Annotated in this window: 58 protein-coding genes and 1 tRNA gene (2 of these 59 only partly in view); 44 read left to right on the forward strand and 15 right to left on the reverse strand. The window is 63.5% G+C overall.

The genetic code is table 11. The features are described 5' to 3' along the window. Together M2432_RS00835 and M2432_RS00840 are read left to right on the forward strand one after the other, a co-directional pair. Positions 1-210, forward strand: partial view of a UPF0182 family protein gene (locus tag M2432_RS00835; RefSeq protein ID WP_280824839.1) — the final stretch only. The gene continues 2,766 nt to the left of window position 1, outside the view; the window shows 210 of its 2,976 coding nt (coding positions 2,767-2,976); the start codon falls outside the window, past its left edge; its stop codon occupies positions 208-210. A 233-nt stretch (positions 211-443) separates the two neighbouring features. Next, a tRNA-Met gene (locus M2432_RS00840) sits at positions 444-520 on the forward strand. Between the two features lie 29 nt (positions 521-549). Here M2432_RS00840 and M2432_RS00845 read toward each other — a convergent pair. The 3 genes from M2432_RS00845 to M2432_RS00855 all read right to left on the reverse strand — a co-directional run bounded on the left by M2432_RS00845 (position 550) and on the right by M2432_RS00855 (position 2,737). Beyond that, positions 550-975 carry a Gfo/Idh/MocA family oxidoreductase gene (locus M2432_RS00845; RefSeq protein WP_348536287.1) on the reverse strand — a complete coding sequence of 142 codons (426 nt, stop codon included), beginning with the start codon at positions 973-975 and terminating at the stop codon, positions 550-552. Positions 976-1,208: 233 nt separating this feature from the next. After that, positions 1,209-1,433 (reverse strand): hypothetical protein, encoded by a 225-nt coding sequence (locus tag M2432_RS00850; protein ID WP_280824840.1) that lies wholly within the window; start codon positions 1,431-1,433, stop codon positions 1,209-1,211. Positions 1,434-1,456: 23 nt separating this feature from the next. After that, entirely contained in the window at positions 1,457-2,737 is a 1,281-nt protein-coding gene (locus M2432_RS00855; protein WP_280824841.1) for an AarF/ABC1/UbiB kinase family protein, read from the reverse strand. A gap of 292 nt (positions 2,738-3,029) precedes the next feature. On the opposite strand from M2432_RS00855, the gene M2432_RS00860 reads away from it, so the two are divergent. From M2432_RS00860 to M2432_RS00920, 13 genes are all read left to right on the forward strand, one after another. Beyond that, a complete protein-coding gene (locus tag M2432_RS00860) occupies positions 3,030-4,325 on the forward strand; it encodes a cytochrome P450 (protein WP_280824842.1) in 1,296 nt (431 codons plus the stop codon). A 40-nt stretch (positions 4,326-4,365) separates the two neighbouring features. Beyond that, positions 4,366-4,824, forward strand: a complete 459-nt coding sequence (locus M2432_RS00865; RefSeq protein ID WP_280824843.1) for a hypothetical protein — start codon at positions 4,366-4,368, stop codon at positions 4,822-4,824. Further along, positions 4,817-5,503 (forward strand): hypothetical protein, encoded by a 687-nt coding sequence (locus M2432_RS00870; protein ID WP_280824844.1) that lies wholly within the window; start codon positions 4,817-4,819, stop codon positions 5,501-5,503. The genes M2432_RS00865 and M2432_RS00870 overlap by 8 nt, the downstream gene beginning before the upstream one ends. A gap of 543 nt (positions 5,504-6,046) precedes the next feature. Further along, positions 6,047-6,862 (forward strand): ABC transporter permease, encoded by an 816-nt coding sequence (locus M2432_RS00875; RefSeq protein WP_280825281.1) that lies wholly within the window; start codon positions 6,047-6,049, stop codon positions 6,860-6,862. After that, positions 6,862-7,722: an ABC transporter permease gene (locus M2432_RS00880; RefSeq protein ID WP_280824845.1), complete on the forward strand. Its 861-nt coding sequence runs from the start codon at positions 6,862-6,864 to the stop codon at positions 7,720-7,722. Before M2432_RS00875 ends, M2432_RS00880 begins: the two co-directional genes overlap by 1 nt. Positions 7,723-7,756: 34 nt before the next feature. After that, positions 7,757-8,806 carry an MlaD family protein gene (locus tag M2432_RS00885; protein ID WP_280824846.1) on the forward strand — a complete coding sequence of 350 codons (1,050 nt, stop codon included), beginning with the start codon at positions 7,757-7,759 and terminating at the stop codon, positions 8,804-8,806. Beyond that, complete coding sequence (locus M2432_RS00890; RefSeq protein ID WP_280824847.1) at positions 8,803-9,813, forward strand: MCE family protein; 1,011 nt, start codon at positions 8,803-8,805, stop codon at positions 9,811-9,813. Before M2432_RS00885 ends, M2432_RS00890 begins: the two co-directional genes overlap by 4 nt. Further along, positions 9,810-10,871 (forward strand): MlaD family protein, encoded by a 1,062-nt coding sequence (locus M2432_RS00895; RefSeq protein ID WP_280824848.1) that lies wholly within the window; start codon positions 9,810-9,812, stop codon positions 10,869-10,871. The genes M2432_RS00890 and M2432_RS00895 overlap by 4 nt, the downstream gene beginning before the upstream one ends. After that, the gene (locus tag M2432_RS00900) at positions 10,872-12,035 is read left to right on the forward strand and encodes an MlaD family protein (protein ID WP_280824849.1); all 1,164 of its coding nucleotides are present in this window, start codon (positions 10,872-10,874) and stop codon (positions 12,033-12,035) included. After that, a complete protein-coding gene (locus M2432_RS00905; RefSeq protein WP_280824850.1) occupies positions 12,032-13,087 on the forward strand; it encodes an MlaD family protein in 1,056 nt (351 codons plus the stop codon). The genes M2432_RS00900 and M2432_RS00905 overlap by 4 nt, the downstream gene beginning before the upstream one ends. Then, positions 13,084-14,049: an MlaD family protein gene (locus M2432_RS00910; protein WP_280824851.1), complete on the forward strand. Its 966-nt coding sequence runs from the start codon at positions 13,084-13,086 to the stop codon at positions 14,047-14,049. The genes M2432_RS00905 and M2432_RS00910 overlap by 4 nt, the downstream gene beginning before the upstream one ends. A 33-nt stretch (positions 14,050-14,082) precedes the next feature. Continuing rightward, a complete protein-coding gene (locus tag M2432_RS00915) occupies positions 14,083-14,802 on the forward strand; it encodes a hypothetical protein (RefSeq protein ID WP_280824852.1) in 720 nt (239 codons plus the stop codon). A gap of 37 nt (positions 14,803-14,839) precedes the next feature. Continuing rightward, positions 14,840-15,592, forward strand: coding sequence for a hypothetical protein (locus tag M2432_RS00920; protein WP_348536288.1), 753 nt, complete (start codon positions 14,840-14,842; stop codon positions 15,590-15,592). A gap of 14 nt (positions 15,593-15,606) precedes the next feature. Here M2432_RS00920 and M2432_RS00925 read toward each other — a convergent pair whose 3' ends face one another. Then, positions 15,607-15,903, reverse strand: coding sequence for a hypothetical protein (locus M2432_RS00925; RefSeq protein ID WP_280824854.1), 297 nt, complete (start codon positions 15,901-15,903; stop codon positions 15,607-15,609). A gap of 271 nt (positions 15,904-16,174) precedes the next feature. Here M2432_RS00925 and M2432_RS00930 point away from each other — a divergent pair, with 271 nt between their 5' ends. Further along, entirely contained in the window at positions 16,175-17,356 is a 1,182-nt protein-coding gene (locus M2432_RS00930) for a hypothetical protein (protein ID WP_280824855.1), read from the forward strand. On the opposite strand, the gene M2432_RS00935 is transcribed toward M2432_RS00930, so the two are convergent. Next, on the reverse strand, positions 17,290-18,087 hold the full coding sequence (locus tag M2432_RS00935; RefSeq protein WP_280824856.1) for a crotonase/enoyl-CoA hydratase family protein: 798 nt from the start codon (positions 18,085-18,087) through the stop codon (positions 17,290-17,292). The genes M2432_RS00930 and M2432_RS00935 overlap by 67 nt on opposite strands. 258 nt (positions 18,088-18,345) lie before the next feature. Between M2432_RS00935 and M2432_RS00940 the strand changes: the two genes are divergently transcribed. Genes M2432_RS00940 through M2432_RS00995 form a run of 12 tightly spaced genes read left to right on the forward strand, consistent with a single transcriptional unit; the run spans position 18,346 to position 30,018 of the window. Continuing rightward, positions 18,346-18,993, forward strand: coding sequence for a TetR/AcrR family transcriptional regulator (locus M2432_RS00940; protein WP_348536289.1), 648 nt, complete (start codon positions 18,346-18,348; stop codon positions 18,991-18,993). Next, the gene (locus tag M2432_RS00945) at positions 18,990-19,853 is read left to right on the forward strand and encodes an ABC transporter permease (protein WP_280824858.1); all 864 of its coding nucleotides are present in this window, start codon (positions 18,990-18,992) and stop codon (positions 19,851-19,853) included. Before M2432_RS00940 ends, M2432_RS00945 begins: the two co-directional genes overlap by 4 nt. 1 nt (position 19,854) lies before the next feature. Then, entirely contained in the window at positions 19,855-20,712 is an 858-nt protein-coding gene (locus M2432_RS00950; RefSeq protein ID WP_280824859.1) for an ABC transporter permease, read from the forward strand. Further along, positions 20,712-22,262, forward strand: coding sequence for an MCE family protein (locus M2432_RS00955; RefSeq protein ID WP_280824860.1), 1,551 nt, complete (start codon positions 20,712-20,714; stop codon positions 22,260-22,262). Before M2432_RS00950 ends, M2432_RS00955 begins: the two co-directional genes overlap by 1 nt. Continuing rightward, positions 22,259-23,308, forward strand: coding sequence for an MlaD family protein (locus tag M2432_RS00960; protein WP_280824861.1), 1,050 nt, complete (start codon positions 22,259-22,261; stop codon positions 23,306-23,308). The genes M2432_RS00955 and M2432_RS00960 overlap by 4 nt, the downstream gene beginning before the upstream one ends. Continuing rightward, positions 23,305-24,363 (forward strand): MCE family protein, encoded by a 1,059-nt coding sequence (locus M2432_RS00965; RefSeq protein ID WP_280824862.1) that lies wholly within the window; start codon positions 23,305-23,307, stop codon positions 24,361-24,363. Before M2432_RS00960 ends, M2432_RS00965 begins: the two co-directional genes overlap by 4 nt. Continuing rightward, positions 24,360-25,541 carry an MCE family protein gene (locus M2432_RS00970; RefSeq protein ID WP_280824863.1) on the forward strand — a complete coding sequence of 394 codons (1,182 nt, stop codon included), beginning with the start codon at positions 24,360-24,362 and terminating at the stop codon, positions 25,539-25,541. The genes M2432_RS00965 and M2432_RS00970 overlap by 4 nt, the downstream gene beginning before the upstream one ends. After that, positions 25,538-26,668 carry an MlaD family protein gene (locus tag M2432_RS00975; RefSeq protein WP_280824864.1) on the forward strand — a complete coding sequence of 377 codons (1,131 nt, stop codon included), beginning with the start codon at positions 25,538-25,540 and terminating at the stop codon, positions 26,666-26,668. Before M2432_RS00970 ends, M2432_RS00975 begins: the two co-directional genes overlap by 4 nt. Continuing rightward, entirely contained in the window at positions 26,665-27,924 is a 1,260-nt protein-coding gene (locus M2432_RS00980; protein WP_280824865.1) for an MlaD family protein, read from the forward strand. Before M2432_RS00975 ends, M2432_RS00980 begins: the two co-directional genes overlap by 4 nt. 27 nt (positions 27,925-27,951) lie before the next feature. After that, complete coding sequence (locus tag M2432_RS00985) at positions 27,952-28,590, forward strand: Mce protein (RefSeq protein ID WP_280824866.1); 639 nt, start codon at positions 27,952-27,954, stop codon at positions 28,588-28,590. Beyond that, positions 28,587-29,231: an Mce protein gene (locus M2432_RS00990; protein WP_280824867.1), complete on the forward strand. Its 645-nt coding sequence runs from the start codon at positions 28,587-28,589 to the stop codon at positions 29,229-29,231. Before M2432_RS00985 ends, M2432_RS00990 begins: the two co-directional genes overlap by 4 nt. 13 nt (positions 29,232-29,244) lie before the next feature. Next, positions 29,245-30,018 carry a hypothetical protein gene (locus M2432_RS00995; protein WP_280824868.1) on the forward strand — a complete coding sequence of 258 codons (774 nt, stop codon included), beginning with the start codon at positions 29,245-29,247 and terminating at the stop codon, positions 30,016-30,018. 60 nt (positions 30,019-30,078) lie between these two features. Here M2432_RS00995 and M2432_RS01000 read toward each other — a convergent pair whose 3' ends face one another. Next, on the reverse strand, positions 30,079-30,495 hold the full coding sequence (locus M2432_RS01000) for a VOC family protein (protein WP_280824869.1): 417 nt from the start codon (positions 30,493-30,495) through the stop codon (positions 30,079-30,081). A 431-nt stretch (positions 30,496-30,926) separates the two neighbouring features. Between M2432_RS01000 and M2432_RS01005 the strand changes: the two genes are divergently transcribed. Further along, positions 30,927-31,853: an SDR family NAD(P)-dependent oxidoreductase gene (locus M2432_RS01005; RefSeq protein ID WP_280824870.1), complete on the forward strand. Its 927-nt coding sequence runs from the start codon at positions 30,927-30,929 to the stop codon at positions 31,851-31,853. A gap of 29 nt (positions 31,854-31,882) precedes the next feature. On the opposite strand, the gene M2432_RS01010 is transcribed toward M2432_RS01005, so the two are convergent. Next, positions 31,883-32,527: a TetR/AcrR family transcriptional regulator gene (locus tag M2432_RS01010; RefSeq protein WP_280824871.1), complete on the reverse strand. Its 645-nt coding sequence runs from the start codon at positions 32,525-32,527 to the stop codon at positions 31,883-31,885. Between the two features lie 194 nt (positions 32,528-32,721). Here M2432_RS01010 and M2432_RS01015 point away from each other — a divergent pair, with 194 nt between their 5' ends. The 9 genes from M2432_RS01015 to M2432_RS01055 all read left to right on the forward strand — a co-directional run bounded on the left by M2432_RS01015 (position 32,722) and on the right by M2432_RS01055 (position 42,150). Continuing rightward, positions 32,722-34,131, forward strand: coding sequence for an amidohydrolase family protein (locus M2432_RS01015; protein ID WP_280824872.1), 1,410 nt, complete (start codon positions 32,722-32,724; stop codon positions 34,129-34,131). Between the two features lie 61 nt (positions 34,132-34,192). Further along, complete coding sequence (locus M2432_RS01020) at positions 34,193-35,047, forward strand: phytanoyl-CoA dioxygenase family protein (protein ID WP_280824873.1); 855 nt, start codon at positions 34,193-34,195, stop codon at positions 35,045-35,047. A gap of 11 nt (positions 35,048-35,058) precedes the next feature. Further along, a complete protein-coding gene (locus M2432_RS01025) occupies positions 35,059-35,592 on the forward strand; it encodes a VOC family protein (RefSeq protein WP_280824874.1) in 534 nt (177 codons plus the stop codon). Positions 35,593-35,625: 33 nt separating this feature from the next. After that, positions 35,626-37,281 (forward strand): class I adenylate-forming enzyme family protein, encoded by a 1,656-nt coding sequence (locus tag M2432_RS01030; protein ID WP_280824875.1) that lies wholly within the window; start codon positions 35,626-35,628, stop codon positions 37,279-37,281. Between the two features lie 52 nt (positions 37,282-37,333). Continuing rightward, positions 37,334-38,311, forward strand: coding sequence for an enoyl-CoA hydratase/isomerase family protein (locus tag M2432_RS01035; protein ID WP_280824876.1), 978 nt, complete (start codon positions 37,334-37,336; stop codon positions 38,309-38,311). Positions 38,312-38,327: 16 nt separating this feature from the next. After that, positions 38,328-39,626: an amidohydrolase family protein gene (locus M2432_RS01040; protein WP_280824877.1), complete on the forward strand. Its 1,299-nt coding sequence runs from the start codon at positions 38,328-38,330 to the stop codon at positions 39,624-39,626. 17 nt (positions 39,627-39,643) lie between these two features. After that, a complete protein-coding gene (locus tag M2432_RS01045; protein WP_280824878.1) occupies positions 39,644-40,396 on the forward strand; it encodes an SDR family oxidoreductase in 753 nt (250 codons plus the stop codon). A 98-nt stretch (positions 40,397-40,494) separates the two neighbouring features. Beyond that, positions 40,495-41,703: a cytochrome P450 gene (locus tag M2432_RS01050; protein ID WP_280824879.1), complete on the forward strand. Its 1,209-nt coding sequence runs from the start codon at positions 40,495-40,497 to the stop codon at positions 41,701-41,703. 90 nt (positions 41,704-41,793) lie between these two features. After that, positions 41,794-42,150, forward strand: a complete 357-nt coding sequence (locus M2432_RS01055) for a limonene-1,2-epoxide hydrolase family protein (RefSeq protein ID WP_280824880.1) — start codon at positions 41,794-41,796, stop codon at positions 42,148-42,150. A gap of 92 nt (positions 42,151-42,242) precedes the next feature. Here the strand turns inward: M2432_RS01055 and M2432_RS01060 are convergent, their stop codons facing one another. Further along, the gene (locus tag M2432_RS01060; RefSeq protein ID WP_280824881.1) at positions 42,243-43,004 is read right to left on the reverse strand and encodes an SDR family oxidoreductase; all 762 of its coding nucleotides are present in this window, start codon (positions 43,002-43,004) and stop codon (positions 42,243-42,245) included. A gap of 387 nt (positions 43,005-43,391) precedes the next feature. Between M2432_RS01060 and M2432_RS01065 the strand changes: the two genes are divergently transcribed. Continuing rightward, positions 43,392-44,201 carry a hypothetical protein gene (locus M2432_RS01065; protein ID WP_280825282.1) on the forward strand — a complete coding sequence of 270 codons (810 nt, stop codon included), beginning with the start codon at positions 43,392-43,394 and terminating at the stop codon, positions 44,199-44,201. 6 nt (positions 44,202-44,207) lie between these two features. Here the strand turns inward: M2432_RS01065 and M2432_RS01070 are convergent, their stop codons facing one another. After that, positions 44,208-45,101 (reverse strand): cutinase family protein, encoded by an 894-nt coding sequence (locus M2432_RS01070; protein WP_348536285.1) that lies wholly within the window; start codon positions 45,099-45,101, stop codon positions 44,208-44,210. Between the two features lie 192 nt (positions 45,102-45,293). Here M2432_RS01070 and M2432_RS01075 point away from each other — a divergent pair, with 192 nt between their 5' ends. Further along, complete coding sequence (locus M2432_RS01075; protein WP_280824882.1) at positions 45,294-46,409, forward strand: VIT1/CCC1 transporter family protein; 1,116 nt, start codon at positions 45,294-45,296, stop codon at positions 46,407-46,409. 70 nt (positions 46,410-46,479) lie between these two features. On the opposite strand, the gene M2432_RS01080 is transcribed toward M2432_RS01075, so the two are convergent. Both M2432_RS01080 and M2432_RS01085 read right to left on the reverse strand, forming a co-directional pair. Continuing rightward, complete coding sequence (locus M2432_RS01080; protein ID WP_280824883.1) at positions 46,480-47,235, reverse strand: sulfite exporter TauE/SafE family protein; 756 nt, start codon at positions 47,233-47,235, stop codon at positions 46,480-46,482. A 99-nt stretch (positions 47,236-47,334) separates the two neighbouring features. Then, positions 47,335-47,976, reverse strand: a complete 642-nt coding sequence (locus tag M2432_RS01085; protein ID WP_280824884.1) for an isochorismatase family cysteine hydrolase — start codon at positions 47,974-47,976, stop codon at positions 47,335-47,337. Between the two features lie 133 nt (positions 47,977-48,109). Here M2432_RS01085 and M2432_RS01090 point away from each other — a divergent pair, with 133 nt between their 5' ends. Further along, on the forward strand, positions 48,110-49,564 hold the full coding sequence (locus M2432_RS01090; protein ID WP_280824885.1) for an aldehyde dehydrogenase family protein: 1,455 nt from the start codon (positions 48,110-48,112) through the stop codon (positions 49,562-49,564). Between the two features lie 79 nt (positions 49,565-49,643). Then, a complete protein-coding gene (locus M2432_RS01095) occupies positions 49,644-50,561 on the forward strand; it encodes a class I SAM-dependent methyltransferase (protein WP_280824886.1) in 918 nt (305 codons plus the stop codon). 7 nt (positions 50,562-50,568) lie between these two features. Here the strand turns inward: M2432_RS01095 and M2432_RS01100 are convergent, their stop codons facing one another. Next, positions 50,569-51,987 (reverse strand): alkaline phosphatase family protein, encoded by a 1,419-nt coding sequence (locus M2432_RS01100; protein WP_280825284.1) that lies wholly within the window; start codon positions 51,985-51,987, stop codon positions 50,569-50,571. Positions 51,988-52,037: 50 nt separating this feature from the next. Then, positions 52,038-53,009 carry an NADPH:quinone oxidoreductase family protein gene (locus M2432_RS01105; protein ID WP_280825285.1) on the reverse strand — a complete coding sequence of 324 codons (972 nt, stop codon included), beginning with the start codon at positions 53,007-53,009 and terminating at the stop codon, positions 52,038-52,040. Between the two features lie 271 nt (positions 53,010-53,280). On the opposite strand from M2432_RS01105, the gene M2432_RS01110 reads away from it, so the two are divergent. Together M2432_RS01110 and M2432_RS01115 are read left to right on the forward strand one after the other, a co-directional pair. Beyond that, on the forward strand, positions 53,281-54,225 hold the full coding sequence (locus tag M2432_RS01110; RefSeq protein WP_280824887.1) for an alpha/beta hydrolase: 945 nt from the start codon (positions 53,281-53,283) through the stop codon (positions 54,223-54,225). Between the two features lie 80 nt (positions 54,226-54,305). Then, entirely contained in the window at positions 54,306-55,784 is a 1,479-nt protein-coding gene (locus M2432_RS01115; protein ID WP_280825286.1) for an NAD(P)/FAD-dependent oxidoreductase, read from the forward strand. A gap of 86 nt (positions 55,785-55,870) precedes the next feature. On the opposite strand, the gene M2432_RS01120 is transcribed toward M2432_RS01115, so the two are convergent. Then, positions 55,871-56,401, reverse strand: a complete 531-nt coding sequence (locus tag M2432_RS01120) for a hypothetical protein (protein ID WP_280824888.1) — start codon at positions 56,399-56,401, stop codon at positions 55,871-55,873. 1 nt (position 56,402) lies between these two features. Further along, on the reverse strand, positions 56,403-56,767 hold the 3' portion of the coding sequence (locus tag M2432_RS01125; protein WP_280824889.1) for a hypothetical protein. The gene runs 28 nt beyond the window's last position; the window shows 365 of its 393 coding nt (coding positions 29-393); its start codon lies off the right edge, out of view; it ends in the stop codon at positions 56,403-56,405.

A 56,767-nucleotide genomic window follows, 5' to 3' on the forward strand; every position in this document is an offset into this window, starting at 1 on the left:
GCAGGGACGCCCGCGCCACCGCCGCCGGCCGCCATTGTGCCCCCAGGCCCTCAGGCAGCGTTGTCGGCGGCGAAAGCGGCTGCGCTACAAGACGTCAACTCTGCGATGGAGGCGGTGCGCCTGGCCCAGCAGAGCGGCAACTTCGCGCAATATGGCGAGGCGTTGCAGAAGCTCGACGACGCGATGAACAAGTTCCGCGACGCCAAGTAGGAAGCCGGCTCGCCTTCTTTCGCGAACAAGCACAAATGTCCCCGATGCCCTGCGCGTCGGGGACATTTGTGCTTTCCCGCAAGCTGAGGTGCGCCCAGCTCGCAGTAGTGAGAATTGGGTCACATTTGCGTCCGTTCTGGGGACCAGAGTTCAGCCTGCTTACGTGCTAGAAACCCCTGCTGAGCACTCGATTTGGCGCATCTGGAAGCGTTGGGTAACGTTGTATTCACCAACGCGGGGTGGAGCAGCTCGGTAGCTCGCTGGGCTCATAACCCAGAGGTCGCAGGTTCGAATCCTGTCCCCGCTACCAAAGGTAGATGAACTGAATACAGGGATCTATCACGGAAACCCCCTCCGAGAGGAATCGGAGGGGGTTTCTTCTTTTCTGTCCTTGTGTACGGATTTGTGTACGGAATTTTTCTGAAGTCGGCGATTTTCGGGCGATGGAAGCCGGACGCTTTCAGCATTGGCGCTGGTGTCAAGCTCGTGGATGGCGGCGTTGGTGATGGTGTTGGCGGAGTCACCGCCCGGCCCTTCGGTGACGGTGCGACTGACGCAGTGTGCGACCAGAATGTCGCCCAGTTCGCCGGCATCTGCGATGGCTTTGAGTTCCACATAGGACGGGTCGAAGCGGCGCATGAGGCCCAGCCCGATCAGATGCTGCCCAGCGTGCCGCTCAGCCTGGACGACGGCGGCGGCGTCTGCGGCGGTAAGGGCCAGAGGCTTTTCGCAAAGGATGGGCTTTCCGGCGGCGATGGCGGCCAGGGCGAGTTCGGCATGGGGTAGGTGATCCCGATCCGGGCGCGAATGGTGTCCATGACTCGCAAAGTCGAGAGGATGGCCTCGCCCCGGAGACTCCTCCGGGGGCCATTTTCATGCTCGATGGGAACACTTCAGAACATCGGTACGCGGCGGCAGCCGCCATGTCGTAGGCGAGGGTATGCCCATGATTGACCGCAAGCTCAACCCAGGCACCCTCGGAAACGCTGACCCGGACATCAGACTCTGAAAAGTGCTTCTCGAAAAGGACTTTCACCCGGAACAGCACCGCTGCGCAGCACTTTCGGATGATCGTGGCCAACTACCAACGCATCACCGCTACCAGCCACCAGCGTCGTGACCGCGAGCGCAACCGCCGTGCTCACCGTGGATACGGTCTCGAACTTTAGTTTGCCCACCGGGCATTTCATCACCCGACCAGCAACCCTGAACGTCGTGGCCACGGATACCCCGCCAAACCTCAGGACTACGCGGGCTTGCGGGCCGAATTATCCGCGCTGGCCGATGGGACCGGCTCGTCGCCCTCTGCCCGGGCCGCGCCCGCGGCGAGGTGCTTCAGCAGCTCGGCCTGGATCAGCCGGCGCCCGGGTGCAAGTCGGTGCGAGAGCCCGTTCAGCAGGATCAGCGTGCGCCCGACGAGCGCGAAGTCCTCCGGGATCTTGCGCAAGCTCGTCTCGCCCAGGACCTCGAAGAACCCAGCCTCGGTGTCGCTGTCGCCGACCGTCATCAGCATCAGCGAGCGCAGGTTCTCGGGTTTCATCGAGGCGACGTCGAAGCCGAGCTGCTCAGCCGCGGCGAACGCGGCTCGCGAGTCGCCGATCATCGACGAGACCATCATTGTCGCGACGAGCCGCGCGAAGCCGGGCGGCAGCTCCTTGGCCAAGCCGAAGTCGAGGAGGCCGATCCGGCCGTCGGGCAGGATCAGCAGGTTCCCGGGGTGTGGATCGCCGTGGAAGAAGCCCTGCTCGAAGATCATCGTGCCGTAGAGCGCGCCGATCTTGCGCGCGATCTCCGCGAGCTTGTGGCCTGCCGCGACAAGCTCCTTCGTGCGCGCGACCTGGATGCCCTCCAGGTACTCGAGCACGATCACGTTGTCGCCGCACAGCTCCGGATGGACGCGCGGAACGACCACGAAGGGGACGTCGGTGAGGTTCTTCGCGAGTCGCTCGGTCGAGCGCGCCTCGCGCGGGAAGTCGAGCTCGAGCTCGATGAAGCGCGTCACCTCGATGACGAGCGCTCGCAAATCGATGCGTCGCTGCACGAGCATGACGATCCCGACGACGCGGCGCAGCATGCCGAGGTCGAGCGGGATGATCCTCGGGATCTCGGGATAGCGGATCTTCAGGACGACCTGGCTGCCGTCGCGCAGCGTCGCGCGGTGCACCTGCGCCAACGAAGCGGCGGCGAGGGCCCGGTGGTCGATCGTCGCGAAGACCTCGTCGAGCGGGCGGCCGAGGTCGCGCTCGACGAGCGGCCGCAGCGTCTCGAAGGGCCGCGGCGGCACCGCGTCATGGAACTGGCTCAGCTCCTCGACGAAGGGCGCCGGGAAGAAGTCGGCCCGTGCGCCCAGGATCTGGGCGGCCTTCGTGAATGCGCCGGCTAGCGAGAGCGCGACGCCCTTGATCTCGCGGGCCGCCGCGCGGTGCGCGCGCTGCCAGTCGGCGTCAGCCGTCGACCAGCGAGCGGTGCGATCGCGCGCCAAGAGCAGCAGGTAGCGGGGCAGGACGCGCACGACCGCGAGCGCCACCCGCAGGACTCGGACGACTCGAAAGTGACGGATCACGAAGCGGCCGCGCGTCTTTGCTATCGAATTCGAGATAGGGGGTGTCCTTTGTGATCCCGGCCTCGCGGGCGATCTTCTCGACCGAGGTCTGGGCGAAGCTCCGCTGGGCCCAGAGCTTCAGGGCGACGTGCGGTCGGGTTGGACTGGCGGGCCTCGGAGAACGCGTCGCGCGTGATTGAGGCAATCGTTGGCACGATGCTATTGTGGCCGGTCAGTCGGTCATTCTCAACACTGCGCTCGCCTGGAGGATCCCGCCATGACGTCTCTTGCCCGGCAGCGCTCCGCGCCCTCCCGCGACCGGTCGTCACCCCAATCTTCTTCTGACGGCTCCGGTGAATTCGATCTGTTCCTGCCGCTGCGCAGCGCCGGCTCGCTCGAGAACCCCTACCCGATTTACTCCGTGATCCGCACCGTGCGGCCCGTGCTCGAGGTGCCGGTCCCGAACTACAGCGGCCCCGGCATGTGGATGCTCACGCGCTACCGCGACGTCCACTCGGTGTTGCGCGACCCGCGCTTCTCGGTCGAGCGCATCCGCGCGCCGCTCATGCGCGACAATCTCGACCGCATGCCGGAGTTCTTGCGCCAGAGCGCAACTGGCATGCGCTCGATGCTGACAATGGACCCGCCTGACCACACGCGCGTCCGCAAGCTCGTCAACAAGGCCTTCACGCCCAAGCGCATTGCCGCGCTGCGCGGCCACATCGAGGCGATCGTCCGCGAGCTAGCCGACGAGGCGCAGGCCAAGGGCACCTTCGACCTGATCCACGACGTCGCCGAGCCGCTCCCGGCGATCGTGATCGCTGAGCTGCTCGGCGTCCCGGTCGAGGACCACCGTCAGTTCCGGCAGTGGTCGAGCACGATGCTCAACGGGTTCGGGTCGGCGAGCGCGGAGGGGCGCGCGACCGGCGCCGAGGCCGCGAGCCAGATCTTCGACTACCTCGCCGACATCATCGCTGCCCGCCGCCGCGCCCCGCGCGAGGACCTGATCAGCGCGATGATCGCGGCCCAGGAGGAGCGCGACGCGCTCACCGACGCAGAGCTGCTCGCGACCGGCAACCTGCTGCTGCTCGCCGGCCATGAGACGACGACGAACCTGATCGGCAACGGCACGCTCGCCCTGTTGCGCGAGCCCGATCAGTGGAAGCGGCTCTGCAGCGAGCGCGCGCTGCTCCCGTCCGCGGTCGAAGAGCTGCTGCGCTACGACGGGCCCGTGCAGGCGTCGGTGCGCGTCGCGCTTGAAGACGTCGCGATCGACGACCAGGTGATCCCGGAGGGCTCGCTCGTGTTGGTGAGCATCGGCGCGGCGAACCACGACCCCGACACGTTCGAGGACCCCGACCAGCTCGACCTGGCGCGTGACCCGAACCCGCACCTCGCGTTCGGGTTCGGCACGCACTTCTGCCTCGGGGCGCCCCTCGCGCGGCTCGAGGCGCAGCTCGCGTTCGACGCGCTGACGAAGCAGTTCCCGGGACTCTCGCTCATGGAGGACCGGCCGGTGTACCGGGCGAATCCGGTGCTGCGCGGGCTCACGAGCCTGGAGGTGGCGGTGTAGGCGCGACCATATCGCTTTGAACGGGGTTTTCTAACTGTGAATGTCGCAGTGGCGCGTCGCTGCGCTGCGTTCCCCGCAGCCTGACCACTGCCGAGTGGATCGCGAGTCGCTGTCTGTCGACACGCCGGCGTTCTCGCCGTGGACCTGCATCAATTGCGTTGCAGGGAGCCATGACTCGTCGCTGAACCTGAACGGGGTGACGACGCTCAACATGGCCGGACAACGAGGTCCGTACGACCGTCACCGTCACCTCCTCGTCGTCGTTGACGATCGACTGGGAGAAGTTCAACTAGACGGCTTGTTCTTCCAGAGCTGGTTGGTCGACCGGCCCGAAGCCACCAACCAGATTCGCGTAGCGCATTACTCATGTCCGCCATGCCGGTTCGTCCCATACTGGCGTCATCAGGTAGGCACCGAACCCGCAGGGGGGAACGTCGTGAGCACGATTGACCGGGAAATCACCGGCTCGGCCTTCGCCGCTGGGGACAGGCATGCCTGACTCCGACCCGGCACCGGCCGAGCCACCCAGTCAGGGCGGCGGGGCGTCCACCGCGACGGATCAAACAGCGGCCGACGGTGGCGGCCCAACCGAGCATGCACGGAACCGGCGTCCACCCCGCTCGAACGAGTTCTGGTTGGCGGTCGCCGGCATTGCAGCCACGGTGGTGGTGGGTGTGACTTCGAGCGTATTGGCCTACCGCACGTCGGGCCATCAGATCAGGGCTGAAACGGACCGTGCTGCAGGTCAATTCACGAGGGACCAGCGGGTGGCTGCCTATCTCGATTTCCTCAAGACGGGCGATGACCTCACCGAGAACGAGTTTGAGTTCGTCCACCAGATGGATCGGGCCGCCGGCATCGACGTCGACGGCATGGTGACGAAAAGCGGCGCTTACCACGACCAGGTCGACAAATACCGGGAAGCGTCAGTGAAAGTCCAACTTGTCGGCACTGCAGACGTCGACAATGTGCGGGGCCGGATGGTGGACGCACACAACGCGATCATGAACCAGATCCAGCCGCTGGGCCTCGACGTCGTCAAGGCCGGCGATACCCGCGCTTACGCCGGAAAGGTTAAAGAAGCGCTGGACGCGGTCGCCAAGGTGCAGCAAGATGACAGCGGTCTACGCCAGCAGTTCATCGCTGCGGCCAAGAAGGACCTAGGGCTCGTCGGCTAGAGAACTTCTGCGCGACTGCCGTCGGCGTCGTCCGTCTCGCCGAGGCTGGCGGGACACGACGAATCTCCAGCTAAAAGCGACCCGCCGACACCTGCTATTGACGACATAGTTAAAATCGTGGCGTACATCACTTTCAATGACTTTCCGTGAACGGGCTCACACCGCTGCTGGTAGAACGCTTGTACTCGGTAACCACTGGTAAAACGCATGACACACACGTCTGGACATTTGCTGGGGGAGGTCTAACGGCGCTCGAGGAGGTACTTGCCATTGACTGCAGGTGTCCATGACGCGGCAGCGACTGAGCTAGCAACAGACGAAGAAAGCAACGGTTTTACCTGCGTTGATGACGTCATAGGCGTTACCGGCGAGGCAACCACCGAGGACAGCGTCGCCGACGCCGTCACAACCACGGCCGTTGAAGACGAAGACGTCGACGAGCTCTTCGGCGAAGACGAGCAAGACTCCGAGCCCGCGGCGGCGGCGCCCGAGGCGCCGGAAGAACTCCCGGTTGCCGCTGAGCCGTCGGCCGGCCGCCAGGTCATCACGAGGCTGGGCGAACCGGTCCTGCGCGGCCTCCACAAACTCGATACCTCGTTGCAGACGCTCGGCCGACTCTTCGACCTGGCCGCTCGGGCCTTCGCCTACCTGATCACCGACTTGATCCGGCTGCGCCACCCCTGGCGGGACACCATCAATCAAGCCTGGTTCATCGTCAGCGTCACGGCGATTCCCGCATTGCTGGTGTCCATCCCGTTCGGGGTCATCGTGGCGGTGCAGGTGGGCAACTTCATCCAGCAGGTCGGCGCCTCGTCCGTCTCCGGTGCAGCCGGTGGCCTCGGGGTGATCCGACAGGGCGCGCCGATGGTGGCCGCCTTGCTGTTGGGCGGTGCAGCGGGTTCCGCGGTATCCACTGATCTCGGTGCCCGCACCATCCGCGAAGAGGTCGATGCCCTGCGCGTCATGGGCATCGACCCGATTCAGCGGCTGGTCACCCCTCGACTGGCTGCCATCGTGTTCGTCGCGCCGGTGCTGTGCGCCTTCATCATCTTCATGGGGCTGGCGGCGGGCTATGCCATCAATGTCGGCTTCCAGTCCGGCACCCCGGGTAGCTATATCGCGTCGTTCGCGTCCTTCGCCAGTGTCAGCGACGTCGTCGTGGCCGTCATCAAGACCTGGCTTTTCGGTGTGGTCGTGATCCTGGTGGCCTGCCAGCGCGGTCTGGAGGCCAAGGGCGGGGCGCGCGGTGTCGCCGACGCGGTCAACGCCTCCGTCGTGATCGGCGTGGTCGCGGTGTTCGTTCTCAATCTGATCATCACGCAAGGTGTATCGATGTCCATGCCGCTGAGGATGGGCTGATGGCGACTCCGTCCCGACACATCCCCACAGCCCTGCTGGCCCCGCATTGGGTCGCCGACCGTGGTGACTCGCTGGTCCAGCGGCTCGGCCACCAGCTGACCTTCCTGTTCCAGGTGCTAGGCGCCATTCCGCAGACGCTGAAGTATTACCGGCACCAAACCGGGGTGCTGCTGGTCGACATGATCTGGGGCAACGGGTCGCTCATCGTCGGCGGCGGGACCATCGGCGTGCTGGTGTTCATGGGCGCGGCGGTCGGTGGCTCGGTGGGAATCGAAGGGTATGGCGCGCTCGACATGGTCGGTATGGGCCCGCTCACCGGTTTCGTCTCGGCGTATGCAAACACCCGCGAGATGGCGCCGATGATCGCGGGAATCGGCTTCGCAGCCCAGGCCGGGTGCCGCATGACAGCCGAGATCGGCGCCATGCGGATCTCCGAGGAGATCGACGCACTGGAAGCCCTTGGCATCCAATCGATCCCGTTCGTGGTCACCACCCGGGTGATCGCCGGGATGATCACCATCGTCCCGCTGTACGTGGTGACTCTGGGGCTGAGCTATGTGTCGTGCGCGATGGTGGTCAACGTGATGCACGGGCAGTCATCGGGCACCTACTACCACTACTTCGACTCGTTCATCCAGCCTTCCGACGTGGTGTTCTCAGTACTCAAAGCGGCCATCTTCGTGACGGTGATCATCGCGATCCATTGCTATCAAGGCTATTTCGCCAGCGGTGGTCCCGAAGGAGTCGGGCGGGCCTCGGGTCGGGCCATCCGCGCCAGCATCGTCACCGTGGTCGCCGCCGACATGGTGCTGACGCTGTTGTTCTGGGGTAACAGTCCTGGCATCCGGATCTCGGGGTAGAACAATGCCGATCTTTCCAGACCAGGGAGCGCGGATGCCCAGTTCGCTCTCGTTGCGGATCCGGGGCCTGATAGCCGCTGTACTGCTGGGTGTTACGGGCGTAGTGCTGTATCAGATGGGCACCGGGGGCTACGACGAGACGTTCAAGCTGACCGTGGTGGCCGAGACGCTCGGTGAAGGCCTGACGCCGGGCGCAGAGGTGAAGTTCCGTGGCCTGACCATCGGATCGGTGAAGACGCTGCAGTCGATCGGATACAACAAGCAGAAAATCACGGTCGAACTCGAGCCGCGCCAAGCCAAAGCGCTCGCGGCCGACACGACGGCAAAGTTCATGTCGTCCAATACGTTTGGCCTCGCCGCTGTCGAACTGGACAGCAGCGGCACCGGCGCGCGGTTGAGTCCGAACCAGACGCTGATGGTGGACACCAGTGTGCCGCCGGCCACCATCACCGGACTGCTGCGGCAGGGCCAGAAGTTCGGCCGGATCATGGACACGCCCGATCTCGACCACATCATCGAGGTGGTGCGCAAGCACTCCGACCTGACCGAGCCGGTGACCCGCTCGTACTTTGATTTGGTCAAGATGCTCACCGACTCCCAGAAAGTGCCCTTCTCGCAGTCGCTTTCGGTGTTCGCCTCGGTGGTCAACGGGGTCAGCGACGCTGTCCCGCTGATCGGGTTGGCCTACGACCTGCTGAACGGAATGGAATTTCTGGCGCACCCCGATGGCGTTGAGCGCATGAACGTGATCATGGACCAGACCGCAAAGCTGCTCTTCAACGCCGACCAGATCTTCGCCAAGAACATGACGTGGCTGGTCCCCACGATGGCCTCGATCGTGAGCGTGTTGTTGCCGGCCTCGTACTCGCTGGGCAGTCTGGCGCCGGCCTATGATCGGCTATCCGGTCTGCTGGACCGCACCAGCGCAGCGTTTCCGGTCGTGGACGGCAAAACCCGCTTGCAGGTTGAGGTCACCCTGGACGCCATGCCAGGGTTGGCGGCGGCCTTGCCTAGTCCGCCAGCGCCCCCGGCTCCGCCGGCGCCCGCGGCATCGGCACCGCCAGCGCAGGGGAGCGGCCGATGAGAAGCGTTACCAAATCGGTGATTTGGCTGACCATCTTCACCGCCGTCGCGGTTGTCTGCACGCTCGTGGTGCTGACCGCCTTGCGTAGTCCGGTCACCGGGGCCGTCGCCCGTTACACCGCGGCGTTCACCGATGTGTCGGGGCTCTACGTCGGTGACGACGTTCGCATTTCCGGGGTTCAGGTCGGCAAGGTGGAAACGATCCGACTCGACGGGCGGATCGCCAAGGTCGATTTCAGCGCACAGGCTGATCACCGTGTGTTCGCCAATACCGTTGCCGCAGTGCGCTATCAAACGCTGATCGGCCAGCGCTACCTGGAACTCGTCCAACCCGCCAACCCGGGCAACCAACTGTCGCCGGGCGGCACCATTCCGCTGGGGCAGACCATTCCGTCGTTCGATGTGGCCAAGCTGTTCAACGGGTTTCGGCCGATGTTCCAAACTCTCGACCCTGCCCAGTTCAACCTGTTGGGCGAGAATCTGCTGCGACTGATTCAAGGCGATGAAAACGGTATCGGTCCGTTTCTGCATGACCTTGACGTGATTTCCAAGCTGGCGGTGAACCGCCAGGCGGTCATCACCGTCATGATCCGCAACCTCAGTTCCATCTCCCAGGACCTGGGCGGCAAGTCACATCAACTGTTTCAGCTCATCTCCCAACTCAATGACGTGCTGACGAAATTCGGATCAAAGGCCGAGGAGTTCCGTACCGCGCTGGACGGCGGGCTGCCCGTGCTGCGCAGCACCACCCACGTCCTGGAATATGCCGAGCGCACGTTCGACGGGACGACGGTTCCGCTGTACGACCTGGTCAGCCGCATGTGGCCGCAGACCCCGACCATCATCGCGGGCCTGTCGCTCGCACCGTCGTTGATCCAGGGAATCCGGGACTGGCTGGTCGACGAAAAGCCCGCCGCACCAAGCTTTTCCTGCTCGCACGGCGAAGTCACTCTGCCAGGGATCGGGCAGGTGTCCTTCGCGCAACAGAACCTGGTGGTGTGCAAGTGACGGAATTGGGCAACCGGCTGACCACGCTGAGAAAGAGTCTTGGGTTGGACAAGATGCTGGGCGGACGGCGCGGTCTGCCCGATGAGCGTACGGTCGCGATCCGCAGTCGCCGGAACGGCGTCATCGGCGTCGTCGTCATTCTCGCGTCACTGGCCACCACCGCCATGGCCTACCTCAACCCGACGGGTCAGGCCGGCTACACCGCGCATCTGCTCAATTCTTCCGGTGTGCGGGCCGGCGATCAGATTCGTATCGCCGGTATCCCGGTCGGGAAGGTTACCAGTGTTCGTCTCGCCGGCGACGTTGTCGAGATGAAATTCGACGTTGAGAATTCGGTCCTGCTCGGTTCGGAATCCACCCTCGACGTCAAGCTGCTGACCCCGCTGGGTGGCCATTACATTGCCCTCGACCCGCTGGGGGCTATGCCGCTGGGGCGCAAGGTGATTCCGCCGGAACATGTCACATTGCCGTTCGAGGTCAACGACATCATCCAGGCGGCTACCCCGCTGATCAAAGAGGTCGACGGCCAAGTCATCCACGACACCTTCACCGAAGTGGCCAACGCGGCCAACAAGTATCCGGACGCCATCCGCAACCTGCTCCAGTCGGCCAATGCGCTGACCGAATCAATGAGCAAGTCCACCACTGACTTTCATCAAAGCCTTGACTTCGTCAACAACGGCCTGCGGGCCGCGGTCGCCGGACGCAAAGAGCTCATCACGTTCTTCCAGCAGTTCGACATCCTCGGCAAGATGTACGTCTCGAAGTCAGTCGACATCATCGAGTTCTTCAGTCTGCTCAGTAAATTGGCTCGCATCATGGACCGCCTCGTAATCTTCTACGGTCGGGAGATCGCACCGGCCGCCGAGGCCAGGGACGACATCAGCGACGCGCTCGCGGCCCACCCCGAGGACTGGGGCAAGGCCCTCGACGGCTTGGGGCAGGCTCTCAACATCGTGGGGCCGATGCTCAGTGGAAACGGGGTCGTCTTCGACGAACACAACCGACTCGTCCCAGGACAGGACCTGTGTCTGCCGAACATCATGAGGAACTGCTAGATGGCCGGGAAGTCGAGTGTCGGTTCGCGGCTGCGTTCCCCTTGGGGCATGACGGCGGTGGTGGCCGTGGTCGCGGTGGTCGTGGCGGCGGTAGTTACGGGCGCCCAGTTCGTCTCGCCCAAAATTAGTAATACCCGGGCGTTGTGCGCCGAATTCACCGACGCGGTAGGGCTGTATCCCGGAAACAAGGTGGCACTGTTAGGCATCGAAGTCGGTTCGATGAATGCGATTGTCAACAAGACCGACCACGTCGAGGTCGACTTCACCGTGCCCGCCGACCTCGATCTGCCGGCCGATGTCGGTGCGGTCACCTACTCGCAATCCATCGTCACCGACCGCCATATCGAACTGACCAAGCCCTATACAGGGGGCCCGAAGTTCACCGGTCCGGGGTGCATCAAGCTCCAGTCCACCAAGACCCCGATCAGTGTCAGTGAAACCTTCTCTGCCATAGGCAAACTCGCCGACACCATCATGGCGCCCAAACCTGGTCAAGACCCGTCGCAGGCACCGGGCGTACAAGCCATCAACGACAGCTTGCTGGCGGCCAGCCGATCTTTGGACGGTAGCGGCGCCGGCCTCAACCAGACGATGCGCAGTCTGGTCACAATGCTCGCCGATCCCTACAAGGCTGACGCGGACTACCGGCAGTTGTTCGAAAACAGCGAGATCCTCACCTCAGACTTTCTGAAGAACTGGGCCAGCTTCGCCGCGGTGATCCAGACGCTGCCGACCACCACCCAATTGATCGAGGGCCTGTCGGACAACCTGGGCGCGACCCTGAGCCACATGTCGCACCTGCTTCCGATCGTGGTTGAGGCAATGAACCGGTGGGGGCCGAGGATTTATGAGAAATTCGACCGGCGGATCGCCGGGCTGCGGGACGGGCTGAACCGCCATACCCCGGCCATCCTCGCCATGATCAATTCGTGGCCTCAGTTCAGCCACTGGATATCCGATATCTACGAGCCGTCGTGGGGCACCCACAACGTCACCTATATCCCACCGCAAGTGGCGATTTCACCGTCGCAGGCCGGCGCCATCTGCCAAGGGCTGCAGCGCCGCAATGTCCCCGGTGCCGCCGCGGCGTGCGCGTCTGGCAACGCGTCGGATCCGGTCACCCTGGGTTTGACCGATCTCATCCTGGGGGGCGCGCTGTCATGACCCGACGATCAATCCGGGCCGCCCGCGCCCTGCTGACCCTCCTGTTCGCGGTGGCAATCTGCATCACCACGGGCTGTTCGCTGGACCCGACACGGCTGCCGGTGCCGGGCGCCTACGCCGCAAATCACCCGTACCGCATCAAGATTCAGTTCTCCAGCGTGCTCAACCTGCCCGCCCGGGCCAAAGTGGACTCCGGCGGGGTGCAGATCGGTGTGCTCGATCACGTCCAGCTCGAGGGCACGACGGCGGTCGCCCACGTCGACATTGCCGGCGACACCCCGCTTCCCGGCAACACCCGTGCTGAGCTCCGCCAGGCCACCCCACTCGGCGACGTCTACATCGCGCTGCTTCCGCCGGGGGATCGCGGCACGGCGATGCTGCGCGACGGCGACACCATCCCATTGCGCAACACCGCCCCGGCTGACAATGTCGAAGACGTCTTGCGCTCGGTGTCGAACCTGGTGGCCGGCGGCGCGATCGGCACTCTGCAAAATACCGTGGTCAGCGTCAACAAGGCGTTCCCGAAAGACCCTGCCGAGCTGACCCGGATGCAGCACACCGTCGCCGGCGTACTCAATGACCTTGCGGCCAACCAGGACACCATCGACGGCTTGCTGTCCGGCATGAAGAACATCACCACCAACTTGGCGGCCAATACCACAGTGTTCAACCGGCTGGTCACCGAAGGCCCGCCCAAGCTCGCCGGGTTGTCTGCGGTCACCCTGGCCATCCTCAACGTGGTCGGTGCCTCTAAAGACGTCGGTAATCTCGGCGGTCAGGTCATCAATCCGATCGCCGGCGATTTGATGCAAATCCTCTCCTACATCACGCCGATGGTCGGAACACTGGCAACCGCTGACACCACCGTGCCGGTGATCGCCGATAAGTTCGTCGCCCTCCTGCGCTACAAGCTCCTCGGATTCTTCCGCGATGGTGGGCCGAAATACATAGTCTCCGAACTTCATCCACCGACCGGACGTGAGGGCGTCGATCCTGCCGACAAGGCCGATCAGGCGGTCAGTGCGATGCAGACCATGGGAATGGTGCCATGAAATTCAGTGCTCGCACTACGCTGGTCATCCTGGCTGTGATGACGGTGTTGGGCGCCATCTACATGTCGTTCGGCGTGCTTGATGTCGCCCCGACCAAGCAGATCACCCGACTTACCCTGATGTTGAACACCTCCGGCGGCCTGATGCCCACATCGGAGGTGACGATGCGCGGCATCAAGGTCGGCCGGGTGTCCGACATCCAGACCACCGCAACGGGACTGGCGGTCTCGATCGACCTCGACCGCGATCACCCGGTACCTGCCGACAGTGCGATCGGCGTCGAGAACCTTTCCGCAGCCGGCGAACAATACATCGACTTTCGGCCGAAACTGATTGCGCCGCCCTATTTTTCCGACGGTGCAGTGATCCCTGCCGAGCGGATCGCACCGATAGTTACCGCCAGTGACCTTCTCACCAAGGCTAATATCTTGTTCCGGGCCCTCGACCTCGACCACATACACGTCCTGCTCACCAACATGTCCGCGGCGTTCGCCGGCAATGACGACACCATCGACTCCCTGGCGACCACTGCCGGCTTGACCGCCAAGGTGATTCACGACGACAAGCAATTGCTGACCACCCTGTTCGGCAATGTCTCGACGTTCACCACCAAGCTGGGCGAACTCAACGCCGGCGAAATAATCAGCGAGACCGGCAAATTACTACCGCGTTCGGTGCCCGCGTTCTTGCAGCTGATCCACGAAATCGAGAACCTTTCGCACAGCGGCATGGGGGTACTGGGGCCCGACGACCCGGCCGGGGTACTGGTCACCAAACTGGGCGAATACCTCGACATGCTGTCCGGCCCAATGAGCACCTTCGCCACCGTCCTGCAGCCTGCGTTGGCGCCACTGCGCCCCATCAAGGTCGACGCCGGGCACTGGATCGACTTCTGGCAATCGACCTTCAACGACACGGGCGGCCTACGCGTCCAACTCAATGTGCCCGAATGGCATCAGTGAACCGAACGAAGTAACAGCAAGGAAAGAATTGATATGACCGACACCATCGTCATTGACGACGAAAAAGTGGACGACACTGTGGTTGAGGCGGCGGACAACGCTGTCGAGACAGACAAGGCCGAGAAGGTCGACACATCCGATGCACCGCCCAGCCGCTCACTCATGCAGCGTTTCCGTTCGGCCAGTCCCTGGCTATGGGCGACAGTGGTTTTGGCGGTGGCGCTGATCGGCGGTGGCGTCTTCGGCTTCATGAAATACCACCAGGTGACCGGCCAACTCGCGGAGATGCGTCGCGCCCAAACTGATCGCGACGCTGCGGCGCAGATCGCCAAGGAGTACGCGCTGAAGTCACTGACCTACAGCTTCGAAGACCCTGACGCGTTCTTCCGTTCGGTCGAAGACGGTGTGTCGCAGCAACTCAAAGACAAATATGTCAACGCCGGCGAGCTGCTCAAAGCCGTGATGCTCGATGCGCAGGTCACCTCAACCGGTGAGGTGCTGGCCACCGACCCGGTCGCAGTCCCTGACGGCAGCTATCAGGTTGTTGTGTCGGCGCATCAGACCACTCGCAACCTGCAGAACCCGACGCCCAAGGTGTCGATCATCCTGCTGCAGGTCACCGTGAACAGGGCAGGCAATGGCTGGCAGGTGACTGACATCGGCCCCAAGACCGGCGATCACCCACCCGTCGAGCAGCAGCTCCCGGCGCCTCAGCTCCCGCACGCTCCTGCCGCACCTGCACCGAAACGGTAGGCGCGCCAACGTGAACCGGTTGTCGCGGGTGGTCGCCATGATGGCGATGGCGCTGGCGGGCACCGGTTGTCCGCCGTGCCCCACCGCGGCCGCTGACACAGCTCTGCCGCCGTGCCCGCAGACCGGTGCGGTGATCACCCCGCACGCCACAGCGCCGCAAGTGGACTGCCACTTACATTCCGGCACACTCGATTTCGAGGTGCGGTACTGGAGCGTGCCGGAGTTGCCCCGGCCTCGGGCGGTGAAGGTTACCGTGAGAGACCCGTCGGGTGAGGTGGTGCAAACGATCGATGAGTTACTGGAGCCCTCGGCCCCGGGGGGCGTCGGACTGCAGGACATCGACGGTGACGGCCGCGACGAGCTGATCATCCCGATCTCACAGAACGTATTGAACGGCAGCCCGAACAACCGCTTCTCGGTATGGCGCGCTCCGGGCGACCGCCTCCATTACGAACGCACTCAAATGGTCGGGCAGGCCGTATATCCCAGTGGCGATGGCTATTTGGTGACCAACAGCGGTGCGCTGGACAGCCGAGACCTCACGTTCTATCTGCCGACCGGAGCCGGCTACACGCTGGTCGTGGTGCTGACCATCGAAGCCGAGGACGTGGACCCGAACACTCACCGGGTGTTGACCGTCAATTGCCGCGCCCACCAGGAAGACGGCCTCCATGCGGTCGACATGAGCATCCGCCAGGCCGAGGACACCTTCTGCGCGTCACCGGCCGCCAACGCTATTTGGCCTGATGCCCAACGTATTTCGGTTCGGCGCTGGGGTCCAGGCGCTTAGCGGTTCAAGCCAACCTAGTGCTCGTCGTAGTGACCCTCGTGCGCTGCGTGACGACAACCATCGTGGATGTAGTCGACGTGGTCACCGTGAGGCACCGCGACATGGCCACAGCCTTCGCCATGGGTATGGTCATGGTTCTCGTGGGTGGTGTGCCCACTGGCTTCGCACTCGTCGAAATGTCCGCCGTGGGCCTTGTGAAGGTGCCCGTCATGGACGTAGTCCACGTGGTCACCATGTGGGACCGCAACGTGTCCACAGCCTTCACCATGGACGTGTTGGTGGTCAGCGTGTTCGGTGTGGGTAACGGTCATCTCGCTTCCGGCTTCCCTCGCTCGCGCAGGAGCCCGGCCAGGCACCTGCCTGATGAAACCGACACTAGCCACCTGCAAAGGCATGTGCAGTGAATTCGTAGGGGAACAGAAGTAAACAAGCGGTGCGTTATTGTGGTGAACGGCTGGCGGGCCGGCATTCGTTCCGCCCGTCCGATAGCGGTCGTCCGATGGATCCCGACCGACATCGGATTGAACCAACCGCACCCCGGCCTCGTGACACCTTCATCACTCGCCACGACAAGGGGGCGCCATGTCGATGTCCGTATGCCTACGAGTCAACGCAGTGGCCGCTTCGGTTGCCGTCGCCGCGGCGACCGGCCTCGCGACCGTGCCCGTATCGCAGATCGCCGCACCGGCGACCGTGGAGCGGGAAATCCGTTTGGCGGCGATGGTTCCGCCGGGCGGTCTGATCACCAGCTTCCTGCGCAACCAGACCGTTTACTGTTCGATCATCTGCCCGCTGTTGGTGCAAACCGCCACCACGGCTGTCGACACTGCAATACAGGCGCCGCAGGTGTTCTTGACCGCGTTGCCGACCGACGGCCTGCTCAAGGCGATCGGTGTGGCCGCCGCATCGGTGACCGGCCCAACCGATACCGCCGCGGAGACGGCGATAGCAGCCGACGCTGCGATACCTGCGCAGCGCGCATTGAACGCATTTGAGGTCGGCGTGATCGGACTGCTCAACATCATTCCGGCCGCAGCCGGCGGGCCGACGGCGATCTTGGCTGCTATCCAGCAGGCGCGGCAGGATACATTCGATGCGCTGAACGCCCCGTTTGTGCCCAACCCCACCCCGACCGTCATGCCGCACGGCGTGTTTCAGGTTGCCGTCATCCAGGCCATCAATGTTGTTGCCGCCGTGATCTTCCCGGCATTCAATGACGTACTTGCCGGCGTGTTCCAGGTGCCGAACGCGATGGCACAGACGTTGGCGGCGACAGGCGATCCGATCGCCGCACTGGCCGCCGGGGCTACGACCGCCGTCAAAGTGGTGATCGCAGTCGGCACCGTCATCGCGAACGCGATCACCACCGCGATCAACAATGTCCGTGCCGCAGCGCAAGCTGCGCCTGTCGTGACCCCGGCCGTGCTGACGACGACGACGCCGACGTCGGCAGTCAAGACTCAGATACAGCCCCAGGCGACAGTGTTGGCACCGGTGACGACCCACCCGACCTCGTCGTCGACTTTGTCGCACCGAGGCGGGCAATTCTTCGTGGTACCAAAGCCGGTGGTGGTACCGAAGTCGGCGCTGGCGACGACGCCCGTATCAAACCCGGGGCCGAAGCCGACGACGACCGTCACCCCGAGCTTCAACGTGACGCGGAGCTTCAACGTGACACCGAGCGTCAACGGGCACGGTCAGCTAAACGTCCGTGGCTCCCACGACGGCTTGCCATCCCGCCCAGCCTTGCGTGCCAAGCGATGATTGGCCCCACGCAACAGCCGCAGTTGGAGCACCGACTCCGCCCAGAACGCTCGGCCGGGCGCTGAAGTCCACGTCGAATGGAACAGTTTCTTCGTAGCTGCCAGCGCATCCGGCGACCGCTCCTTGAGCTGAGCGGCCAATTCCATAGCGGCGGCAAGGGGATCGGTCGCCACCGAGGTCACCAAGTGGTAACCCAACGCGTCAGACCCGGAGAACACCTCGGCGGTCATCGTCAGTTTCTTCAGCACGTCCATTGGCACCAGTTCGCGCAACGTCACCGATCCGGTCATGTCCGGGATCAGGCCCCAACGGGCTTCCATGATCGACAACTTGCAGTCGGATGTGGCGATTCGGAAGTCGGCGGCCAGGGCCAACTGCAACCCGCCGCCGTAGCAGTGCCCGTGCAATACCGCTATCACCGGAACAGGCATGCAGCGCCAGGCCCAGCAGGCCTTCTGGAACAGGTTGGTCGAGCCGGGCAGCTTGCTGAAATTGCGGACAGCAGAAAACCCAGACATTTTGGCCCCCGCGAAGTCGAGCCCGGTGCAGAAGGCCGCGCCGTCACCGCGCAGGATGACCACCCGCACGGACCTGTCGCGAGCGATCCGAGCGGGCACCGACGCCAGTGCTTCCAACATCGGCAGGTCCAGACTGTTCATCTTGTCCGACCGGTTCAACGTCGCGTAAGCGATGCCGTCCCGAACCTCGACGGTGATCCGCTGCTGAGACATGGCGCCAGAATAACGCCGCGTGGGTAGGGCCAATCCTGGGTTCCCAGATGTGAACTCGCTATGTGAACACGTCAAACACCGCACGTTGAGGAGGCGCCAGGCATACGCTCCAGCATCAGTCCCAACATTCGATCCTGGCAACGGGACGGGCCAGGTCATTTGCGTTTGCGACAATGCATTCCGTTTTGTGAATAACGTGACGCCAAACGGAATGGCTGCGTTACTGTGCTCCACGTGACAGGGGAGGCGCACGCGACGATGGCCGATCGCCACCGTGCCAGGCGTGCTGAGCTGGTGCGGGAAGAAGTGATCGACGCGGCCCTGGCCGAGTTCGCAATCCGGGGCTATCACCAGACCTCGATCAGCCATATCGCCAAGCGGCTCGGCGCGGGTCATTCGATGTTCTACCGGTACTTCGCCAACAAGCGCGACATCATCGAGCAGGCCGTGTGCCGCGTCAACGGCCGCTTGCTTACTGCTATCGGCGAAGCCAAGCCGGGCAGCCTGTCCTCGATCGCAGAATTCCGCGAGTACGTGTTGGCTGTCGGCATGGCCTACACCGACGTGCTCGCCGAAGAGCCGCGGCTGCTGCAGTTGATCGTGGTCGAGGCTGCAGGCGTCGACCAACAGATGACCGAGGAATTTCACCGCATGTTCGATGGCGGAGTGCGGGCACTGTCGGCGATGCTGCGTGACGGTATCGACCATGCTTACCTCCGTTCTGACATCGACGTTCACGGCACCGCCGAATCGATCGTGGCGATTCCATTCGGGATCGCACTGCGCCACGGGCAGAAGCCTGAGCGGGAGAGCTTGGTGACGCAGACACGAGCAACCACGGACCTGGTGGTTCGTGGCATCGCCGCCGAATGGCTGCCCGAGGACTCAAGCGGACCGACGCGATGACGGACAACGTCCAGTCCGGGGGAACGGCCGGTCGCGATTCCATCGGTGAGGCCATCGACTGGGTTCGGCGGTACCTGCAGAACCACCCGATCGCCTCACTGAACACCGCCGGTGGTCAGATCGTGCTCGGACTGCGCGCGTTGCAGTACCTGTTCCTCGACATTGTCAAGGGCCGCTTCAACTTTCGTGAATTCTTGGACCAGGCTGCATTCATGGCCGGAACTGCTTTTGCCCCAACGGTTTTGGTGACCATCCCAATCAGCGTGACGTTGTCCATCCAGTTCGCGTTGTTGGCCGGGCAGATAGGTGCGGCATCGCTATCGGGTGCGGCCACCGGTCTGGTGGTGATCCGTCAGGGCGCCCCACTGGTGGCGTCATTGCTATTGGCCACCGCGGTCGGCTCGGCGGTCTGTGCCGACCTCGGTTCGCGCACCATGCGCGAGGAGATCCAGGCCATGGAGGTCATGGGCGTGTCCCCGATTCAGCGGCTGGTCGTTCCGCGGCTGGCCGCACTGGTGCTCATCGGAGTGCTACTGACCGGCGTCACCAGCTTCGTCGGCTATCTGGCGAGCTATATGTTCAATGTTTATCTGCAGAACGGAACCCCTGGATCCTTCATCGCGACGTTCTCGTCTTTCAGCACCGTCGGCGACCTGCTGCTGGCGCTGGTCAAAGCGGTCGTCTTCGGTGTGATCGTGGCGGTGATCAGCTGCCACAAAGGTCTGGACACCCGCGGCGGCCCGGCCGGTGTGGCCAACTCGGTCAATGCTGCGGTGGTGGAGTCGGTGTTGTTGATGATGATCGTCAACGTCGTCATGAGCCAGCTGTACGTCGTGGTGTTCCCGAAGCAGACGATCTGATATGGCCGCACCGTCAACATTCGCCCCGGGGCTGCTGCGGCCTTTCGCGCGGGCCGGCAACGGTCTGCTCAAAGTTACCGGACGCACCGGTCACCTGGTCGAGTTCTTCGGCAAGGTAGTACTGGCCATCCCGACCATGTGGTTGCGCTACCGTAAGGAACTGCTGCGCTTGCTGTCGGACATCACCTGGGGCAACGGCTCCATCGTGGTCGGCGGCGGCACCCTCAATGTCGCCGCTGTGCTTGGCATCACCGCGGGGGCGTTGGTCGCGGTCGAGGCGTACAACGCTCTGAAGCTGTTGGGGTTGGGGCCGGCCACCGGTTTGGTCTCGTCGTTCGCCACCACCCGTGAACTGGCGCCCGTGATGATCGCGATGGCCTTCATCGCCCAGGCCGGTTGCCGGTTCACCGCGCAACTCGGGGCAATGCGGATCAATGACGAGATCGATGCACTGGACAGCATGGGCATCAACTCGGTTGCGTATCTGGTGTCCACTCGGGTGGTGGCCTCGGTGATCGCGGTGGTTCCGCTCTTCTTGGCGTCGCTGGCCCTGGCCTACCTGTCGTGCCAGTTGGTCAGCGTGGTGGCCGGTCAGTCCACCGGTACCTATCTGCACTATTTCGGTCTGTTCTTGGAGGGTCGCGACGTAGTGTTCGCGACCATCAAAGCTGTTGTGTTCGTGTTCATCTCATCAACCATCCAGAGCTACTACGGATATTTCGCCTCGGGTGGTCCGGCCGGCGTGGGTGTGGCGGCCGGGCGGGCGATGCGCGCCAGCGTCACCACCGTGGTGATCGTCAACATGCTGCTCACCATGGCGTTGTGGGGCGTCATCAGTGGCGCGAGGTTCGGTGGCTGATGGGCAATTCCTTCGATAATGACCCGCGCGGCTCGAGCGACCGCAAGCTGGGCATCATCGGGTTGTGCTGCGTGGTGGTCGCGGCTCTGTCCGCCGTGCTGATGGTCGCCAAATCTCAAGGCCTGCTGGACGATTTCGTGCGGGTGGACCTGAAGCTGATCAACATCGGTGACGGGTTGCCTCAGCGGTCCGACATCAAGTTCCGTGGCGTGATCGTCGGCACGGTCGCCGGTATCACCCCTTCTCAGCATGGCCAGCCGAACGTCGTGCACGTCGACATCCAGCCGCAGTTCGCAACGCAGATACCCAGCACGGTGACGGCCCGGGTGGTGCCGGCCAACATCTTCGCGGTGTCAGCGGTCCAACTGGTGGACAACGGCCATGGCGCCCGTCCGATCCGTACCGGTGATGTGATCAGCGAGGATCAGACTCTGCCGACGGTGTTGTTCCAGAACGTGCTGGCCAAGCTCCGCCAGTTGCTCAAAGCCGTTGGGCAGGGACCTGATTCGAACAGTGTCGGCGTCTTCGCGGCACTGTCCGAGGCCACCCATGGTAGGGGACAGAAGCTCACCGACGCCGGGGGCGACCTCAACAGGGTTATGCGCCAGTTGAATTCGGTGGTCGCTTCTGATGATTCGGAGCCGACGACGTTGTCCGCACTGAAGGACGCGGCGGACAGTTTACGGGTGACTTCGCCTGATCTGTTCGCAGCGCTGGACAGCTCGGTGCAGCCGCTGCGCACCTTCGCCGAAAAACGGTCGCAACTCACCAACTTCCTCAGCGGCGGTCTGCGCACCACCGGAACGCTGGCAGACGCGTTCGATCACCAGACGGACCGGCTGATCCAGGTCAGCACCGGTCTGACGCCGGCCCTGGGGGTGTTGGCCGATCACGCCGGCGAATTCCACAGCATCTCAACGCGATTGCAGACACTAGCCAACAAGATATACGACGAGGGCTGGAATCCGGTGACCAACCTGCTGGTCTTGAAGACGGCCATCTCGATCAATCCGTCGCGGGAATACACCAGGGCGGACTGCCCGCGGTACGGCGCGATGGAAGGTCCCAGCTGCCGGACCGCCCCGGAGACGCCCACCGCAGCCGACCTCAAACCCGGTTTGGGGACCATGGGTATGGGTACGCCGCCGTGGGTCACCGAGAACCGCCCCAACTACGCGCCTCCGCGTTTCTCGGTGCCGGTCGTACCAGACTTCCCGGGACCACCACCGGACCCCAATGCACCGCCGGCACCTCAAGGTGCGCCAGCGTCCGCACCTGTGGCTCCGGCCGGTCCGCCGCTGCCGGCCGAAGCCGCCCCACCGCTCGGAGCGCCTGCGCCGGTGCAGCAGCAGTCGGCGCCGCTGTACGGCGGCACCGTCGGGCCGGTGGGCAGCCAGATGGAGAAGGACCAATTGAGTCAGATCGTCGGCGGCCCAGCCACTTCCGCTACTGAACTGCTTCTCGGTCCGGTCACCCGCGGCACCGAGGTGCAGATTACTCCGGTGCCCAGCTCCGCCTCAGGCGGGCAGACCGGTGGGGGGCAGCGATGAGGCTCAAACGCATCACCGTCATCGGCTTGACCGTGTTCCTGGTGTTCTCGGTTGCGGTGACCTGGATGGTGTACGCCACCTTGCAGCGCAACGTATCTGGGCCGACAGCCAGCTATTCGGCCATCTTCACCGATGTGTCAGGTCTGGTCGAAGGTGACGACGTACGGGTGGCCGGCGTGCGGGTCGGCCGGGTCGACGGCATCGAATTGACGGGCAACAATCAGGCCAAGGTCAGCTTCCGGGTGCACAGCAACCAGACGCTCTACACAAACACGCTGGCCTCGGTGACCTACCAGAACATCATCGGTCAGCGCTATCTGGGTCTGGCGCAGGGGCCGGGGGAGCGACGCAAACTCCCTGTGGGAGCACAGATTCCCGAACAGCGCACCAATGCCTCGTTCGACATCTCGTACATGCTCAATGGTTTTGAGCCGCTGTTCACCGAACTGGATCCCAAAGAGGTGGACAACCTGACCAACGCCATCATTCAGGCCTTCCAGGGCAACCAGGGTTCGCTGTTGACCTTGACCACTCAGGCTTCGACGCTGACCCAGACCTTGGCTGGTCCGGATGCGGCGCTGGGCGACTTGATCATCAACCTGGACAAGCTGATGGTGACCCTGGCCAAGCAGAGCACCAACCTGGAGGCCATGCTGCAGGAGAGTTCGACGTCGTTGTCCTCCTTGAACTCTCGGCGGGAGGATCTGGTCGCTTCTACCGGGTCCATCACCGCGAATGTGCAGCGGTTGTCTCAGATCGTCAACACGATCACCCCGGATGTCCAGCAGTTCATCGAACGTGACCCAGGCTTTTTGAAATACAGCGTGACCGACGGCAGGGCGCGACTGGGCTTTGCGATGAGCAATTTGCCGTTGATGCTCAAGGGGCTCGCGCGGATAACCCAGGAAGGCAGCTACAGCAACGTTTACGCGTGCGATCTGGATTTCGCCCTGTGGCGTGGGCTGCTCAACTGGTTCCGCGCGTTCGTCATTGCCGCCACTCCGGGCAATGGCAACGAAGTGTGGCATTCGGCAGTGTGCCGATGAGCATCCTTGGCAAGCTGCGTCCTGACCAGGTGGCGGGTGGCCGAAAGCGTGTGCTGGAGGACTACAACAAGGTTCTACTCGGGGCCATCGGGTTGGTCGTCATCGTCATAGTGGTCGCGGCCGTGGTGTTGGTCAGCGTGCTCGATTTCGGCAAGAAGCAGTACACGGCCCAATTCGCCCAGGCCGCTGCAATCACGTCGGGCAATGCGGTAACCGTCGCGGGTATCCCGGTGGGCTCGGTGAAGGACGTCAAGCTTGCCGGTGACCATGTTGTGGTTACCTTCACCGCGGACAAGAAAGTCAAGCTGGGCAACGATACTCGCGCGGCGATCAAGCTCACCACCATTCTCGGTGCTCGCTATGTGGAGCTAAGGCCGGCCGGCGCCGGTCAATTACCGGGCAGCACAATCGAATTGAGCCACACAGAGGTGCCCTTCGACCTGCAGAAGACCCTCGAGGGCGCCACGCGCACGCTGGGGCCGTTGGATGCCGACCAGATCGCAGAGTCGGTTCGGGTGATGAGCGGCATCCTGCAGGGCGTGCCGGATGCATTGCCGCAGGCGCTGACGAACCTGAATTCGTTGGCCGGGGTGATCCAGTCCCGGCGTGACCAGTTGGGCACCCTCATCACCAACGCCGACACCATCGCTGCTCTGCTGCACCGGCAGAAGGCAGACTTGGGTGCGCTGGTGTTGCAGGGCAACCAGATTCTGGGTGAGATCACCAGGCGGCGGGCGGCGGTGCAGCGATTCTTCGACGGCGTCACGCTACTGGTCGACCGCGTCCACACCATCCTGGCCGACGAGCCGCAACTGGATGCACTGATCAACAACCTGCACGAATTCGCCAAGTTGCTCGCTGATCATGACGCACTGGTACGCAGCATCCTGCAGTCCGCGCCCCTCGCGGCACGAAACATCGCCAATGCCACCGGTAGCGGCAATTCGGCTGACCTGACGCTGCCGGCCGGCGTGATGGTGGATTCCTGGATGTGCGCGATCAGTGGTCGGGCCAGGCAGTTCAACCTCGTCGAGTACTTCAAGGACTGCAAATGAGTAAGCGCGCCATGGCAATTGCCGCAGTTGCCGTCGTGGCGGCCGCGGCGGTGGTAGCCGTGGTCGCCATTGCAGTGCCGCGATTCTGGCACCGCAACATCACCGTCACGGCGCACTTCCAAGACGCGGTCGGCTTGTACAGCGGCAACGCGGTATCGGTGCTGGGCATGCAGGTCGGCAAGGTCACGAAGGTCGAATCCAAGGGAGGCTACGTCGAAGTCGTCATGGACATCGATCGCAAGGTCCCGGTGCCCGCCGATGTCACGGCTGCCACCGTTTCCGCATCAGTCCTCACCGACCGGCACATCGAGTTGACCCCGCCGTACCGCAGCGGTCCCACGTTGCGCGACGGTGATCTGATCGGGTTGGGAAACACCCGCACGCCGGTCGAATTCGACAAGACCCTATCGACGATCGACAAGCTCGGCACTGCGCTGCGAGGTGATGCCAACGGCGGCGGGCCCCTTGGTGATCTGGTGAACCTCGGCTCGCAGATCAGCTCCAACAACAGTGAACAGATCAAGTCGACGCTGGACAAACTGTCGCAGGCCCTCAAGGTCGGGGCAGACGGCGGCGCCAGAACTCAGCAGAATCTGCAGGAGATCATTCGCAGCGTCTCGGAGCTGACCGCGTCTGCCGCCGACAACGACAGCGCCATTCGCGCATTCGGTTCCAACGTGCACCAATTGAGTGGCATCCTGGCCGATCAGAACCTGGGCACGGGGCGCACCGGCGCCAAGGCCAACGAGATGCTCAAGGAAGTCAGTGACCTGCTCGATCGGCACCGTGACCAGCTCCGCGATGCCTTCGGCGACGCCAATACCGTCGCCAAGTCGTTGGCGGACGACAAGCGGGAGTTGCAGGAGACCCTGGACGTGTTGCCGTTGGCCCTCGACAATTTCTACAACGTGGTCGACCCCGTGGGCGGCAGCATCCGGGCGCATTTGCTGACGGACAAGATGCTGGCGAACAACACGTTGAACAAGCAACTCTGCAGCCTCATGAGTCTGAAGCAACTCGGTTGCGCGACAGGAACATTGCAGGACTACGGCCCTGACTTCGGATTGACCTCGATGATGGACCTGATGGCCAATGGCATTGGCCCGTCGGGCCAGGGGGAACCACCCAAGCCCGGAACATCGACTGCGCCGGCCGCGACCGGGGGGCCGGGCCGATGAAGAGCAAGCTGACGTCTGCCTTGCGTGGTGCGCGCTGGGGTATTGCCCTCGGAAGTGCCCTGCTGCTCACTGGCTGTGCTACCGGACTGGACAGTGTGCCATTGCCTTCCCCGGGTTCGGGCGGGTCGACTTATGGCTTGACTGCGGTGTTCTCGGACGCGCTGAATCTGCCGTCGAAGGCGAAAGTTCGTTTGTACGGGGCGGATATCGGGGAGGTCACCTCGATCAGCGCTGACGACTTCACCGCGCACGTGCATATGCGGATTCGGCAGGATGTGCCCTTGCCGGTAGGCAGTACCGCCGAATTGCGTTCGGCCACACCGCTGGGCGACGTATTCGTGCAGATTCGTCCGCCTGCTGATCAGCCGACGGCCGATCACGCTCCGCTGCTTCGTGGCGGTGACACCATCCCGCTGGAGTCGACTGCGGCGGCGCCGACCGTCGAGGAACTGCTCAATTCGCTGGCCATGTTGGTCAATGGTGGTGCCATCCGGGCGCTGACCACCGACGTCAATGGTGCGGGCCGGGCGGTCGGCGGGCGCGGCGAGAAACTGGCCGGACTGATCTCGGAGACCAATGAGTTCCTGGCCAAGATGACCTCGCGCACAAAGCAATTGGATGCCACGCTGCGCAGCACTTCGAACATGGCAGCTGAGATCGCCGGACATCAGCAGAGCATCGACACCGCACTGTCCGCTGGTGCTCCGGCGTTGGCCGTGATCTCGGACAACACCACCCGGCTCATGGATGTGGTGGACAACGTCGCGCGGATCAGCCGGCAGCTGTCGAAGTTCCCGTCGCTGCAGGGCACAGACACCCGCAGCGTCGCGGTCGACGTGAACAATCTGTCGCAGGTCTTCAACGAGATCGCCATGGATCCGGACATCTCGCTCAATGCGTTCAATCGGTTGATCGCCGTCATGGTCAAATCCACGAATTCCACGTCGATCCACCTGGATGCGGAACTCTCGAAGATTGCGATCGGTGCCCTGCCGGACAAGAACTATGCGGGCGATCCGGGCATCCACGGACCCGACGGCACCGACTGGCATCTGCTGATCGGCAGCCTGCGGTACGAGTGGGGTCTGCTGTTGGGCCGGATCTACGGGCCGGACCGCACCCGATGAACGCGCTGAATGCGTTGGTGTCGTTGGTCATTCGAGTCGTCAAGGCGGTGGCCAGCCGAAAAGTGTTGCTGTCCTTGGTGGGTCTGGGTCTCACGGCTCTGGTTGCCTTCGGGTACATCGCCATCTACGGCCTGCGGTTCAACCCACTGCACCGGACCATCGCGGTTCGGATCATGCTGCCCGAATCAGGTGGCCTGCTGACCAATCAGGACGTCACGTTGCGCGGCATCCCGATCGGCCATGTCGCGGCGGTGAACCTCACCGACCACGGTGTGGAAGCCGTCGCCTCCATCGATTCGTCGGCCCGCATCCCGGCCGACAGCCCGGTGCGGGTCTCGGGGCTGTCCGCGGCGGGGGAGCAGTACCTGGACTTTCGGCCGGACCACGGCAACGGGCCGTATCTGACCGATGGCGCGGTCATCTCGGGCAAGCAGGCGAGCATCCCGATTACCTTGCCGCACATCATCGATCACAGCCGCGGCGCGCTTGCTCAGCTTGACGCCGACAAGCTTGGCAAGATGTTCAACGAGTTGCACGTCACCAAGGACGGGCCGCGCAAGCTTGCCGCACTCCTGGACGGGGCCACTCTGCTGGCCAACACGGTGGACTCGGTGTTGCCCGAGACCATGAGCATGATCCGCAGCACCAGGGTGGTGTTCTCCACCGTCGCCGACGTCGGACCCGGATTGCGGGACACCACAAAGGAAGCGGCGCAGGTACTGGGCGGCGTGAACCGGATGGACGGTGGATTCCGGACCCTGGTCGACCGGGGCGAACCACAACTGGCTTCGCTGGACAACTTGATCGCCGACAACCGACAGAACGTGGTGCAGCTGCTGGGCAACCTGACCACGGTGTCGCAAATTGTCTATGAGCGGGTTCCGGCGTTGCAATACCTGTGGCGACCTGACCGCGATCGGTACATCGACCGGTTATTCGCCCCGGTTCACGACGGTGGCATCTGGGCGCTGGCAGACATCTATCCCAGGTACCGGTGTGACTACAACCTGCCCAAGGGCGTGCCGAGTGACGCAAGTTTCCCCGAGCCGTACAAATACACCTACTGTGACAACCAGGATCCTGCGGTGTTGGTTCGCGGCGCTCGCAACGCGCCACGGCCGCCGGGTGACGATACCGCGGGGCCACCACCGGGATATGACCCGCATGCGGTGACCGACAAGACGCCGAATTACCCGCCTTACACCATTCAAACTCCATACGGAGGCCCGACGATGCCGGTGCCTATGCCGAACTGACCGGGTCCACGAGATACGCGAGATGTGATGAGTAAACGAACTGCCAATGCCGATGTATTCGAGCAACTACGTGATGCCGAGACCGAGGAAGCCGAACCGACCGAACCGTCGGTCGATCCGGACGCCACAGCCAATGACGAGTCCGACGCGACGGACGCAACTGAAGCGGCTGCGCCCGCACCGAAGCGGCGGCGGATCGGCCTGGCCGCAGTGGCATGCGGATTGCTGTTCTCGGTGTTGGTCGGTGCCTTGGGATTCCTGGGGTGGCGCCAATATGAGCAATACCAGGTCGCCACGGCGAGCGAGGCGGCGCTGCAGGCCGCCAAGGACTACGCGGTGGTGCTGACCACGTTGGACGCCAAGAACATTGACGACAACTACCGCAAATCACTCGACGGAGCCACCGGCGAATTCAAGGATGCGTACAGCCAAGGTGCCAACCAGTTGCGGCAGGTGCTGATCGACAACAAGGCGTCCGGCACCGGCATCGTGGTCGCGGCTGCGGTGAAATCCGCAACCCCGGACCAGGTGGAGGTGCTGTTGTTCGTCGATCAGTCGATCACCAATGCGGCCAACCCCAGCCCGCGGATCGACCGCAACCGCATCGACATGACCATGCAGAAGTCCGGCGGTCGTTGGTTGGCCAGCAAGGTCGAAATCCTATGACCACCAAGGAATCTGAGGCAACGGTCGACAGCGCGGACGTCGCTGAGGATGGCCCTGAGGTGACCGCCGAATCGACCGCCGCCGAAGCCACCGCCGAGCCGCTCGCTGAGGAGGCCGCAGCATCAGAGCCCCGCACCTATCGGGTCCGACGCAGCCTCTGCTGGGCGGCCGGCGCACTGGTCGTGGTGCTCGCGGCGACTGCCGCGACCCTGGGCTGGTTGGTCTTTGCGCAGCATCACCGTGACGCCGAGGAGGCTCAGGCATTGGATGCGGCGCGCGCGTACGCCATCACGCTGACCACCACAGATCAGCAGACGATCGACAAGAACTTCGCCGACGTCATCGGCGGCGCCACAGGCGAATTCAAGGACGCCTATAGCAAGGCCGCGGCGCAGATGCGAAAGATGTTGATCGACAACAAGGTAACCACCGTCGGCACCGTCATCGACGGCGCAGCCAAGGGGGTGCACGGCGACGACGTGGATGTGCTGTTGTCGGTGAAGCAGGTGGTCACCAGTTCTGTCGAGCCGCAGCCCCGGACCGACTTCATCAGCGTGTCGATCACGATGCGCAAGGTGGACAACAGGTGGCTGGCCGCCACGGTGCTGCTGGCCGGATCGGATGGCAAGGGTGCGAAGTAGGGGCTTGGCCGCGATGGTCAGCACAGCCGTCGCGATCACCGGCCTGATCGGTGCGCCAAGCGCCAATGCGGCGGTCGACGGTTTCTGCACCCAACTCGGCGGAGCCTGGGACGGTTCGACCTGCACCGCGGTGATCAAGTCCCAGCGCGAGGCGGAAATGCTGCTGTCCCTGAGGCTTCCGCCGCAGCTGATGGACAATCCGACGGCCGGCCCGGTGTTGCGCGACTACTACACCCGGCTATTCAACGGCTGGCGCAACACCGGCAACACCACACCTCGCGACAGCAGCGCCACCGCCGACTACGAGATCATTCCCGGTCCCGGCGGGGTGCAGTCGATTGTCGTGCACGAGCTCTTCGAGCCGTTCGGCATCCAAGCCAACAATGCCTTCCGATCCTTCGTGTTCGACATGAACTCCGGACGGCGGTTGTACCTGCCGGACTTGTTCCGGCCGGGAATCAATGCGAACCAAGCGGTTTCGGCGGCTGCGGCGCCGATTTTACCGCCGGTACTCGACGCCGCCGCGCCACCGCACACGCCGGGCACCTATCCCTTCACCGTCGAGGAGTTCCAGCCGGATAACGACGGTCCCGGCTATTCGGGCAATTACCGCGCGTTCGCTCTGACCGGCGATTCACTGCGGCTGTACATGCCCGATCAACCCATGACGAGTGAAAACCCCAGGCCGCGTGACCGGATCACGTGGTCGATGGATGGTGGTGTGGTGGTGGCCAATGTGCCGCTGACCTCCCTGGCCGGGCAGTTGAAGCCACAGTACGGCGGGTGACGCCGCCACCCGCCACCGAGCGTCAAGTGTCTCCGGCCGCGGCCCGACTGCTGGTGGAGATCAGTTGACTGACTTGGCTTTTCGCTCGAAAGCGTCACGGTCTGCTTGGGGACGCAACGGGTTCAATGCGTAGACCACGCAAAATTGCTTGCCGCCGGGATCTGCCATGATGACCCACTTCCCTGGATGATTGACGAATGAATCATCGACGACGGTCGCTCCCAACCCTTTGAGGCGTTCGACCTCTGCTTCGAGATCGTCAGTGTGGATGTCGAAGTGCACACCAGCCTGGCCCGAGTGCACGTCCTGGACCACCACACGGAAGTCATCGGAGGCGCCTTCGAGGATTTGGTAGTCGCGTACTCCGCGGGGGCGCACAGCCTCAGCAGCGAGCGCACCAGCCCAAAAGTTCGTTGTCTCCTCGTGGACGCTTGATGGAACGTCGATGATGAACGTGCTCAGGAGTATTCGGTGCATTTCGGGCCTTCCCGGTCGCGGGTGTCTCAGTAATCAGTGTGAGAAGTTGTACGACAACGCAGTGCTATCCGGCTCAGTGGCTAGAAGTCGCGGTGCTCGTTGGGGCAGAGCGGGGCCGGAATGCTCGACCGAGGAGGGTGTTTGCTGAAGTCGATGTTTCGGGATCGCGCAGAAACTGGGCGCGGCGAGAGATAGCGCGGGCACAGGTGATCTCCTGGATGGACTGAAGCTGCTGGGCACTTGCATAGCAGGCGGTCCGTGGCTCGGTCAAGGATTCGTGCGAATCGGAGGTAAAGATCCGTCCGATGGACACCGTGCTCTGGTTGGCGTTCTGGGTTCTGTTCGACGGCTGTTGTGAAAACACTGGACGCAGATCGTCGTCCAGGTAGTAGTGTCGCGAACCAGTTCGGGGCGCAGCGAAGGGAAAAGTCGTGTCTGAGTTACGTTTTGACGGCAGGGTAGCCATCGTCACCGGCGCGGGACGCGGTATCGGTCGTGGCCACGCGCTGTTGTTGGCGCAAAAAGGTGCGCGGGTAGTCGTCGCGGACTATGGCGTCGAGCCTGCGGGCGGCGGCACATCACCAGTTCCTGCTGACGACGTGGCGCAGGAGATCAGGGACCTTGGCGGTGAGGCCGTCGCGTGCTGCGCATCGGTGGCAGACGAGGAGCAGGCGACGTCAATCGTCGACACTGCGATCGACACGTACGGCCGACTGGACATCGTGGTCAACAACGCGGGTATCCACGACCCGGCGGACTTTGACCTCCTCTCCCTCCGCCAGTTCCGCAGCATGCTGGACGTGCACTTCTTCGGAACGCTCCACGTCATCAGGGCGGCCTGGCCCCACTTCCAATCGGCCGGGTACGGCCGAATCGTCAACACCGTGTCTGAAGCCATGCTCGGCGGGGTCGGTGGGCTGACCAGCTACGCATCTGCCAAGGGGGCCGTCTATGGGCTGACCCGAAATCTTGCCACCGAGGGCCTCTCCCAAGGGATTCGGGTCAATGCCGTCGCACCTCGCGCGTACACGCGGTTGTCGGCCGATCATTGCGATACTCTCTCGAACCTCTATGGCATGTCGCAGGAGAAGATCGAGCAGGTCAACGCCAGCATGCCGCCCGAGCTGTGCGCTCCGGCAGTCGCGTACCTGGCGCATGAGGTGTGCAAGCTAAACGGCGAGGTGCTGCAGGTCGGGATGGGCGGTGTCGCGCGGCTGGCCTTTGTGGCAGCGAAAGGTCTGCGTCAGTCTTCGCTCACCGCGGAGAGCATTGCGGAGAACATCGACACAGTCCTGGACATCGAGGGAGCCACGGTTCCCTCCACCGACGATCAATTGAGTCCGCTGCGTTCAAAGTGATCCCCCGCGAGTGAGATTCGGTGTGGCGATCATGTCTTACCAAGTCGTGGGCGTTCGGTACCGAGCGACTGGGCGTGTTTGAGGATCCGTGCGCGCGCCCGCGGTTGCGCGACGGCAAGCAGGCAGATGTCGAAGGCGTGCAGCGCATTGGCGCGCAGCTCGCTGTCATCGAGATCGCCGGCGGTCCACCGTCGTTGGAGGTGAAACAACACCATGGCCGCATGTTCGGCCAGTAGTGCCGGCTCGATGTCGGGCCGGAGCGCTCCCGCCTTGGTTGCGGCGCCGATCTCGGCGACGATCAGTTCCCACCCCGTCCAGCGAACATTCACCAGGTCAACCAGACGATCGTCCATGACAACCGCCCGCACCACAGCCTTCGGGACCTCGGCCACGGTCTTGTCGATCGAGACGGTGATGGCTTCCCAGATTCGTTCGATCGGATCAGTCGCGGACAGCTGGTGGACGGCGATATCGATAGAGTCCAGTGAGCTTTGGACAAGTGCTGTGAGCAGGCCGTCCTTATCGCCAAAGTGGTTGTAGAGCGTGCGGACACTGACTCCCGCTTCGCTGGCCAAGCGGCGCATCGAGAGCTGCTCTACACCGTGAGCCTCGACGAAGGCCCGTGCAGCGTCGAGGACCTGCCGACTTGTCCGCTCCTGGACCCGCGATCCCATAGTGAAAACCCTAGTCAATACCGCGGTGCAGCGGTCTTGGCGGCGCATTTGCCACGCCGGGGCAAAAATACAACACCGTTGCAAAAATGATCCGGTCGTGACTAACATCTCCTCTGGCAAGCGCCCGATGTGCGAGGCGCATTGGCCCCGCACATGCTCATAGTCCTCAACTGCACCAGGACCAAGGGGAATACATGTCACAAGACCTGTCCGGCTCCGTTGACACTGCAGGCGATGGCCAGCGCTACGTCGTGGTGTCAATCGACAGCCATGTGGGCCCGTCAGTCAAGGATCAACTGCGTCCGTATTGCGGAGCCAAGCACCTTGATGACTTCGACCGTTTCGTAGCGGAAATGGAGAGTCAGGGCCTGCTGTCGTGGCGCTCATCAGAAGCCAAATCCGGTGAGAAGCAAAGTTGGTCGCTGGGAAAATCCCAAGCTGAGAGGGGTAAGGCGCAGGCCGAGAAGCTCAATGCTGCCGAGGCTGAGCAGTTTGGGAAGCAGGCAGGCATCCGCAACGCGGATCAGGTCGGCGCACGATTCCTGCAACGCAGTTACGAACACAGCCTGGCGCCCGGGCTGCAGGACCATGCCACGCGTATCGCCGACATGGACGAGCAGGGCGTTGCCGCGGACATCATCTTCCACGGCGGTCTTAATGGGCAGTCGATCCCGTTCTCGACCACCGGCCTCATCAGTTGGGGGGACTCCGCGTACAACGATCTCGAACAGGTCGGGGTTCGCATTTACAATCGCTGGTTGGCGGATTTCGTGTCGATGGCCCCGGAGCGGCACGCCGGTATCGCGCACATCCCGATCTCTGATTTGAGCGCCTGCGCGCGCGAGGTTGAGTGGGCGGCTGCGGCCGGACTGAAGGGCATTAATCTGCCCGCTCCGCGCGGCGACTTCCCGATGCTCAATGACCCTGCGTGGGAACCACTTTGGGCCGCGTGCAACGAAACGGGCATGTCGGTCAACACTCATGGTGGGGGCGGTGAGCACTACCCGTACCAAGGGCAGGGCGCCCAGTTGATGTACATGATGGAGACACCGTTCCGGACCCGGCGCGGGCTCTGGGTGATGATTTTCAGCGGAGTGTTCGAGCGCTATCCGAATCTCAAGCTGGTGCTCACCGAGCAGTGGGCTGACTGGGCGCCCGCAGCGATGGCCGACATGGACGGGCTTTACCACGGCCCGACCGGTGCTGCCATCCGCGCCAAGCTGCCCAAGCCACCGTCGGAGTATTTCCGCCAAAACTGTTTCATCGGCGCGAGTTTCATGTCCAACAGCGAAGCCAAGATGGCCGTCGAGCACAACCTCGTCGACAACGTCATGTGGGGTGACGACTACCCGCACGCCGAAGGCACCTGGCCTGACACCCGCGAGGCAATGCGATTCACCTTCTCCGACATCGATCCGAAGTACACTCGCCAGTTTCTGGGTGATACCGCCATTGATCTGTATGGCCTCGACCGCGCCAAATTGACGAAGATCGCCGATCGGATCGGCCCGACCATTGACGAGGTCGCCACCCCCTACACGTTGCCCGAAGACGCCGTCGTGGGTCTTTACGCATTCCGAACCGGTCCGGGCATCTTCATCTGATCGGTGCCGGTGTGGTCCGGTCTCAGCGCCACTTCACTTGTCGAGGAGATGATTTCGCCATATGGATGACACCACTGGCCTCAAGTCCCCGTGTCGCTCGGTGACAGCCGAGGAGGTCGAGCACCTTCACGAGCACGGCTGGGTCAAGTTGAAGCGCTTCGTAGAACCGGAAGTGCTGGCCCGGATGTTGGACCTGGCCCGCTCGAAGATGGGCGATGACGCGGATAGCAACCCTCTGAAGGCGGGTATGGCTTCGGCTGTCGATGGCGAGGCTCAGGGTGCACTGGCGTATTTCAACGCCGAGCGCAGCGGCGGCCTGACCAGTCCGGTGCTGCGGCCTTTGATCGATGAGATCGGCAAGAGCGCGACACTGCTCTTGGGGCGCCGCACGGCCGGCGGATCACCTGTAGGAATCAGGTACTACTCGGACTTTTTCGTTCCGAAGTTGCCGTCCAACAAGTCATCTCGGCATGGCGGCAACGGCGCGACCGCGTTCCATCAGGACTTCATCACGTTTGCAGTCGACCGGACCGGCGGCATGACGTTCTGGATTCCGTTGGAATCGTATGGTCCCGAAGCCGGGACCATGTCGTTCGTCAGCGGGTCGCATCGCGCTGGGGTGATGGGTGACTACACCACCTACGGCGGCAGCGACGCGCTCGGGGTTTTCCCCGAGCTGCGTGACCTCGAGATGAGTGAGCAGATGACCTACGAGCTGGGCGACATCACGGTGCACACCCACCTCACCATCCATGGTGCCGGCGCCAACATGATGGATCGTCCCCGCTGGGGATACCTGTTGGTTGTCCAGCCGGCCGACGTGTGTTGGAACGGATCGCCGTGCCCGAACTTCGACACCACGCACATGGCGCCGTGGACGGCATTGAACGACGAGCGTTTTCCCCTGATCGGCTAAAGGACATCCCGGTGACGACAGTTCCGCCAATCCTCAGTAAAAATTTCATGCAAGTGTGCTGGGTGGTTCCCGACCTTCAACTCGCCATCGAATCCTGGTCCCGCACAGCGGGAGTGGGGCCCTTCTTTTGGTTTGACGGGGTCGACTGCGTCGATGGGCGGCACCGCGGGGTACCTGCCGAGTTCCCGCCCGTCACGGCTGCCATCGCGTACGCAGGAGACCTGCAGATCGAACTGGTCTGCCAGGACAACGACCAGCCCGGGGTGTTCCGCGACGTCTTCCAGGCCGGACAGTCGGGTCTGCACCACATGGCGTTGCTCTGCACCGACTATGAGTCCGAGCGCGATGCGTACGTCGCCGCAGGCGCCGAGCTTGCCTTCGAGGGCCGTATCGGCAATAGCCGCACCTGCTGGGTCGACACCACCCCGACACTGGGTTTCATGGTCGAGTTGCTCGAGCCAAGCACAGTGCGCGAAAAGGGATTTGCCGCGATGCGGACCGCGGCGCAAACGTGGGACGGCACTGATCCCATCACCAGGTTCTGACGTGAACCGCAAGAACCCGCGAGGGTCGCGCTGATGGGCGATCGTGAAGCGGCATCCACTTTTCCGCAACTGTTCGCTGAGGTGGTCGCAGACCGCGGCGACCACGCCGCACTGATCTACGCCGAAAAGACGCTGACCTACCGTGAGCTCGATCGGCAGACGGCGCGAATGGCCGGTGCGCTCTTGGCAATTGGCGCGGGGAAGGGTACCCGCATCGCCATCCTGGCTCCCGACAGCGCATTACTGCTCACCGTGTTCTACGCGGCCCTTCGCATCGGGGCGTTGGTCACGCCGATCAGCACGCTGGCGACTCCGAACGAGCTGGCGCACATCGTCCGTACCAGCGATGCCCAGATCCTGATCGGCGCACGCCGTTTCCTCACGCGCGACTACGGACAGAACCTGCAGGCTGCGTTGCCGGGCCTGGACGTGGCGATACCAGAGACACTGCGTATTCCCACGGCGCCGTATCTGCGTTCGGTGTGGCTCGACGACGTCACCGGGCTGACGTGGGCACGGTCAGTTGAGGCCCTGTTGACGAGGGCCGACAATGCTGACGCTCCGGACGCGGCACTGCTGGCCGCCGTGGAGGACGAGGTGGCACCCGGCGATGACGCATTCGTCGTCTACACCTCGGGCAGCACCGCCGCGCCCAAAGCGGTGGTTCATGGTCAATGGGCGGTAGCTCGCCAACCCCCGGTGCTGGCAACCTATTTCGACGTACGTCGCGACGACAGGACCTTGTCTCTGCTGCCGTCGTTCTGGATGGGTGGCATCTCCACGGCACTCCAAGTGCTCAGCACCGGAAGCACTTTGGTGTATTGCACCAGCCCCGACATCGAGGTTGTGCTGGACACCATCGAGCGTCACGCCGTCACCAATATCGTCATCTGGCATTTGCTCGCCAAGCTTCGGGCGGCCGCCCAGGCCCGCGGGATGAACCTGGATGCCATGAAGATCACCACCGGGCCGACCTGGGACGAGAACGGCGATCCCATACCGCGACACCTACAGTCCCGGATGCTCGGGATGTCCGAGAGCTTCGCGCCGCACAGTGCCGAACCGGTGACCACCCGCCTGCCCGAATCGAAAGCCGGTGCAGCAGGCCGCGCTGTCAACGGAATCGAACGTCGAGTGGTCGACCCAGAGACGGGTGCGGTGCTGGCCGCTGGCGAGATCGGCGAACTGCAACTGCGCGGCGGAGCGTTGATGACCGGCTTCTACAAGGTGCCCCGGCACGCGGTTTTCACCCCGGACGGCTTCTTCCCGACCAACGATCTGGTCAGGATCGACGCCGACGGCTATGCCTACTTCGTCGGCCGCAGCAGCGACATGATAAAGACCAACTCCGCCAACGTATCTCGCCTGGAGGTCGAGGCCGCACTGAACGCTCTGCCTGAGGTGGAGTTGTCAGTCGTCGCCGGGCTGCCGGACCCCGAACTCGGCGAACTGGTCGCTGCCGCAGTCGTTCCCGCCGCAGGCAGCCATCCGACGGAATCAGATCTGCGGGCGGCGCTGCGCGCAACGCTGTCCAGTTTCAAGATCCCGCGCCGGATCGTATTCATCTCCCACGACGACATACCGAGAACGCCGACCGGAAAGGTCCGACTCTTCGAACTGACCGAACTGGTGGCGGCACACGTTCCGGTGCCGCTGCAACAGCATCCCGCACGTTCGGGCACTGGCTGAAACCATCAGGGATTGGGCAGATTTGATCAACGGTGACAAGGAGACGCGGCAGATGACAGAACACGCAGAGCCCAAGGTCCGTCCTTCGGCGGAAGAGATCGTGCTGTACCAGAAGGACCCGAAGACCAAGATCGCGACCATCACCCTCGACCGCGCCGATGAGCTCAACGCGATGACCATCGATGCGCAGCACCGCTACGCCGACCTGGTCCACAACGCGAGCATCGATGACGACGTAAAGGTTCTGGTCATCCGCGCCAACGGGCCGAACTTGGGCAGCGGGGCAGATCTCAGCGAGCTGTTGGACACCATGGCAGGCCGCGGTGAGGGCAGCATGAACCAAGCGGTGAGAGTTCCCGAAGACGCGGACGTGGTCTATCCACCGGTAGGGACCTACCGCCGTCGCGCCTCGACCGTGCAGTTCTATACCGATCCGAGCGCTGGGATGCGCAGTCTGCAGGACTTCAAAAAAATCAGCATCCTGGAAGTGCGTGGTTATTGCTACGGCTGGCACTTCTACCAGGCCGCCGACGCCGACATCGTGATCGCGTCCGAAGACTCATTATTCGGCCATGCCGCTTGGCGTTACGCGGGTTTCGCGGCGCGGCAATGGCAGTGGTGCAACACCATGGGCGCGCGCAAATTCATGGAGATGGTGTTCACCGGGCGGCCGTTCACCGCCAAGGAGATGTACGACTGCAACTTCATCAACGCGGTGGTGCCCTTCGAAGACCTCGAAGAGATGACCAACAAGTACGCATTGGCCTGTTCGCGCAGTCGACCCACCGACACGGTGTTCGCTCAGAAGACCTTCTTCGAGATCTACAAACAGCATCAGGGCGAGTACATGGGCAGCATCGTCGCGGGCCTGCTCGAATCCACCCTCGATCAGCTCCAGCCGGACCCCGATACCCGCGGCATGGAACTGGACCAGGACACGCTCGACAACCTCACCGACAGCGTCAAGGACAACGACAGCCAGTTTCCTCCGGACTGGCGGCTGAGCAGACGGGGACGGGCCGCGCGGTAGTGCGAAAGGGAAACAAATGCTGACAATCACCAACGCCAAAGTCTTCGATGGCCGAAAACTGTTGCCCGGCAGGCACAATGTCGCACTCGACGGGAACACCATCTCAGCGATCGACAGTGAGTCCACGGCGGCGACAACCCAGACCATCGACGCCGCGGGTTTGACATTGATGCCCGGTCTGATCAGCAGTCACCTGCACTCGGACTTCTTCAAGTTCAACATTGCCGACAGCGATCGGCTCGGCAAGGAACGCCCTCCAGGCGTCCTGATGGCGATCGGCGTGCGCACCTGCCGGGTACTGCTGGAAAGCGGGTTCACCGGCTTCTCGGGCGCTTCGTGTTCCAACGACATTGATGCGCAACTGAAGATGGCCATCGACGAGGACATCATTCCGGGACCTCGAATTCGCGCCTGCGGGCACCACATCGGTACCACCGGCGACATGAACAACGGCGGCCGATGGTGGAAGGCCTACGCGACACCCGGGACCGACGTCTGCGCAGACGGTCCTGATGCGTTGCGCACGTTGGTACGTCAAGAAATAAACCGTGGTGCCGAGACGATTAAAATCTTCGCGAGTGCCGGCCATGGCCAGCCAAATCGCACGACGCGCAACATGTCTCGCGTAGAGATCGCCAGCATCATCAGCACCGCACACGAGCGAGGAGCCAAAGTCCGCGCCCACGTGGCCGACAAAGCGATGATCATGGAATGCATTGAGCTCGGACTCGACGTCGTCGACCATGGTGACGAGGTCGACGAGGAGGTCATCGCGGCGATGGCTGAGGCGGGAACGTTCTGGATACCCAGCCTCATCTTCCTTCGAAGCCTGCTCGAGCTGGGCTATGCCGAGAGCTACGGGGTGACCCAGGCGCAATACGACCATGTGCGCGCCATGCTGCCGTTGGCGCAGGCGGCGGGGGTCCGGATCCTGATCGGTGACGACTACAGTGGGGTGTTCCGTGACGTCATGGAGGACGATCCACTGGACCATCAGGTCGGAAACTATGGCCGCGAATTCGCCTACTACGGACAGATCGACGGTCTGTCGCCGGTCGACGTACTCAGCTGGGGAACTGCCAACGCCGGTGAGCTGCTGGTGGATCCGCCTGCACGGGTTGGTGTGATCGAGTCCGGAGCCCTGGCGGATCTGATCCTTGTCGACGGCGATCCCGTCGAGGACCTCTCGTTGCTAGCGCGCCCCAACGACGCGCTGAGGGCAGTCATTTGCGATGGCGTGGTCGTTCTCGATCGGTTGGCCCAGGGGACCACCGAAAGGTCACGCACCGAGCTCAGCAGTCTGTTGGTCCAATAGCCTAGAAATGAGTAACAGTGCTCACAACGCGACATCAGAAAGTCGTCTTCGTGACCGGCGCGGGTTCAGGTATCGGGCGGGCCGCGGCCGAGGCCTTCATGCGGCGAGGCTACGCAGTTGCGCTTGCCGACGTCGATAGGGAAGCGGGCGTCAAGGTACAAACAGAATTAAGTGCCTGGGGCACGTGCACTTTCATACCGTGCGATGTGACCGATGATGCGACTGTCGCAGATGCGGTAGCCCAGACACTCGCGATATACGGTCGCCTCGACGCAGCGTTCAATTCGGCAGGCGTCGACGGCGAGCACGGCAAACTCACGGCGGAGTGCACCATGGAGAACTGGAACCGGGTGATCGCTGTCGACCTCACCGGCATATGGTCGTGTATGCGGTACCAGATTCCCGCGATCATCGAGTCCGGGGGTGGAGCGATCGTAAACTGTGCCTCGGTTGCGGGTCTGCGGGCCGCGCCCACCGTGCCGGCCTACACCGCGGCCAAGCACGGAGTAGTTGGCCTTACTCGAGTTGCGGCGCGGGAGTATGCGAACCAGGGCCTACGGGTGAACGCGATTTGTCCCGGGACTGTTGACACTCCGATGTTCCGGAAGTCCATGTCGCCCGAGGTCATCGAGAATCTGCTCGCAGCGGCACCCATCGGCAGGCTGGCTGAAGCCAGCGAGATCGCCGACGTCGCGCTATGGCTCTGCGATGACGCTCCGAATTTTCTCACCGGCCAGGCGATCGCCGTCGACGGCGGTATGGGAGCGTGACCGGTAAAGGTGCGGTCGCACCAGGTGAATTCGTTGAGACAGAACATGATTGCGCACAAAGTCCTAGTATTTCAGGGTCCATCGAAGGGAACGCTTAAGTGTCGATACAGCAGGTAGTCCCCGCCAATGACGTGTATTACGACCCATACGATCTTGAGATCAATCGCGACCCGTACCCGACATTCCGGCGGCTCCGTGAGGAAGCACCGCTGTATTACAACGAACGGCACGACTTCTATGCGGTCAGCCGACACGAAGACGTGGCCAAAGGCCTATCCGATCGCGACACATACAAGTCCGGCCGCGGCAACATCCTCGAACTGATCAAATCAGGAATCGAGATGCCTGCCGGGCTGGTCATTTACGAGGATGCGCCCACCCACGCCATCCATCGCAAGTTGGTGTCGAAGATGTTCACACCGAAGACGGTGGCATCGCTTGAACCAAAAATCCGTGCCTTCTCGGCCGCCTGTCTGGACCCGTTGGTGGGCACAGATCGGTTCGATGTCATCGCCGAATTCGCTGCCCAGATGCCGATGCGCGTCATCGGAATGCTGCTCGGCATCCCCGAGGAAGATCAAGAACAGATCCGCGACCGCAGCGATGCGAATTTGCGCGTCGCACCCGGAAAAGCCATGAAGTTCAAGGAGAACAACCTCGTTCGCGGCGGAGTGTTTGCCGATTACCTCGACTGGCGAGTTGAGCATCCCTCCGATGACATCATGAGCGAGTTGCTCCACACTGAATTCGTTGACGAGACAGGCGTTCAACGCCGATTGACCCGCGACGAGATTCTCGCGTACGTCCAGGTTGTTGCCGGCGCGGGCAACGAGACCACTACACGACTGATCGGCTGGACGGCAAAGGTTCTGGCCGAACATCCCGACCAACGACGTGAACTCCTGCAGGATCGTTCCCTGATTCCCAACGCAATCGAGGAAATCCTGCGCTATGAGACACCCGCCCCACACATCGGCCGATACGTTGCGATCGACGGCGAGTTCCACGGTCAAACTGTTCCGGCCGGCAGCGCAATACTTTTCGTCGCGGGCGCAGCCAACCGAGACGATCGGGTCTACGCCGATCCGGACCGCTTCGACATCCATCGAAAGGTCATATCGCCTCTCACCTTCGGAATGGGCGCCCATTTCTGCCTGGGCGCCGCGCTGACCCGACTCGAAGGCCGAATCGCTCTCGATGAGCTGCTGACGCGGTTCCCCGAATGGGATGTGGATCTCGCGGCTGCGAACCTCTCACCGACGTCCACCGTCCGGGGCTGGGAGCAACTGCCACTGGTGCTGTCGTAAGCGACGAGAGATGCCTGCTAACAAGAACAATCATCGTTTCGACCCAACGAAGGAGCACACACGGTGGCACCACAAACTGATGGCAAGACAATGAGCGCTGAGGAAATTGTCCGCGCCGAGGTTGCCGCATGGGGTAGGAATGATATCGACGAGGTCATGAGTCACTTCGCCGAGGACGCCACATTCGACATCGGGCCCGACTGGCCGAAGCTTTCCGGGCGCGAAGCGATCCACGACATGATGAAGGTGTTCTTCGCGGGCGGGCAGTGCGTGGATTTGGAGGTCCTGTATATCGCCGTCGACGGGAACGTCGTGCTGATGGAGCGCCGCGACCATTGGATCGTTGACGGCAAGCAGATGAGCTGGCCCGTCATGGGAGCCTATGAAGTGCAGGAGGAGAAGATCATCGCCTGGCGCGAGTACTTCTACCCGCCCAAGGAATCGTGACGGCGCTCGCCTAGGGCGATTGCTGTGCTGAGCCGTTGGTCACCTGAAACTGTCAGTACAGCAGCACTATTCGACGCAGGTCGTGTTACATCTCAACATATGGTTACCCCGCCGTCGACCACGATGGTCTGCCCGGTGACGTAACCGCCTGCGGCTGACGCCAACCACACTGCGGTCGCGGCAAGTTCGGCCGGGTCACCCTTGCGGCCCAGCAGCATGCGAGGCGCGAGGCTCTCGAGATACCCGGGCGGATACTGGTCGGTCATCTCCGATGCGAAGAACCCCGGCGCGATCGCGTTGACCCGAATTCCCTTGCGCGGGCCCCATTGTTGGGCGAGGTCGCGAGTCAGTCCCATGATCGCGGCCTTGCTGGCCGAGTACGCGGCCTGCGGCAATCCGGCGGTGGTGATGCCCAGAATGCTGCCGATATTGATGATCGAAGAGCCGGGCTGCATCACTCGCCCAGAGGCTTGGGCAGCCCAGTACGAGCCGTTGAGGTTGATGTCGATGACATCGCGGAACTGGTCAGGAGTTTCGCGGGTCGCCGGATGCGCAGTGCCGATGCCCGCATTGTTGATCAGCACGTCGACCTGACCGAACTCGGCCATCGCCGCATCGACCATCGCTTGAATCTGCCCGGGATCGACGACGTCTGTCTCGACGCACAGCGCCCGTCGGCCCGCATCGGTGACCAGGGCCGAGGTGTCGTCCAGCCTGTCCCGCCGTCGCGCGGCCAGCACCAGGTCGGCACCCGCCTCGGCGAAGCCACGGGCAAAGGCGACGCCGAGTCCTGACGATGCGCCGGTGACGATGACCACCCGGTCATGCATGTGGAATCTATCGAGAACACTCATGGGCTTTGGCATTCAGATCGCGACGCTGATCGCCCCGTCGGCCTCGGCTACTGGGTAGCTACCCAGCTCCAGTCCGGAGCCGATCACGATGACGTCGTAACGTCGACTGCTGTCTGCCATTTGGGCCTCCCGCTGCCGGCGGACCAGATGTGTGGCCTGAGCATATGCACCTGTTGCACGGGCACACAGCAGATTTGCGAAAAGGCACTGGTCACCGTGCTCGCGCTGGTGCGGCGGTGGACCGTCCCGTCGCGCTCGTCCTGTGTGCGTCCCGGGTATCGTCGCACGCACTCCTGACGCGGTTGGCGCGTCGATCTTGAAGGCAGGGTGCTGGTGTCGCGACGAACGCAGATGTCCCCGCGAATGGACACGGCGCTACGTCGTGCCATGCGGGTCACCGCACCGCGCCCCGCCACGTGCCGGCGGGCTGCTGCGGACTTTCAGCAGCCGCTGTGGCACGCGGTCAGGTCGGAGATCCGCTGGGCTTTCACCCCGCCGCGCAGCTGGTTGCTGGGCGTGCTGGCCAATGTGCTGCTGGCATTGGTGTGGTTGGCGGTGCAGCCACTGACTGCCCATGGGCGCCACCATGATTGGGTGATTCTGGTCGGGACGTATTTCTCGTCGTTCGTGCTGGCCGATGTCACGACCACCAACGTGTTGGGCTGCGACCACTACAGAGTGGTGCAGGGACTTGAGGACGGGGTTCCGCTGTGGCGGATCATGTTTATCAAGAACTTGGCGCTGCTGGTGCTGGTCGGTCTGCCGACGTTGACTGCTGCGGTGGCGCTGACGTTGTGGTTGGAAACGCCGGCCCGGCTGGGACTGACCATCCCGACGGTGGCGGTGCCGATCGTGTCCTGGCTGGGTGTGGGCAATGCCGTCTCGGTGTTGTTGCCGGCCACCGATGCTCCGCTGTTGCGCCGGTGGCGTCAGCGCAAAGACTGGCGCCGCACCGGTATTTGGCTGCTCACGCTGGTATTGCCGTACGCGTTGTACTACGTGGCCGACCCGATCGGTGGCGTCGAGCACCGGGCGCTCTGGCGCAGGTTACCGGCGGCGTTCGCCCACGTGTTCGGTCCGGTACTGGGCCGTGACACCAAGAGCTTTTTCCATCTGGGTATCGCGTGCGCAGTGTGGGCGCTCGGCACAGTTTTCGCCGCTTGGTGGGCCGGCAAGCGTGGGCTGAGGTTCCGGTAGCTCCGGTCACTGCTGCGGTGGGGGTGCCTCCGGTGTCGGAGGGGGCGGACCGGGAAGCATCTGTGCGGTCAGCGGCAGGTGGACCGCTGCATCGGGATTGCCGCCCGGCCCGATGACCGGTGTGGCCGACGTGGGGTTGTCGGGTTTGTGCGCGGCCGGGTTGGTGGCCGACCACGGCTGGGGGCCACCGAGGGCATCGGCCGACCAACTGGCTTGCAACTGGCCCTTTGTGAAGGTGGCGGCCTGGGTGATCAGGCCGCTGCCGACGTAGCTGTTGTGCGCGTCGAAACTTGAACCGTGCGGGTCGCACACCAGGTCGTTGGGTACGCAGAGGTCAATGGTTTTCGGCTGATACAGCGGACCAACGGTGATCGACGGGTCGTTGATCGCGTGCATGAAGCGCGGCGATGGCTTGCCGAACAGGGCAACGGCCGCAACGTGAGCGGTGACATCCGGTGGTATCGGCGCGGGAACGTCAGTCATGGCGATCCCGTCGGGGATCGAGCCGGCAGTGACGAAGCCCATGACGGCGGCGCCTTGAGAAAAGCCGCCCAGCACAATTTTGGTGCGAGGACAGGACGCTGCCATTGCCAGAATGTGGTTGCGGGCGTCGCGAATTCCATCGACTGCGGTCGGAAAGTCCGTCGTCGCCGGGTAGTCGACCGCATACACATCAAGCGATTTCGGGCCCATCTGGTTACGCAGTGCGCTGATGAAGGCGTCTCCGACAACTCCGGGGCCGGGCGCCTCGGTGGTGCCGCGGGCAAAGATTACTTCGGTGTCTGGACAGTCTGCTGCATGCGCTGCCGGCAACGATTCTGGCTGCGCGATCCCAAGCTCAAGAGCCCAAATCGCTACCGTCGCAGCGCCGATCAGAATGTTGATTCGGCTGTGCCTCACCGTCTCATGCTGGCACACAATTCAGCGATCCGCTTGATACGAGGCCCGTGTCCGGCGATCGCAATGCCCGCCGAACGGCGAATTATTTTGGATTTGTTCCAGAAAACTGGAATCAATCGCGCTAGCGCAGGGTTGGTAAAGGCATCATCAAGCACCGGATGTAGTCCGGTCGGCAGGCCCCGGGAGGCGGCGATGACCAAGAGGCAAGGCGATCGATACCGCGAGCTGTTGGCTGCCGAGCAGCGCAGCGCTCGGCTGTACGACGGGCTGGCTGCGGCCGCCGACGGCGAGCGCAAGAAAGTACTCGGCGAACTCGCGGCGGTTGAGAGGCGTCATGCTGAGCACTGGGCAGGCAAACTTTCCGAGTTGGGTGAGTCGCCGGATCGCATAGGCGCCGTGGGGATGCGCGACCGCATCCTGGTGTGGTTGGCCCGTAAGGCTTCGATCGATACAGTTCTGCCGTACCTGGAACGCAGTGAGCGCGCTGATGCCGGCCTGTATCAGGACGACCAGGATGCGGCAACGAGCATGGCTATCGACGAACGGTCACACGCCCGGGTGTTGACCCGATTGCGCGACAATGGAATTCAATCGTCCGCGGATATCAGGGTCGGGGAGAGCTGGCACCGTGGCGACCGCTCCGGTGCGTTGCGGGCCGCGGTGTTCGGGGTCAACGACGGATTGGTCTCCAACACCTCGCTGGTGATGGGATTCGCCGGATCGGGTGCGTCGGCCAGTGTTGTGGTGTTCGCCGGGCTGGCTGGATTACTCGCGGGAGCGCTGTCGATGGCTGCTGGTGAGTATGTCTCGATGCGCAGTCAACGTGAGTCGTATGAGCGCGAAATCGGGCTCGAGGAGATGGAGTTGCGCGATGATCCGGAAGCCGAAGCTGAGGAATTGGCGCTGATTTACCGGGCGAAAGGTCTGGAAGCGGAGGAGGCCGAACGCGTCGCCATCACCATCATGAAGGACCGCGAAGCTGCCCTGGACACCATGGCCCGTGAGGAACTTGGCCTGGACCCTGACGAACTCGGCTCGCCCTGGTCGGCAGCGTTCTCCAGCCTGCTGGCCTTTGCCTTGGGGGCGATCGTGGTGGTGCTGCCGTACCTGTTCGGGTCGGGAGTCGCCGCACTGGTGACAGCTGTGGTGCTGGCGGCGGTTGCGTTGTTCGTAGTCGGGGCAACCATCGGGATGCTCAACGGCCGCGACGGCGTGCGTTCCGGCGTGCGACAGTTCGCGGTCGGAGGCGGGGCAGCGCTGGTGGTGTTCGGGATCGGCCACCTGGCGGGCATGGTGTCGGGGCCGTAGCGGCGTGCCGAGATCGACGAAAGGCCACGGTCACTCGCACAAAGTGGCCCGAATGTCCGTTTGGGCGAGATTAATCCAGCATCATGACCACGAACGCGGTGAAGCTGACCACCACGATGCAGCCCCGTAATGCGTTGGGTGGCAAGCGACGTCCGATCTTCGCGCCGATGTAGCCACCGATTGTCGATCCAACGGCCAGTAGCAGGGCCGGCGCCCAGGCCACGTGGCCGATGACGATGAAGATGATGGCCGCGATGGAGTTGGCTAGGCCCACACAGATGTTCTTGAGCCCGTTGAGCCGTTGCAGATCCTCGGATACGAACAACCCGAACACGGCCATCATGATGATGCCCTGGGCCGCGCCGAAGTACCCGCCATACATGGCGCACCCGAAGATGCCCGTATACAACGGCACCGCACGGTCGGTGGTCCGGTCGGTGCCGTCCCGGTCGACCAGTCGGCGGAGCCAGGGCTGCAGTAGAACCAGCACACCGGCCAGCAGGATCAGCCACGGCACCACCGCGGTGAACGCGCCGGGCGGCAGCACCAACAGCAGCAGCGCGCCGACCGTCGCGCCGGCGAGGGAGATCGCACCGAGCCGCAGAATGCGCGCCCGTTGGCCGGTGAGCTCGTGACGGTAGCCGTAGGCCCCGGTGAAATTTCCCGGAACCAGGCCGACGGAGTTGGACATGTTGGCCACCAGCGGCGGATAGCCGACGGCCATGAGCACCGGAAAGGTGATCAGGCTGCCTGAGCCGACCACCGCGTTGATCACCCCTGCGCTGATACCGGCCAGCAGCACCGCGGAAATGCCCAGAGCGCTCAACGCCGAGCCTTGCCATGCGTCTCAGTCATCATGCGGATTCTTCATGGTGACGCTGTGGGTGCCGCGCACCGGCCTTACTGCGCGAGCCACCTCCAGCCGCTAGGCGTCGGGCTGAAAGAAGCGTTCGACCTCGGCCGCGGCCACCAGCTCCACGCCGATGAGCCCCAGATCGGCCAGGCGCTCAGTGGTTGTCTGTGAGGTGGCATCGGTGACCAGGGCTGCCCGGTAGTCGCGCTCGGAGGCGTCGAACAACGTGGCCCGCGGGCAGTTGGGCAGGTTGCAGCCGGCCACCACGACGGTGTTGACACCCCGATCGCGCAGATGTTCGTCCAAGGGGGTGCGGTAGAACGCCGACCAGCGCGGCTTGAACATGACGACTTCGTTCGGGGCGACGTGCTGCAGGCCGCCGTCCAACAGCGACTCGTAGTCCAGTGGATGCGTCAACAGCGTCGCGGGCACCGCCGCGCCGTCGGTGTGCGGGGCGGCCAGCTGCTTCCCGGATTCGATTGCCGCCCGACGGGGTGGGTCGACGTCACTGCTACCCGGAACGTACAACCGCACCACATGCACGATGGGCCGATGCGCGGCACGGAACACCTGGGCAAGCTGTGCCATGGTGCCTATCAACTCGGCCGAGCCGGCGATCTGGGCCGGACCGTAAACGAAGTCGTTCTGCACATCGATCAGCAGCAGTGCACTCCGCGCCAGGTCGGGCGAGGTGTAGTTGTGGGCCTCGGACACGCTGCCAATCCTTGCAGATCTCCGGCTCCGGCGAACCAACTCTTGACGCCGCAACTCGCGCAATGCTAAGCAGGTGCACAGCATTTGGGTTCGCCCATTCCGAGGGTGCGCCGGTGACCACGAGAGGTACGCAATGACGCTGCAGTCAGTGCTGGAGGACATTCAGAAGCGCCCCGGCACGGGGGATGTCATCCCGATCATCGACCCGGTCAGCGAGGAGCAGATCGGCGAGTTCACCGACTGTGGTCCGGAGGTTGTCGACGAGGCTGTCGCCCGTGCGAAGGCATCCTTCGAAGAGGGTGTCTGGTCCGGCCTGCCCGGCCGCGAACGGGCCAAGATCATGTGGCGCATCGCTGATCTGATCGACGAGCACGCTGCCGAGTTCGCCGCGATCGACTCGGCCAACACCGGCATGATGAAAATGCAGTCCGAGCTGGTGGTACCGACCTGTGCCGAATTCTTCCGGTACTACGCGGGCTGGTGTTCGAAAATCAACGGCACCGCATACGACATCCGTACCAGTGGCATCGCGTCGGACGCTTATGTCGACCAGCACGCGTACACCCTGCGCGAACCGTACGGCGTTGTCGGACTGATCTTCCCGTGGAACGGGCCCATCTTCAACGCCTGCGCCAAGATCGCCCCGGCGCTGGCCGCGGGCTGCAGCAGCCTGGTGAAACCCGCTGAGGAGACCCCACTTTCGGCAGTGCTGCTGGATCGACTGATCCACGAGGCCGGTGTTCCTGAGGGCGTGGTGAACCTGATCACCGGTTACGGCCACACCGCGGGCGCTGCCATCACCGCCCACGAGGATGTCGAGAAGGTCGCCTTCACCGGCTCCACCGAGGTCGGCAAGATGATCGTCAAGGCCTCGGCCGGCAACCTCAAGAAGGTCATGCTCGAGCTCGGCGGCAAGTCGCCGGTGCTGATCTTCGACGACGCCGATCTGGACAAGGCCATCTTCGGCGCGGCCATGGGCATCTTCGTGCACTCCGGCCAGGGCTGTGTCTGCGGCTCGCGGATCTTTGTGCAGCGCGGCGTCTACGACCAGGTGGTCGAGGGCATCGCCGGCGTCGCGAACTTCATGAAATACGGCGGCCCGAACGAAGAGGGCGTCATGAGCGGCCCGCTGATCAGCGCCAAACAACTCGACCGGGTCCTGGGGTTCATCGACGAGGGCAAGCGTGACGGCGTCGAGGTGGTCACCGGCGGGTACCGGCTGGATCGCAAGGGCTACTTCGTGCACCCGACCGTGCTGACCAACGTCGACCCGGGCATGCGGCTGTACCAGCAGGAGATCTTCGGGCCGGTGGTTTCGATTCTGCCGTTCGATACCGAGGACGAGGCCGTCGCGATGGCCAACGACACCAGTTATGGCCTGGCCGCCACCGCGTGGACCACCAACGTCAGCCGCGCTCACCGGATTGTGAAGCGCCTGCAGGCCGGCAGCGTTCAGGTGAACTGCCAGTTGGTGTTTGACCACGATCTGCCGTTCGGCGGATACAAGCAGTCCGGCTGGGGCCAGGAATTCGGCCGCGAGGGCCTGGAGGCCTACCTGAAGAACAAGAGCGTCATCGTCCAGCTCTAGCCTTGGGTGGCGCCGGCTCTCAATGTGTCGCAAGCCGATCCACAGGGGATCCTCGGTTTCGTGGTGCTGACTGGTAGGCATGACGCGATCCGTTGACGACTCCTGGGACATTGTGACGAGCGTTGGCGCCACTGCGCTGGCAGTGGCCACCATGCGGGCGATCGAGGCCCGCAAGCCGGACCCGATCGCGCGCGACGACTATGCGCAGCATTTCGTCGCCGCGACCGCGCGGCAGGCGCCGATATTCAGCGAAATGCTGAACGACCCAGTGGTCGCCGCTGAGGACGATGTCGCGGCGTTCTCCAGTTATCTGGGGGCGCGCACCCGCTACTTCGATGAATACTTCTCGGCTGCGGGTGCGGCGGGCATCCGGCAGGCGGTGATTCTTGCTGCGGGACTTGATGTTCGGGCCTATCGGTTGCCGTGGGCGCCTGGGACCGCGGTCTATGAGCTCGACTTGCCGAAGGTACTGGAGTTCAAGGCGCAGGTGCTCGCCGAGCATGGCATCGGCCCGACGGCGGCCACCCTGCACGCATTGCCGGTCGACTTGCGTGACGACTGGCCGGCTGCGCTCACCGCGGCCGGCTTCGACCCGAACCAACCCACGGCATGGCTGGCCGAAGGGCTGCTGCCGTTTCTGCCCGGGGCCGCACAGGATCTGTTGTTCGAGTGCGTCGAGAAACTCTCAGCGCCTGGAAGTCGTTTTGCGGTAGAGGATTTTGCGCCGCCGGGTGGCGGTGCCTCACGGATGGGTAACGCCATGGTCAGTGGTGGCGCCCTGCACCGCATGTTCGCCAGCTTCACGGACGGCAGTGCTGATCCATCCAGGCTGTGGTTCGGCGACGAGCGCGCCGACACCGTGGATTGGCTGCGGCAGCACGGCTGGACGGTGCAGCCCACCACAGCAGGTGAATTGCTCGTTCAGTACGGGCGGGTCGGCACCGATGACCTGACCAACCAGATGGGCCAGTCGAGGTACTTCACCGCCGTCCGCTGAAACCGAGCTAGCCCACCCGCGGCTTTGTGCCCGGAGCCTGCACCGGCAGGCTCTGTGGCGACGCCGGCACCGTGGGGGCTGGTAACAGGTCAGTTGCGTTGGCGCGCAACACTTCCGCATCCACGCCTGGAAACTGCACCGGTGACCCCACCGGTTGGTCCAGTCGCAGCGCCGATCGCAGGTCGCCGAACGTCCGGCGCCGCCATGCCGAGATGTTGGGTTCGTGTACTCCGGTGAACCACTCCAGGAACCGCAGGACCGAGGTATGGTCGAACCGCTCGGCGGCCACCCAGCCGCCAATTGTCCAGGGCGAGACGATGATGCACGGAACGCGGTAGCCGCCGCCGATGGGCTGACCGTTCACGAACTCGTCGGCGGTCCCTGTCGGTGGCAGCGGTGGGATCACATGGTCGAACAGTCCGTCGTTCTCGTCGTAGTTGAGGATGAAGACGGTCTTCGCCCACAGGTCGGGATTGGCCGCGAGGGCGTTGATCCGGTCGGCGATGAACTTGGCCCCGTCGGCGGGACGGAAGTCGGGATGCTCGCAGGTGACCGCGCTCGGCATGACCCACGACACCGCGGGCAACCGGCCGGCCCGCGCGTCCTCATCGAACGATCCGACGGGGGAGAGGGCAATTCCTTTGCGGTACAGGGCCGAATCTTTCGGCGCCTGCCGGTATTGGGCGAACTTCTCGAGTACGTTCAGCTCGTAGTCGTCGATCTCGTTGTAGACCCTCCAGCTGACTCCGGCGGCCTCCAACCGTTCCGGGTAGGTGGTCCACGAATATCCCGCGTCCGGAGTGACATTGCGAATGATCGGCCCGCCGTGGGCACCGGTCGGGTCGATGGTGCCGGTCATCCACATCATCCGGTTCGGCCAGGTCGGCCCGAGCAGCGAGCAGTGGTAGGCATCGCAGACCGTGAATGCGTCGGCCAGCGCAAAGTGGAACGGGATGTCCTCGCGCTGGTAGTACCCCATGACGAAAGGACCGTTGGGGCCGTCAGCCTTGCGATGCGCAGGCAGCCAGTTATCCATCCGACCGCCGTTGAGCGCAGAGTGCTGCACTTCCCAGGCATGCGAGGTGGAAGGAATCTTCTGCACGCTGTTGCGCGTGGTGTCCAGGTGGAATGGCAGCGTATAGCCGTCCGGATTCTCCGGATCGGGCTGCTGAAATACGCTGGCGCCGTTGGGCAGCCGGGCCGCATTCGGATCACCGAAACCGCGCACGCCGGGCATGGTGCCGAAATAATGATCGAACGACCGGTTTTCCTGCATCAACAGCACTACGTGCTCGATCGGCTTCGGAGTCACTGGATCGGCCAGCGCGCGGCGCACGTTGGCCGGCATCGCCGCAACGGCGGCCGCCAGCGTTGAGCCTTCAATAAATCGTCGTCGGGTCAGAACCGGACGCTGAGCGTTACCCATGCTCATCCTCTCACCTGGCCGGGAAGCGCACGTAGATGGTATCGGAACCGTCAGCGAATATGGACTACCACTTTGCCTGTCGCGGAACGGGTTTCCAGCGATGCAATAGCTTCGCCGGCACGTTCCAGCGGAAAGACGACGGGCTCGGGTGCGGCCACCTCGCCGGATGCGAGTAGCGGTGCCAGCTCGGCCCACTGCTCGGCGAGATAGCCGGGATGTGTCGAAGCCCAGGCGCCCCAACCGACACCAACCGCATCGACGTTGTTGAGCAGCAGCCGGTTCACCTTGACCGTCGGGATGTCGCCTCCGGTGAATCCCACCACCAGCAGCCGGCCGCCCGGCGCCAGCGACCGCAACGAATCGGTGAACCGGTCGCCACCCACCGGGTCGAGCACCAGGTCGACACCCCGGCCTCCGGTGAGCTCATGCACCGCATCCTTGAAGCCGTCAGCCAGCACGACGTCGGAAGCACCTGCGGCGCGGGCAATCCCAGCTTTCTCCTCGGAGCTGACCACTGCGATGGTGCGGGCCGCGCCGAATGCCGGTGCCAGCCGCAGGGTGGACGTGCCGATGCCGCCCGCCGCGCCGTGCACCAGAACCGTCTCACCCGGCGCCAGCCGGCCGCGAGTGCGCAGCGCGCAGTGCACCGTGAGGTCGTTGAACAGCAGGCCCGCGCCGGCCTCGAACGACACCGTGTCGGGCAGTTTGAAGACCCGGTCGGCGGGCAGCGCAACAACTTCGGCCATTGCACCGGACAGCATGGTCAGTGCGGCGACGCGATCGCCGGCGGCCACGTGTGAGCCCGCGGGAGCGCTGCGGACCACCCCGGCCAGCTCGGCGCCCGGCACGTACGGCAGGTCCGGCTTGTGCTGATACAGCCCACGCGATTGCAGCGCATCCGGGAACGCGACCCCGGCGGCGTGCACGTCGATCACGACGGCTCCGGCGCCGTCCGGTTCGGCGATTTCGGTGACCTGTGCGGCCGACGGGCCGTCCAATCGGGCTATCTGGATGGCGCGCATGGTGTCCTCGTCTCCTGTAGGCATCCCGGGCGGGTAACAGTCACTGTCGCATGTCAGGCCGGTTGCATGTCCCGGGCACCGAGTAAAGCCCGGCCACCACCAACACCGGCGACATCTGCTGCAGAACGTCCTGGTCGCGGCGCCGGCAATAAAGGTGAACGGCACCGAACGGCTGACGACACCCGTCGCGGAACCCACATTACCGACCAGTAGGTAGGCTATTTGGTCTGAATGTTGCACCGGCAATGTCGCCGTATCCGAATGGAGCAGTATGACCGTGATTGATGAGCCCGGGGTGGCGAGGCCAGGACGTCCCGCCGCACTCCCAAGCGGTCGGTCCGTTGAGGTTCGGTCAGTCGACGGCACCCGGCTGCACGTTGAGATATTCGGTCCCGAAGACGGACGGCCCATCGTGCTGGCGCACGGCATCACCTGTGCCATCGGGGTATGGGGTAATCAGATCGCCGACCTGGCTGCCGACTATCGGGTCATCGCCTATGACCACCGCGGCCATGGCCGCAGCCAGGCCCCACGTGGCCGCGGCAAGTACTCGTTGGATTTCCTGGCGGCCGACCTGGATGCGGTGCTGGCGGCGACCCTGAAACCAGGGGAGCACGCGGTGATCGTCGGACATTCCATGGGTGGCATCGCCATCGAATCCTGGGCTCAGCGTTACCCACAGCGGGTCGCCGAGTGCGCGGAAGCGGTCGCGCTGGTCAACACCACCACTGGCGACCTGCTGCGTCAGCTGCAGTTCCTGTCGGTGCCCGACCCGCTGTCCAGGTCGCGGGAGCGCATCGCCGCGCGGCTGCTCAAGATGTTCGGTGCGGCACCTCTGGTGCCCGGCTCGCGTAAGACGGCCCGCGAGATCGTGGGGCGGGTGGCGGTGGGCCGTGACGCCGACGCAGCGGTGGTCGACTACGTGTTCGAGCTCTTCAAGTCGACCCCGGCGCCGGGCCGTCATCGCTGGGCTCAGGTTCTGGTGGAGGGCATGGGGCACCGCCATATCGACCTGGCCAACCTCACAGTGCCGACGTTGGTCATCGGCAGTTCACGGGACCGCCTGCTGCCCATCGCGGCGTCCCGCCGGATTGCCGGCAACGCGCCCAATCTGTGGTCGTTCGTCGAGTTGTCCGGCGGGCACTGCACCATCTTGGAGCGACCGGACGAGGTCAACCGGCAATTGCGGGCGCTTCTTGCCGGGACCGTCCGGTAGTTCGGAAGTTCGGTCGTCAGCGACACGGAATAATCTAAGGTGAAACCGGTGGTACCGGAGCGAACCAAGGGAGGCTCATGATGGGCGCAGACCCCGAATACTTCGATGTGTTGATCATCGGCGCTGGTATCTCCGGGATCGGTGCCGCGTATCGGTTGCAGCAGCGCAACCCGCAGCTGACGTACACGGTTCTGGAGCGACGATCGCGCATCGGCGGTACCTGGGACCTGTTCCGTTACCCGGGCATCCGTTCGGACAGTGACATCTTCACTCTCAGCCTGCCCTACGAGCCGTGGACCCGTCCGGAGAATATCGCCGACGGCGACGACATCCGCGAGTACCTGACCACCGCCGCTCGTCACCACGGTATTGAGCCGCACCTGCACTTCAATACCTACGTGCAGTCGGCAGACTGGGACTCCGACACCGACACCTGGACGCTGCAGACCGTGCAGGACGGGGTGGCCAAGTCCTACCGCGGCCGGTTCCTGTTCTGCGGTACCGGCTACTACAACTACGACGAGGGCTACACCCCGGATTTCCCCGGCATCGAGGACTTCTCGGGCGTGGTGGCCCATCCCCAGTTCTGGCCGGAGTCACTGGATTACGCCGGTAAGAAGGTCGTGGTCATCGGCAGCGGGGCAACGGCGATCAGCCTGGTGCCGGCTCTTGCTGAGACGGCCGGCAAGGTGACCATGTTGCAGCGTTCACCGACCTATCTGATGTCGCAGTGGCGGATCGATCCGATGGTGACTGCCATCCGGAAGTTACTGCCGCGCAAGATGTCTCACCGCTTGGTCTGGTTCCGAAATGTGCTCATCTCGGTGCTGTCGTACAACGCGTTTCGCAAGTTCCCCAATTTCGCGCGCCGGTTGATTCGCAGTCGGGTGGTCGCGGCGCTGCCTCCGGGCTATCCCGTCGACCTGCATTTCAACCCGAGGTACAACCCGTGGGATCAACGGTTGTGCGCCGTGCTCGATCAGGACATCTTCAAAGCCATCAGCGCCGGCCGCGTCGAGGTGGTCACCGACCAGATCGACCACGTCGACGCGACGGGCATCGTGTTGAAATCCGGTGGGCGCATTGATGCGGACATCATCGTCACCGCGACGGGGCTGCAGTTACAGGCGCTCGGTGGCATCGCGTTCTGCATCGATGGTGCCGAGTTCAAGCCCTCGGATCGGTTCGTCTACAAGGAGTTTCTGCTTGAGGACGTGCCGAACATGGCCTGGTGCCTGGGCTACACCAACGCATCCTGGACGCTGCGCGCCGACATGACCGCACGGGCATTCGCAAAGTTGCTGGCCTACATGGATGCTCACGGCTTCACCCACGCGTACCCGCATCTGGGTGAGGTGCCGATGGCAGAGAAGAAGACCTTCGATCTGGACGCGGGCTATATCAACCGGAACCTGCACGCACTGCCCAAATCCGGCACGCATCGGCCGTGGCATGTCCGGCACAACTATGTGCTCGACATGATCGACCACCGGTTCGACCGGATCGATGAGTCCATGGTGTTCGGCCGGGTCGCGCAGCGGGCGGTCACGTCCGCCTGAGCCCGCCCGAAGCGGTACAGCGGCTTATGCGACAGGGCTTTGCTGCGGAGCGAAAGCCCTGTCGCACCAAGCGATGACGTCGACCGTCAGAACGACAGCGTCAGTCCGTGCTTCTCAAAATGCCGGCTCAGTGCCTGCATGTAGTCGTCACCGTGGAACGGACCGCGGGCGCCGATGGCCAGTTCAAGGAACGGGCCGTACTCCTCGTCGTTGACATACGTTGACCAGTGCACGATCTGGGCATCCTCATTGGTGTCGACGAAGCTGATCGAGTAGAAACCCATCACCTTGCCGGTGGTCTGCGAGGTGCCCTCCCAGCGATAACGCATTACAAACCCGTTCTCGGCTGGCCAGCACTTGTAATCGACAGGCTTCCAATCGGGGAATTCCACCCCATAGGCCTGTGCTTCGACCGTCGCTGCCACATCCCAGGCGGTCGCTACGTCCTTGAGGACCAGTTCCTGATCGGCGACGAAATAGGGTGAGGTGTAGACGGCGTCGTCGGCGAATTCCCACTCGTCGTAGCTGTCGCCTTCTTGGACTTTCTGCAGCACGTACTTGTCGCGGTAACTCTCCGCCATGCGGCGGTGCTTGGCGATGCGTTCTTCCAGGTTCATGTCAGTAGTCCTTTCGTGGTTGGGGAAGGGGAGTCATACCGGGTGGGGGGGCTAGCCCCCAAGTGCGAAAAGCCATGGCGGACATGGCGTAGGTTCCGACCAGGAAGATCAACTCGATCGCCGGCCGTTCACCCAGTTCGGTGCTCAGTCGTTGCCAGGAGGGCCAGGCCAGGTGGCCGTTCTCGAGAAGTTCGTCGGCGGCCCCCAGCGCAGTGAGGTCCGGGCCGGTGAAACCCTCATTGCCCGCAGCCACGGCTGAGATCGGGTCGTAGGCATGCCCGGAACCGGCCCGGGGCACCTTGTCTGCGGGCATGCCGAGGAGTTTCCCGAACGCTGCATACTCCTCATCGCCCCACTGATCCGCGG

The sequence above is a fragment of the Mycobacterium sp. OTB74 genome (assembly GCF_029892685.1).
GTDB lineage: Bacteria > Actinomycetota > Actinomycetes > Mycobacteriales > Mycobacteriaceae > Mycobacterium.

Bases quoted from the DNA above. Each gene is read 5' to 3' on its own strand.
- M2432_RS00860 (WP_280824842.1), top strand. From the start codon at position 3,030: ATGACGTCTCTTGCCCGGCAGCGCTCCGCGCCCTCCCGCGACCGGTCG.
- M2432_RS00865 (WP_280824843.1), top strand. From the start codon at position 4,366: ATGTCGCAGTGGCGCGTCGCTGCGCTGCGTTCCCCGCAGCCTGACCAC.
- M2432_RS00870 (WP_280824844.1), top strand. From the start codon at position 4,817: ATGCCTGACTCCGACCCGGCACCGGCCGAGCCACCCAGTCAGGGCGGC.
- M2432_RS00880 (WP_280824845.1), top strand. From the start codon at position 6,862: ATGGCGACTCCGTCCCGACACATCCCCACAGCCCTGCTGGCCCCGCAT.
- M2432_RS00885 (WP_280824846.1), top strand. From the start codon at position 7,757: ATGCCCAGTTCGCTCTCGTTGCGGATCCGGGGCCTGATAGCCGCTGTA.
- M2432_RS00890 (WP_280824847.1), top strand. From the start codon at position 8,803: ATGAGAAGCGTTACCAAATCGGTGATTTGGCTGACCATCTTCACCGCC.
- M2432_RS00900 (WP_280824849.1), top strand. From the start codon at position 10,872: ATGGCCGGGAAGTCGAGTGTCGGTTCGCGGCTGCGTTCCCCTTGGGGC.
- M2432_RS00905 (WP_280824850.1), top strand. From the start codon at position 12,032: ATGACCCGACGATCAATCCGGGCCGCCCGCGCCCTGCTGACCCTCCTG.
- M2432_RS00910 (WP_280824851.1), top strand. From the start codon at position 13,084: ATGAAATTCAGTGCTCGCACTACGCTGGTCATCCTGGCTGTGATGACG.
- M2432_RS00915 (WP_280824852.1), top strand. From the start codon at position 14,083: ATGACCGACACCATCGTCATTGACGACGAAAAAGTGGACGACACTGTG.
- M2432_RS00920 (WP_348536288.1), top strand. From the start codon at position 14,840: ATGATGGCGATGGCGCTGGCGGGCACCGGTTGTCCGCCGTGCCCCACC.
- M2432_RS00925 (WP_280824854.1), bottom strand. From the start codon at position 15,903: ATGACCGTTACCCACACCGAACACGCTGACCACCAACACGTCCATGGT.
- M2432_RS00930 (WP_280824855.1), top strand. From the start codon at position 16,175: ATGTCGATGTCCGTATGCCTACGAGTCAACGCAGTGGCCGCTTCGGTT.
- M2432_RS00935 (WP_280824856.1), bottom strand. From the start codon at position 18,087: ATGTCTCAGCAGCGGATCACCGTCGAGGTTCGGGACGGCATCGCTTAC.
- M2432_RS00940 (WP_348536289.1), top strand. From the start codon at position 18,346: ATGGCCGATCGCCACCGTGCCAGGCGTGCTGAGCTGGTGCGGGAAGAA.
- M2432_RS00945 (WP_280824858.1), top strand. From the start codon at position 18,990: ATGACGGACAACGTCCAGTCCGGGGGAACGGCCGGTCGCGATTCCATC.
- M2432_RS00950 (WP_280824859.1), top strand. From the start codon at position 19,855: ATGGCCGCACCGTCAACATTCGCCCCGGGGCTGCTGCGGCCTTTCGCG.
- M2432_RS00955 (WP_280824860.1), top strand. From the start codon at position 20,712: ATGGGCAATTCCTTCGATAATGACCCGCGCGGCTCGAGCGACCGCAAG.
- M2432_RS00960 (WP_280824861.1), top strand. From the start codon at position 22,259: ATGAGGCTCAAACGCATCACCGTCATCGGCTTGACCGTGTTCCTGGTG.
- M2432_RS00965 (WP_280824862.1), top strand. From the start codon at position 23,305: ATGAGCATCCTTGGCAAGCTGCGTCCTGACCAGGTGGCGGGTGGCCGA.
- M2432_RS00970 (WP_280824863.1), top strand. From the start codon at position 24,360: ATGAGTAAGCGCGCCATGGCAATTGCCGCAGTTGCCGTCGTGGCGGCC.
- M2432_RS00975 (WP_280824864.1), top strand. From the start codon at position 25,538: ATGAAGAGCAAGCTGACGTCTGCCTTGCGTGGTGCGCGCTGGGGTATT.
- M2432_RS00980 (WP_280824865.1), top strand. From the start codon at position 26,665: ATGAACGCGCTGAATGCGTTGGTGTCGTTGGTCATTCGAGTCGTCAAG.
- M2432_RS00985 (WP_280824866.1), top strand. From the start codon at position 27,952: ATGAGTAAACGAACTGCCAATGCCGATGTATTCGAGCAACTACGTGAT.
- M2432_RS00990 (WP_280824867.1), top strand. From the start codon at position 28,587: ATGACCACCAAGGAATCTGAGGCAACGGTCGACAGCGCGGACGTCGCT.
- M2432_RS00995 (WP_280824868.1), top strand. From the start codon at position 29,245: ATGGTCAGCACAGCCGTCGCGATCACCGGCCTGATCGGTGCGCCAAGC.
- M2432_RS01000 (WP_280824869.1), bottom strand. From the start codon at position 30,495: ATGCACCGAATACTCCTGAGCACGTTCATCATCGACGTTCCATCAAGC.
- M2432_RS01010 (WP_280824871.1), bottom strand. From the start codon at position 32,527: ATGGGATCGCGGGTCCAGGAGCGGACAAGTCGGCAGGTCCTCGACGCT.
- M2432_RS01015 (WP_280824872.1), top strand. From the start codon at position 32,722: ATGTCACAAGACCTGTCCGGCTCCGTTGACACTGCAGGCGATGGCCAG.
- M2432_RS01020 (WP_280824873.1), top strand. From the start codon at position 34,193: ATGGATGACACCACTGGCCTCAAGTCCCCGTGTCGCTCGGTGACAGCC.
- M2432_RS01030 (WP_280824875.1), top strand. From the start codon at position 35,626: ATGGGCGATCGTGAAGCGGCATCCACTTTTCCGCAACTGTTCGCTGAG.
- M2432_RS01035 (WP_280824876.1), top strand. From the start codon at position 37,334: ATGACAGAACACGCAGAGCCCAAGGTCCGTCCTTCGGCGGAAGAGATC.
- M2432_RS01040 (WP_280824877.1), top strand. From the start codon at position 38,328: ATGCTGACAATCACCAACGCCAAAGTCTTCGATGGCCGAAAACTGTTG.
- M2432_RS01055 (WP_280824880.1), top strand. From the start codon at position 41,794: ATGAGCGCTGAGGAAATTGTCCGCGCCGAGGTTGCCGCATGGGGTAGG.
- M2432_RS01060 (WP_280824881.1), bottom strand. From the start codon at position 43,004: ATGAGTGTTCTCGATAGATTCCACATGCATGACCGGGTGGTCATCGTC.
- M2432_RS01065 (WP_280825282.1), top strand. From the start codon at position 43,392: ATGCGGGTCACCGCACCGCGCCCCGCCACGTGCCGGCGGGCTGCTGCG.
- M2432_RS01075 (WP_280824882.1), top strand. From the start codon at position 45,294: ATGACCAAGAGGCAAGGCGATCGATACCGCGAGCTGTTGGCTGCCGAG.
- M2432_RS01090 (WP_280824885.1), top strand. From the start codon at position 48,110: ATGACGCTGCAGTCAGTGCTGGAGGACATTCAGAAGCGCCCCGGCACG.
- M2432_RS01095 (WP_280824886.1), top strand. From the start codon at position 49,644: ATGACGCGATCCGTTGACGACTCCTGGGACATTGTGACGAGCGTTGGC.
- M2432_RS01100 (WP_280825284.1), bottom strand. From the start codon at position 51,987: ATGGGTAACGCTCAGCGTCCGGTTCTGACCCGACGACGATTTATTGAA.
- M2432_RS01105 (WP_280825285.1), bottom strand. From the start codon at position 53,009: ATGCGCGCCATCCAGATAGCCCGATTGGACGGCCCGTCGGCCGCACAG.
- M2432_RS01110 (WP_280824887.1), top strand. From the start codon at position 53,281: ATGACCGTGATTGATGAGCCCGGGGTGGCGAGGCCAGGACGTCCCGCC.
- M2432_RS01115 (WP_280825286.1), top strand. From the start codon at position 54,306: ATGGGCGCAGACCCCGAATACTTCGATGTGTTGATCATCGGCGCTGGT.
- M2432_RS01120 (WP_280824888.1), bottom strand. From the start codon at position 56,401: ATGAACCTGGAAGAACGCATCGCCAAGCACCGCCGCATGGCGGAGAGT.